The sequence below is a fragment of the Rhodococcus sp. GQ147 genome (genome assembly GCF_059759155.1).
The window spans coordinates 112,483-168,654 of sequence record NZ_JCAXDU010000010.1 but is presented as its reverse complement, the minus strand read 5'-3'; the positions used below and the strand labels follow the sequence as shown (position 1 = coordinate 168,654).

The following is a 56,172-nucleotide window of genomic DNA, read 5'->3' as shown; positions in this document are numbered from 1 at the left end:
CCCGTGCCCGGGGCCGTCGCAGAATTCCTCACCCAGCCCAACTACGCCACGATCAGCTCTCTGCGCCCGGACGGTCATCCGGTGTCCGTTCCGACCTGGTACGTCTACGAGGACGGCCGCATCCTCGTCAACATGGACTCCACCCGTAAGCGCCTCGACTACCTGCGGAACGATCCGCGGGTGAGCCTGTCGGCGATGGATCCGCAGGACTGGATCACGCACGTGAGCCTCCAGGGACGGGTCGTCGAATTCACCGACGATCCGTCCCTGGAGGACATCGACCGGATCGCTCGCCACTACACGGGCGAGCCGTACCACGCGCGCGACGGCAAGCGCGTCAACGCGTGGATCGAGATCGACCGCTGGCACGCGTGGGGTCGCCTGCGAAACGCCTGAGATCGATCGGGGAAAAGGCCGGTGGTCAGATGACGCCGGCCTTCTTCGCCGCACTGCGTGCCTGGAACGCCAGGATGATGAGCAGCACGCCGAACAGGATCGCGTAGATGCCGAGCAGGACGATCAGGCTCAGGATGCCCTCGCCGGGGAAGATCAGCAGCACGATGCCGAACAGGACGGCGACGACGCCGGCGAACACCGACCACACCCATCCGGACTCGGGGACCTTCCGGAACCGGATGCCGCCGATGATGCCGGTGATGCCGAACAGGATGGCGTAGAACGCGATCACGTACAGCAGTGCGAGTGCGGTGATGCCGGGCCAGAACAGTGCGACGAGGCCGGCGAGGACGGAGACGACGCCCATGGCGAGCCACCAGCCCCAGCCCTCGGGCTTGTCACGGACCGACTGGACGACCAGTACGATGCCGTCGATGATCGCGTAGGCCGCGAAGACGACCACCAGCGCCCACACGGTGATGCCGGGCCAGACGAGTGCGACGACACCGAAGAGGACCGCGAGGATGCCGCGCAGCAGCACCACCCACCAGATCTGCTTCAGTAATGATCGGAACGGATCGTTGGAAGAAACCGAGCTCGTGGACATGACGGCTCCTGGCGTGTGATGTGATCTTGTAGCCCAGAGGATAAGCGCGGTCGTGCTGCTTCGCGTGCCGAATCGAAGCCGAGGTTACGCTCGGAAACGTGGCCGGGGCGAGGATCGGGATATCGGGATGGCGCTATCCGGGCTGGCGCGGAGACTTCTATCCGGAAGGACTCGTCCAACGCCGGGAACTCGAATACGCCGCCCAGCGGTTCGGATCGATCGAGATCAACGGCTCGTTCTATTCGCTGCAGCGCCCGAGCAGCTATCTCGCGTGGCGGGACGCCGCACCCGACGACTTCGTCTACGCCGTCAAGGGCGGGCGGTTCGTCACCCACATGAAACGGCTCGCGGGTGTCGACGACGCCCTCGCCAATTTCTTCGCCTCCGGTGTGCTCGCGCTCGGCCCGAAACTCGGTCCGGTGCTGTGGCAGCTCCCGCCGACCCTCGGTTTCGAGGAGGACAGGTTCGCGGACTTCTTCACCCGGTTGCCCCGCACGACGATGGCCGCCGGCGAACTCGCCCGCCGGCACACCGACAAACTCGCCGACGATCGGGTGTGGGTGGAGGTGGACGCCGAGCGTCCGCTGCGGCACGCCGTCGAGGTGCGGCATCCCGACCTCGCGAGCCCGCAGGCCGTGGAGTTGCTGCGCGCGCACGACATCGGGCTCGTCGTCGCCGACACAGCCGGAAAGTTCCCGTTCCTCACCGACGTCACGAGCGATTTCGTCTACGTGCGGATGCACGGCGACAAGGAGCTGTATGCGAGCGGGTACACCCCCGACGTTCTCGACGTGTGGGCCGAGCGGATCCGCGGATGGCTGGGCGACGGCAGGGACGTCTACGTGTACTTCGACAACGACATGAAAGGCTGTGCACCGCACGACGCGCTCGCGTTGCAGGAACGCCTGTGACCGGGCGTCCGGAGGAAGGACAGGAGATCGCTGTGTGGCCCGACCACTGGCCGAGAACGCCGCGGGAGATCGCGACGGCCACCGCCGATGCGCTCGCCGCTGCCCGCAGCGAGTCGGCCGAGCCCTTCGACGAGGCGGTCGCGGTACTGGTCGACCTGCCCTACGAGCAGGTCACGGCCGTGCACGCGGGCATGGTCCGGGAGTTGCTCGAGGAACTGCATCCCGACGGTCTCGCCGGTGAGGACGTGCAGGCCGTGCTCGAACGCTCCGTCCGTTCCGGACTGCGATGGCTGCCATCGCTCGAACCCGAAGCCGTTGTTGCTGTGCTCACGGGTGCGCTCGGAGTGTCCGATTCCGACGCCGAACCCCCGAGGATCCGTCCCGAGCAGTATCTGGCCGCGGGCCTGCTCGTCGTCGCCGATCTCGTCGCTGCGCGCCGCGTGGCTCCCGAGGCGTATCTGCGCCGCGCCGTGAGCGAGATCGAACGGGCCGAGACGCAGGAGATGCCCTGACCTGTTCGGGGGATCAGGCCGGATAGTGGTTCTCGACGTTGCGGACGACCTTGCGCAACAGGTCGGACAGGACCTGAACCTCGTCGTCGTCGAGTCCGTCGAGCATCTGCCGCTCGCGTGCCAGGCGTCGCGGGAACTCCTTCTCGACGAGTGCGCGCCCGTCGTCGGTGAGGGTGAGGAGGACGACGCGGCCGTCGCGTTCGAGTCGTGTGCGTTCGACGAGACCGAGTTTGGCGAGTCGCTCGGTGTGCTTCGTCGTCGACGCACCGGAGATCCCCGTGATCGAGGTGACCTCGCTGGCGCGTAACGGGTGGTCGCTGCGGGCGAGCGCGCTGAGTACCTCGAACTCGCTGCGGCTGATGCCGCTCGGTTCGAGTTCCCGATCGAAGTAGGTGAGCGCGAGCGACCCGATGCGGGTGATGCGACCGATCACGTCGATGGGGCGCAGGTCGAGACCGGGGTAGTGGGCGGTCCATCCGAGACGTACGCGATCGACGTAATCGGGCTGGGGCGTCTCGGAGGGCATGTGGCAAGTCTAACGGCAGCGGACGAACAATTTCATAGATATTTTACTAGTGAAACAATAGGGTGGACGGATGCTGGACCGCCGACTCGACGACCGCCCTCAGCTCCGTCACACCCGGAGAGCGCTCGCGCATCCGCTGTCGGCGAGCGCGTGGAAGGACGCCCTCGAAGTGCGGCGCGGCGATCCGACCGTGGCCGTGGCGCTGCGCGTGGGGTTCGCGACGATGCTCGCCCTCGTCGGCGGCGGTCTGCTCGGTTACGGACAAGTCGCCGGCTTCGCCGCCCTCGGCGCACTCACCAGTGCCTTCCTGCGATACGAACCGTATCCGCTTCTCGCCGTGCGCCTTCCGTGGGTCGGCCTCGGCATCGTCGGTTACACCGCCTTCGGGGCTGCGCTCGGCGCGATGGGCGCCCCGCTGTGGGTGCAGATCGTTGCGCTCTCGCTGGGCTCGGCCGTCGCGTACTGGGTGTTCACGGCCTTCTCGCTCATGGGCCCCGGCCCGGTGATCCTCATCTTCGCGGCCGCCGGCGCCGCCGGTTTCTCCGACGGATGGGGCGATGCGGGCCTGGTCACCGCCGCGGCGACCATCGGTGCGCTGCTCGGATATGTCATCGCGATGCTCCCTGCGCTCTCCCATCCCCACACGCCCGCTCGTCTGGCGGTCGCACGCGCCCTCGCGGCGGTCTCCGCCGTCGAGATCCGCGGTGCGGACGCCGTTCCCGCTGCGCGACAGAGCATCCGGAAGGCGCGCGAGACCGTCGCACTGAACGCCTCGCGACGTCCGGACGCCCATGTCCACGAACTGGCCGCACTGCTCGACGCGGCCGAGACGGTTCTCGACAGCGGGTCGCACGACACCTCCCGCGCACGTTGCGACGATTTCTCCCGATTCGAGAAGGAACTTCGGAAAGCGCGGCGCGACATCGAGATTCCGCGTGTCGATGCCAAGGGGCGGCCGGTGCTGCCCACGCCGCCCCGCTTCGTCCGCGAAGGATGCGGTCGTCTGCTCGACCGTCTCGTGCTGATCGGAGCGGCCCGGATCTTCGTGGCGTCGTTGCTCGCCGCGTCGTTCGCCGCATCGATCGGGCTCGACCATCCGTTGTGGGCTGCGATGGGTGCCATGGCGGCGCTGCAAGGATTGAACTACCGCAACACTGTTCAGCGCGGTATCCAGCGTCTGATCGGAAATGTCGGCGGCGCCATGATCGCTGCCGTGCTGCTCGCGCTCGACCTGGGCTACTGGCCGGTGGTCGCGGCCGCCGTGCTGTTCCAGACGCTCACCGAACTCACGGTGACCCGGAACTACGGGCTCGCCTCGGTCGGGGTGACGACGATGGCGTTGCTGCTCACCGGTCTCGGGCAGCACGCGGGTCCGGGCCTCGCCGTCAACCGGGTCGCCGACACCGTCATCGGCGTGGTCGTGGGCGTGATCGTCGCTGCGGTGACCATCCGACGCGACGACCGGCACCATCTCGTCGCGTGACGAGGCGGCACCGGTCGTCGGTGGCGTTCATGGCCTGCCGCGGGGGAGGCAGCCGGGTGATGCTCAGGAGTGAGCGGCTTCGAACCGCTCGAGGATGTGACGCGGGATCCGGCCGCGCGAGCTGACGTCGTAACCCTTGTTACGGGCCCAGTGCCGGATCGCGGCCAGTTGCTCCGGCGACCGGGTGGGCGGAATCGCCTTGTGAGTCCCCGCCGTCCGTGTGCGGGCCTTCGTTGCCGTCTGCTTCGGCGTGATGGTGCGGGTGCTCGAAGCGGGCTTCTCAGGTGCCTTCTCGTGCAGCCACGGGCGGAGTACCGCCAGGAACTTGTCTGCGTTCGCCGGCCGCAGGTCGATTTCGTACTCGTCGTCGTCGACCGTGATGCGGAACGACTGCGCCAGGCCGTCCATGATCGGTTGGCCGTCGATATCGTCGAAATATTGGACGCGCACTTTCTGTGCCACGTTTATCTCCTTGTCCCCGAACTGTGCGCTGTCGACGCTAGTTCTTACTCGGGGGTAGGTTCAAGTCGCGAATGTACGATCCCACCCGCTCGACGAAATGATCGAAGAACTCTGCCGGACGGGTGCCCGCCACGATATCCGCGTTCGGCGTCCTCTGCCACATACCGGACAGATCGGCGACCGACGTGCCCCGGGTGAGCCGTCCGTCGAGCTCGACGTCGACCGTCGCGGGCCGGGAGGTGTAGGGAACCGTGCCCAGCGCGACCGCCGCGGCGAACGGGTCGTGCACGTGCGCGAGGAAGCCCAGGCCCTGGTCACGGTGGAATTCCATGTAGAACCGCAGTGCATCGGAGATGTGGCGGACGAGAGGGACATCGGCCGTCGACCGCGTACCGCGCGGAGCGTCCGGGGACAGCTCCCCGGATCGGGGCACACCGACGACGTCCCCGATCCGCGCGACATGCTCGGGATGCATCTCGATCGACTCCGTGACATCGAGCGGGCACACGATCGGTCGCCGGTCCGGAGGGACGATCGAGAACGCGTCGAACACGACCTTGGCGGCCTCCGGATCCACCGCGACGTTCCATTCCGAGGTCGGCGTCGTATTACCGGGATGGTGGAAACACCCACCCATGATCACGAGGCGACGCAACCGCGACGGCAGTTCCGGGTCGATGCGCAGGGCGAGGGCGAGGTTGGTGAGCGGGCCGGTGACGAGCCCGGTGAGCTCTCCCGGATGCTCGCGGGTGAGATCGACCCATGCCTGCGCGGCCGATCGCGGCGACCGCGACTGCGACGCAGCGGGGAGTTCCGCATACCCGATCCCCTGTGGACCGTGCGTGTCCTCGGTGGTCATCAGTGGCGCGACCAGCGGAACCTGCGATCCGGCAGCCACTTCGATATCGGACCGACCGCACACCTCGAGCCACGACAGCGTGTTGGCGGTGACCTGGTCCACTGGCACGTTCCCCGCCGTGCACAGGGCGGCGACGATCTCGGCTTCCGGGCTCGCGACGAGATAGAGCAGGGCGAGAGCGTCGTCGATGCCGGTGTCGACGTCGACGATCAGGCGGGTACGGGCAGCCGGAACATCGGGTTCGTGTACATGCACGATCCCATCTTCGGGTATCCCGATGAACGCACCGCGGCCGGTGCTGGGAGAATTCCCGAATGCACGAGCGCAAGAACCGCGGTTTTTTCACCGAGGACGACGGTGTCTACCTGCCCACGAAGTATGCGACCAGCCCGTGGTCGGACACGATGCTCAACGGGCCGTGTGTGAGCGGTCTGGTGGCGCGTGAGCTCGAGATCCACCATGCCGTCGAGGGTTTCGTCCCGTCCCGGTTCACGCTCGATCTCTTCAGGCCGGTCCGCAACGAGCCGATCACCTTCACCACCACCCGGGTGCGCGACGGCAACCGCATCCGCGTCGCCGACGCGAACCTGATGCAGGGTGGAGAGGTGTCGGCGCGCGCGACGCTCACCTTCCTCCGCAAGTCGGCGCCGCCGCCCGGGTCGGTGTGGTTGCGCGGCGAGTCCCCGACGCCTCCTCCCGGTTCCCCGGAGACGCAGCCCGGGCCGCTCGAGTACTCGTCGTGGTACGGCAGCGACGGCCCGGGATGGACGCGGGTGCGGTCGGAACACCAGAACTCCGATCGCAAGCGCCTGTGGTCGCGGCAGCTGCCGATCATCGTCGGCGAGGAGCTGTCGCCGTTCGTCAACACCGCGACCGTCGGTGAGGGCACGTCGTTCGTGACCAACTGGTCGGACAAAGGTGTCGGCTACATCAATTCCGATGTCACCCTGGCACTGTCCCGTCTGCCGGAAGGACCGGAGGTCGGTATCGAGGCCGACAACCACATCAGCAGCGAGGGCATCGCGGTCGGCACGGCGGTGCTGTTCGACCGTCTCGGCGCGTTCGGCACCGGTGTGGTCACCGCGCTCGCGAATGCGCAGCGGCAGGTCGATTTCGGCTGACCCGAACAGGAGTGATGTCATGCGTGTTCGGCGGATCGTCGACCTGACCCACATCGTCTCCCCGGCCATCCAGGTCTATCCCGGGGATCCGGCACCGACGTTCACACCGCACGCCACCGTCGAGACCGACGGATTCGACCTGATGCGCATCGACATGGGATCGCAGACCGGCACCCACGTCGACGCGCCGCGACACGTGCGCAGCGGCGGCGCCGCGATCGACGCGGTACCGCCGGAGAACTTCGTGGGACGCGGAGTGGTGCTCGACGTGCGCGCCCGCGTCGGCGCCGGTGCGCTCGTCACCGCCGACATGTGGGGTGGGCCTGCGATCGGCTCCGGCGACATCGCGCTGGTCCTCACCGGCTGGTCGCGGTATTTCGGCACTGACCGCTATTTCGAGCATCCGGCCCTGAGCGTCGACGCGTGCCGGTGGTTGCTCGACCGCGGCGTCCGCACGGTCGGAATCGACGCGCCGAGCGTGGATCCCACGGGCGACGAGACGCTCGCAGCGCACCACGTGCTCGCCGACGCGGGGGCGATCATCTGCGAGAACCTGCGCAATCTCGACGCGATCGACTTCGCGGATCCGCTCGTGTCCTTGCTGCCGATCCCGTTCGCGGGCGTCGACGGGGCCCCGGTGAGGGCAGTCGCGATGCAGATCGAGAAGTGACCGTCCCGCACCCGGGAGGTCGAGAACCGTCCGCAGAGAACCGGCCCGGCTATCGGCCGAGTGCCGTCGTGAGCGAGGACAAGTGGTCGCGGGTGACGGCGGCGGCGGTCACCCCGTCACGGTCCGCGATGGCGTCGTAGATGCGTCGGTGGGTATCGTGGTCGGCGTCGTCCCCGTGGGTGCCGCGCGTGCGGAGCATTTCGATCATGGCGTGACGGTTACGGGGTGTGAAGCCGTCGAACAGGTCGAGAAGGATCGGGTTGTGTGCGGCGACCACGATGGTGCGGTGGAAGACGATGTCGGTGTCGACGTGTTCCTCGATGGCCGTGCGATGGGTTTCGCGTTCCCGCAGTGACTTCTTCAATGCCCGCAGTTCGGCGGGGGTGCGGCGCGCGGCGGCAAGGGCCGAGGCCTCGACCTCGACGGCGATGCGGGCCTCGATCACGGCGAGGATGTCGGCGCGCGCGACCGTGCGCGTCCAGTCCTCGGGTGCGTCGAGAGCGGTGACGAACACGCCGGCGCCCTGCCGGGTGGTCAGGATGCCGCGTCCGGCGAGCTGACGGATCGCTTCGCGGACGGTGGAGCGGCCGACGCCGAGCTGCGGAGCCAGCGTCGTCTCGCCGGGCAGCTTGGCGCCGAGCGACCATTCTCCGGATCGGATGCGTTCGAGGAGCAGTTCGGCGGCCTGGTCGGCGAGAGGCTCGCGGCGGACGACGGTCATGGTTCCATCATCGCAGAGTCGCCTACTCCTCTACTTGTCCGAGGAGTTATGTTAGCCTTCGGGACATGCGCTCCTTCGCGTTCCTTCTCCTTCGCCGCCACGGCGGGGCCTAGCCGGACCGGCTCCCCGTCGTGGAGTCGAACACGCGCCGGTCCCTCGTAACGACGATCGACGAAGGACTTCTCCGATGAGCACCAGCACGTTCCCGCGAATCTTCACTCCTGCCGGTCCGGTTCCTGCCGACGCCCCCGTCTGGAACAGGCAGCGGCACTCCGCCATGCCCTCACATCGCTACCGCGATGTGTACTCTCGCGTGGAGGTTCCACTGGCGCAACGGAACTGGCCCACACAACGTCTGACCGCGGCCCCACTGTGGGTGCCGGTGGACCTGCGCGACGGTAACCAGGCACTGGCCGAACCGATGGATCCCGGCCGCAAACGCCGCTTCTTCGAGCTGATGGTCGCGATGGGATACAAGGAGATCGAGGTCGGTTATCCGTCCGCCTCGCAGACCGACTTCGACTTCGTGCGCCTGATCGTCGAGACCGACATCGCGCCGCCGGACGTCACCATCGTGGTGTTCACCCCGGCACGTCGCGACCTCATCGAGCGGACTGTGGAATCCGTCCGGGGTGTCCGCAACGAGGTCGTCGTCCACATGTACACCGCGACCGCTCCCACCTGGCGCGAGGTCGTCCTCGACCGCGACCGTACCGCGCTGACGGAACTGATCGTCGCCGGTGGCCGCGACGTCCTGGAACTGGCCGGCGACCTGCCGAACGTGCGGTTCGAGTTCTCACCCGAGGTCTTCAACCTCACCGAACCCGACTACGCGCTCGAGGTGTGCGACGCGATCACCGAGTTGTGGGACGCGACCCCCGAACGGCCGGTGATCGTGAATCTTCCGGCCACCGTCGAGATCGCGACCCCGAACGTCTATGCCGATCAGATCGAGTACATGCACACCAACCTCGCGCGACGCGACGCGGTGATCCTGTCCGTGCACCCGCACAACGATCGCGGCACAGGTATCGCGTGCGCCGAACTCGCCGTCCTCGCCGGGGCGCAGCGGGTCGAAGGGTGCGTGTTCGGCAACGGGGAACGCACCGGCAACGTCGACATTGCGACACTCGCACTGAACCTCCACGCACAGGGCATCGATCCGATGATCGATTTCTCCGACATCGACGAGATCCGCCGCACCGTCGAATACTGCAATCGCATCGAGATCCACCCGAGGCACCCGTATGTCGGCGACCTGGTGCACACCGCCTTCAGCGGCACTCATCAGGACGCGATCAGGAAAGGGTTCGCCGAGCACCGGGCACGCGCCGTCGCCGAGGGCCGTCCCGAGTCCGAGATCGATTGGCGAGTACCATATCTGCCGATCGATCCCGCCGACATAGGACGTACCTACGACGCGGTGATCCGTGTCAATTCGCAATCCGGTAAGGGCGGGGTCGCCTACCTGCTCGAGAGCGAATACGGCATCGAAATTCCGCGTCGGCTCCAGATCGACTTCACTCGCCACGTGCAAGACCACACCGACACCAGCGGCGGGGAGGTCACTGCGACCGAACTGTGGGAGATCTTCGACACCGCATATCTCGCACGGCCGGACGTCCCGGGTGCACCGGTGCTGCGCGCCTTCGACGTGACCGACGCGGGCACCACGATCACGCTGGGTGTCGGCGGCACCGAACACCGCAGTGTCCACGAGGGCGTGGGTCCCGTCGAAGCATCGACCGACGCTCTCGCCCGTCTCGGCATCGATATCGAGGTGCTCGGCCTCCATCAGAGCAGCGTCGGCACCGACGCACTCACCCTGATCGAATTCCGCAGCGGCGACGACACACGGTGGGCAGCGGGGCGTCACCGCTCCGTGCTCACCGCGAGCCTGCACGCGGTCGTCCGTGCTGCCGCCTGCATCCCGAGGCCACTCAGGACAGCTGGGTCACCACGATCCGTGTGACGCCGTAGAAGGCGGTACCCGCCGTGACGATCGCGAACAGCGCGATCCATACGGCCGCCGGAACGCGGGTCAGTCCGCGCAACTGGTCGGCGTCCGAACCCCGGCCACGACCGCGCGAATGGGTGCGGGCGAGTTCGAGGACCGGGCGGGTCGCGCCGAGGAGCAAGACCCATGTGATCAGGTACGCCGCGGTGTACCGGACGATCGGGTCCCCGAGATAGGCGGCCGCACCGACGAGCGCACCCGCGATCACCACCGAGACGAATCCGTACAGATTGCGGATCAGCAGCAACAGGACAGCGAGCGCGGCGAGGATCGACCACAGCACCGCGGCGGGCCGATCCAGGGTCAGCAGCGTCGCCGCCGCGAATCCCAGCACGGCCGGACCGGTGTACCCGGCGAAGGTGGTCGCGACCATGCCGGGGCCTCGCGGGTTGCCGGACGACACCATCACCCCCGAGGTGTCGCTGTGCAGACGGATGCCCGACAGCTTTCGGCCCACGAGCGCCGCGACCAGCGCGTGCGACCCCTCGTGCGCCTGCGTGACGACATGGCGGGTCTTCAGCCACAGCGGCCGAACGGTGACGAGCACGAGTGCGACGATCGCCGTTCCGACGACGACCACCGTCGGAGCGGGCTGGTCGACGGTCGACACGGCCTGCCAGGCGGAGGACACGACCTCCGTGAACGAGGTGGACACAGATCACCTTCTTCCGGGCCGGGCGCCGAGACTTCCGGCCCGGCGATAGCCTGATGAGCATGCCCGACCGTCGTACCCTCGAGATCCGCGCGGGTATCAAGGACTCCTGGGCCGTCGGGCTGGGACTGATCCCGCTGGGGCTCGCGTTCGGTGTGGTTCTCACCCAGGGCGGGTTCGAATGGTGGTGGGCGCCGATCTTCTCCACCGTCATCTACGCGGGGTCGATGGAGTTCCTCGCGATCGGTCTGATCGCGGCGGTCACGCCGCTCGCCTCGGTCGCCGCGGCGACACTGCTGGTGAACTTCCGGCACGTCTTCTACGGCCTGTCGTTCCCGCTGCACCGCATCCGCAGCCGGCTCGGGCGTCTCTACGGCGTCTATGCGCTCACCGACGAGTCGTACGCGATCGTCGCCCCCAAGGCACGTGAGCCGCTCTCGGGTACCCGCATCCTCACGGTCCAGGTGCTCTGCCAGCTGATGTGGGTCGTGTCGGGCACGATCGGCGCGTTGATCGGGGCAGTGCTCCCCGACGGGCTCGCCGGACTCGAGTTTGCCCTCACGGCACTGTTCGCGGTGCTTGCGATCGATGCCTTCCGCGCCAACCGCGACGTGCCGGCGCCGGTGCTCGCGCTGGTCTGCGGTCTCGTCGCATTGCTGGTCGCGAAAAGCCAGATGCTCGTCGTCGGGCTCGGGTTGTTCGTGGTGTGCCTGTTCGTGCGTTTCGTCTACCGGAACAAGGTGGCCCGTGCCTGAGTCGGTGCCCAGCGCCGGATATGTCCTCGGCGCTCTGGCGGTGATGTTCGTCGTGACGGTCGCGTTGCGCGCGGCGCCGTTCCTCGCGTTGTCGGCGCTGAAGAACTCCGCCTTCGTCGATTTCCTGGGCCGTACGATGCCCGCGGGCGTCATGGTGATCCTGGTGATGTACACACTGCGTGACGTGGGGGAGTCGACCTGGCTACCCGCGACCGTCGGTCTCGCGGGCACGATCGCGGTGCATCTGTGGCGACGCAACGCCGCGCTGAGCACCGTTGTCGGGACGGGTCTCTATCTCGTCGCGTCGGCGTTCTGGACCTGAGCCGGCGCGGCGACGGTCTCCTCGCGCTCGACGGCGTTCTCGGCACCGGGGCGACGATTGCGCGCGGCGACCATCGCGGCGACGAAGACTGCGATCGCGGCCAGGCACTGCGAGGTCCCGAGGACTTCGAGGAGCAACTGCTCGACCCAGCCGCCGGAGGACGCCTCACGCAGCAGGTGGTTGGGTCCGATGAGGAAGACCACGGTGGCGGGCCCCAGCACGGGCCACCAGCGGCGGTAGGCCGGCGCGACGAGCAGCGGCACGAGGAACAGCGCGTACACCCAGTGGTGGGTGACGGCGATCGGAGCGGCGAGCAGCGACGCCAGGCCCACCAGGGCCACCGCGACCACGGGCTCGTCGGCACGCAGGAAGCGGTAGGCGGCCCACGCGGTACCGGCCACGACGACCAGGGCACCGGCCAGCCACAGCGCCTTGGCGGTGCCGTCGGAGAAGTCGAAACGGGCGATGAGACCGGTGAGCGCCTGGTTGCGGAAGAACGACGGGTCGCCGGCGCGGTCGGTCGCGAAGAACTCCGTGGTCCAGAAGTAGACGGTCGAATCGGGGCGCAGCCAGTAGCCGAACGCGACGGTCGCGGCAAAGGCGCTCAGCGCGCGGAATGCCGACGGCCAGTCGCGGCGCAGCAGGAAGATCAGGCCGAAGGCGGCCGGGGTCACCTTGATGGCGGCGGCCAGCGCGATGCCGACACCGCGGAAGCGCTTCGGGATCACACCGAGCAGGTCGGCGACCACCAGTGCCATGAGCACGATGTTGATCTGGCCGAACGTGAAGTTGGAGCGGAACGGCTCGAGCCACAGCACCGGTCCGAGCGACGCGGCTGCGATCAGGCTCGGCTGCGACATGTCGAGTCGCTGGTAGACGACCTCGAGCACCCACCACACGAGAGCGATGAGTCCGATCGTCCACAACACCTGCAGGGCGGTGCTGCCCACCAACGCCATCGGGGCGAAGAGGAACGCCGCGAAGGGTGGGTAGATGAACCGGAAACCGGAATGGCTGAAGAACCCCTCGGTGTACAGCGGGGTGTGGTGCAGGAAGGCCCAGCCGGCATCGCGGAAGACGTCGAGATCCATGAGGTACTCGTTCAGCGCGTCGCGCAGGTATCCCGCGACTGCCAGCGCCGAGACCGTCAGACCGATGGCGATCAACAAGGATCGAACAGGTCGGGTACGGACTTCGGTCAACAGCACGGGCGGTACCTCCCGGTAGGAAACAGGTGCGTCGCCACGTTACACAATCGTTGTCTTCGGGATCAGCCGACGAGAATATCGCCTCCCCAACCGTTTTGGTCGGGAAGTCCGTTTCGCGAACTTGGGGAGTGAGGCGGATCACGTTGCGGAAAGATCTCGACCGGCCGGACGTGAGGGGAGTATTCGTCTTTCTAGCTCCACAGCTAGAAAGACGAATACTCCGGTAGCGGAATCAGGCGACGCCGCTGATCTCGTTCGGGGTGTGCGGCAGTTCGGCAGAGCGGATCTCACCCGAGGTCACGTCCACCGCGTACAGGGAATCGGTGGCGGGATCGGTGACGAACGCCGTATCGCCCCGCACCTCGAGTGCGGGCCGAGGTGCCTGCCACTCGTCGGGCTCGGTCCACGGCTCGAGCACCTCGATCCGCCGGACGATCTCGCCGGAGTCGGGATCGATCACGTGGAGGTTGCCGTCGGTGCCGAGAACGAGTGCTTCCCCTGCCGGTCCGCGACCGAGGGAGCGGAAGGTGTAACTGGTACCGAGGTCGACGAGACGCACCGACGCCGTGCGGGTGTCCACGAGCGCGACGCGCTCGGGACGCTCGAGCTCGGCGTCGGGATCGGTCTTGTAGTCGCCGAGGACGACGGGCGAGTCCTCGCTGCCGGCCTGGTTCCCGATCCGGCCGTAGGGGTCGGGCACCGGCGCCTTCGTGAACGTTCCGTCGCGGAAGATCACCATGCCGTCCTCGCATCCGAAGGCGACGACCCCGTCGGCCGCGACCGTCTCACCGTGCACACCCGGGCACTGTTCGGTGCGCGTGATCTCGGTGCCGTTCTCGTCGAGCAGCGCCACACCGGTCCGATCCTCGGAATCGCCGAGGGTGACGAGCATGCCGCCGTCGGGCATCGGGACGGCCACGCCGTGGTGGGCCTCGGGGAGCGCGCGACTGTCGAGATCCGGCAGGTCGGTCGCCGAGGCGAGATCGGCGGGGTCGAACACGTCGATGCGTCCGGTGCCGTCGTCGAACAGGGCGGTGACCCCGGCGTGCGGCACGACGTGTCCGGGCTTCTCGGCGGCGAACGTCAGGTCGGTGAGCGTGGGTGCGCCGGTGTAGTGGTGACCGTGGTCGCCGTGGGCTTCCGTCCAGCTGCCGGTGTCGAGCACGCGGAATCCGCCTTCGGTGGAGATCAGCACGTGGCGTCCGTCGCCGGCAGGGGAGAGGCGGTTGAAACCGTCGAGTGCGAAGTCGTCGACGACGGTGAGTTCTTCTTCCTCGACGACGAGGACGCCGCCGTCGTAGGTCAGGGCGAGGCGCGGCTGCGCCGTCGCCACTTCGGAAGCGGCGGCGGAGGTCGTCGTCTCGGGGGTGTCGGCCGCAGTGGTGTCGGCCTCGGTCGTACCGCCGCAGGCGGCGGCGAAGGTCGCAGCGACGACGGTGAGGGCGGCGCCGCCGTAGCGGGAGAGCGTTGTCATGGGGAAAGAAATAGCCACTATCGAAAATGAATGTCAAAGTCTGAAATGCGCATGCGTGCATGTCGCTCCGGGCGGCCGAGGTTGCAGTTGTTGTCGAGAAATCGCCGAAATGTCGACAACAACTGCGGTTTCGAGCTCGGACATACGCGAATACGGCCGTCTACGACACGCACTAGATGAGCTCAGAATCCGACGAGTTCGCCGTTAGCATCGACGGATGGATCCTGTCCGCAACCCGTACGCCCCGGGCGCGGGACAGCGCCCGCCCGAGCTCGCCGGCCGCGAGAAGCAACTCACCGCGTTCGAGGTGGTCCTCGAACGGATCGCCCGGGAACGACCCGAACGCAGCGTCGTCCTCACCGGCCTCCGCGGTGTCGGCAAGACCGTCCTTCTCAACCATCTGCGCTCCGCCGCCATCGCGAAGAGCTGGGGCACCGGCAAGATCGAGGCCCGTCCCGATCAAGGACTGCGACGCCCCCTGTCGTCGGCGCTGCACATGGCGGTCCGCGAGATCGCCGCCGCGCATCCGGATCCGGAATCGGTGGAGTACTTCCTCGGGGTGCTCAAGTCGTTCGCGCTGCGGGCTACCGCCGACAAGGGCATGCGCGAACGCTGGCAACCCGGCATCGATGCTCCGGCCGTGAAAGGGCGGGCCGACTCGGGCGACATCGAGATCGACCTCGTCGAACTGCTTGTCGACGCAGCAGGACTCGCACGCGACGTGGGCGTGGGCATCGCGTTGTTCATCGACGAGATGCAGGACCTCGGCTCCGACGACGTCTCAGCGATCTGCGGGGCCTGCCACGAGCTGAGCCAGGACGCCGCGCCGCTCATCGTCGTCGGGGCCGGTCTGCCGCACCTGCCCGCGGTGCTGTCGGCGTCGAAGTCCTACTCCGAGCGGCTGTTCACCTACCACCGCATCGACCGGCTCGACCGTGCGGCAGCGGATCTCGCGCTCATCGCGCCTGCGGCACGAGAGGACGTCGAGTTCACGCAGGACGCCCTCGACCTGCTGTATGAAACCGCCGACGGCTACCCGTATTTCGTGCAGGCCTATGGTAAGACGACCTGGGACGTCGCAGCGGATTCGCCGATCACCGCCGACGACGTGCGGGTCGCGGCACCGACTGCGGAAGAGGAACTCGCCGTCGGCTTCTTCGGCTCCCGCTACGAACGGGCGACCCCCGCCGAACGCGAATACATGCGGGCCATGGCGGATCTGGCGGGCGACGACGGGCCTGTCGCGACCTCGAAGATCGCCGTCGAACTCGGACGGAAGCCTGCCTCCCTGTCACCTGCGCGCGACGGATTGATCAAGAAGGGCCTGATCTATTCCGCCGAGCGCGGGTTCATCGGGTTCACCGTTCCGCACTTCGGGCGGTACCTGCGCGCCCAGAACGACTGACCCGGCCGGGGCGATCGAAAGTTCAGTCGACCCACTCGACGGTCTCGTCGAGCGACGCGCGATTCGTGCGACACGCATTGGCCGGGTGCGCCTCGTCGGCGTAACCGAACGAGATGGCGCAGACGATGTCGCGGTCGTCGCCGATGTTCAGTTCGCGTCGCAGCGCGGTGGCCGTCATCGCGACGGCGGCCTGCGGGACGGCGGCGATGCCGAGCGACTCGGCGGCGAGCAGCAGGGTCGAGACGTAGCCACCGCAGTCGACGGCGCCGTACACGCCGAGGGCCTTGTCGGAGGTGATGATCGCGACGTGCGGTGCGCCGAAGAAGCGGTAGTTCTCGAGCATCTGCTCGGTGCGGCGCTGGTAGTCGTCGCGGGCGATGCCCAGCGCGTTGTACAGGGCGTAGCCGGCGCCGCGGCGACGCTCGGCATAGGCGCCGCGGTATTCGGCGGGTCCCGGGATGTCGGGATCCATGTTCCCCGAGGTGGCCTGCGCGTAGACGGCGTCGCGCAGGCGGTTGGTGGCGTCGCCGCTGACGATGTGCACTTGCCAGGGTTGGGAGTTGCACCAGGACGCGGTGCGCTGACCCATCTGCAGCATGCGTTCGATGTCCTCGCGCGGGACCTGTTTCGTCAGGAAGGCGCGGCAGCTGAAACGGGTGTCGAGCAGGGACGACAGCGCGTCGGCGGCAGAAGTCATGTCACCACGATGGCACATCACTTCACCGAGCGTTCGTTCAGCCGGTCGGGAGCACACGACAGGCGACTATTCGGCTTTCTACGATCCGTCCGAGAAAGCGGTAGAGAAGGTCAGACGATGTCCCTCTCGTCGCCGGGTGTGACCCGGCGCAGCCCCCGATAGGCATCGGTGGGGGTGCTCTTCCCGGTCACCACGGCCGCGACCTCGGCGGCGATCGGCATCTCCACCCCGTACTCGCGGGCGAGTTCCATGACCGTCGGCGCGGTCTTCACCCCTTCGGCGACCTGCCCCAGCGCCTCGACGGCCTCGTCGATGCTGAGCCCGCGCGCCAGCGCCTCACCGACCCGGCGGTTCCGCGACGACGGACTCGTGCACGTCGCGATGAGATCACCCATCCCCGTGAGGCCCGCGAACGTGCGCGGATCCGCACCCATGGCCTCACCGAGACGCGTCATCTCCGCCAGCCCACGGGCGAGGACCATCGCGCGGGTGTTGTCGCCGACGCTGAGCCCTTCGGCCATGCCGGCCGCGATCGCCACGATGTTCTTGAGGATCCCGCCCAGTTCGCAGCCGAGCACGTCGGTATTGCGATAGACGCGGAACAACGACGTGGCGAACAGCGGTTGCAGCGCCGCACTCACCGCTTCGTCCTGCATCGCGACCACCGACGCGGCGGCCATGCCGTCGGCGATCTCCCCGGCGATGTTCGGACCCGCGAGCAGCCCGACGGGGTGCCCCGGAAGGCATTCGGCGATCACCTCGGTGGGCCGCAGGCGGGTGCCCGGCTCGAGGCCCTTCACGAGCGAGACGACCGGAACCCACGCGCGGATCTCGTCGACGACCTGCTCGAGTGTCTTGCGCACTGCATGCGACGGCACACCGATCACCAGGACGTCGGCTTCGCGGGCGGCCTCTTCGAGATCGGAGGTCGCGCGCAGGCCCTGCGGCAGTGGCCGTTCGCCGAGATATCGACGGTTGCGGTGCTCGGTGTCGATCTCACGCGCGATGTCGTCGTTGCGGGCCCACAACGTCGTCGGGGTGTTGCGTGCGGCCAACGACGCGATCGTGGTTCCCCACGATCCCGATCCGAGAACGACGACGCGAACCGCACGAGCCATCGGTGACCTTTCGTCCGTACGGGCAGGTATCGACAGAGTGTCAGTTTTCCGGTCCCGGCGGGTCCGGTTTGTGGTCCCGGGATCCTCGCGGGGCGGATGTGCTGTGGAGGCGCACGACGACAGGATCGAGGCGGCGCATCGTGGCACGATCGGACCCGTGCCCGGTAAACCCGTCACCGATCAGCGTCTGCGCGACCTCGCGTTGCTGCGCCGCGTCCGCGACCGCATCGACCGCGAGTACGCCCAGCCCCTCGACGTCGAGGCCCTCGCCCGCGGCGTGAACATGTCCGCCGGCCATCTCAGCCGCCAGTTCAGGCTCGCGTACGGCGAGTCGCCCTATTCGTATCTCATGACCCGGCGCATCGAGCGGGCCATGACGTTGCTGCGACGCGGCGACCTCACCGTCACCGAGGTGTGCTTCGAGGTGGGCTGTTCGTCGCTCGGCACCTTCAGTACCCGGTTCACGGAACTCGTCGGCGTGCCCCCGAGCGTGTACCGCAAGCAGGCGGGCGAGGAGACGAACGGCATCCCGTCGTGCGTGGCGAAGAATGTCACCAGACCGATCAGGAATCGAGAAGCGCGGACGGGTCCGCCGGTCATACCGTGATCGGCATGGACATCACCATTCACCAGACATTCCTTCCGCACACCGATCCCGAGGCGTCCCTCGCGTTCTACCGCGACACCCTCGGCTTCGAGGTCCTCAACGACGTCGGTTACGCCGGGAAACGCTGGATCACCCTCGGCCGCAGCGACACTCCCGGCACGTCCCTGGTGCTGTACCCGCCGGACGCCGACCCCGGCATCACGGAGGAGGAGAACGCCACCATCGCCGAGATGATGGCCAAGGGCACCTTCGCATCGATCATCCTCGCGACGAAGGATCTCGACAGGACGTTCGAGCAGCTGCAGGCCGGCGACACCGAGATCGTCCAGGAACCCACCGACCAGCCGTACGGCGTCCGCGACTGCGCTCTCCGCGACCCCGCGGGAAACATGGTCCGCATCCAGCAATTGCGCTGACCGATCCCACGATCGGCCTTACTCTCCGATCGTCGCACCCGTTCCGCCCCGCATCCGTACGACCACTGGAGTCTTCGAACATGACCTCGACGAAGGACACACCGGCACATGCAGCGCACGTCGCCGACACCCACGATGCGATCCGGGTCCACGGAGCGCGCGTGAACAATCTCCGCGACATCAGCGTGGAGATCCCCAAGCGGCGATTGACGGTGTTCACCGGTGTCTCCGGCTCGGGCAAGAGTTCGCTGGTGTTCAGCACGATCGCCGCCGAGTCGCAGCGCCTGATCAACGAGACGTACAGCGCGTTCGTGCAGGGATTCATGCCGACCCTGGCCCGCCCGGACGTCGACGTGCTCGACGGCATCACCGCGGCGATCATCGTCGGCCAGGAACGGATGGGATCGAATCCGCGCTCGACAGTGGGCACCGCCACCGATGCCAACGCGATGCTTCGCATCCTGTTCAGCCGGGTTGCGGAGCCGCACATCGGTCCGCCCAACGCCTACTCGTTCAACGTGCCGTCGGTGCGGGCCAGTGGTGCGGTGACGGTGGAGAGGGGCGCCGGGAAGACCCAGGCCGAGAAGGTGACCTTCAACCGGCTCGGCGGCATGTGCCCGCGATGCGAGGGCAAGGGCAACATCTCCGATTTCGACCTGACCGTGCTCTACGACGACGGTCTCTCCCTCAACGAGGGCGCCCTGAAGATCCCCGGCTACAGCATGGACGGCTGGTACGGCCGGATCTACCGCGGCTGCGGCTTCTTCGATCCCGACAAGCCGATCGCGAAGTTCACCAAGCGGCAACTCCACGACCTGCTCTACAAGGAACCCACCAAGATCAAGGTGGAGGGCGTCAACGTCACCTTCGAGGGCCTGATCCCGAAGATCCAGAAGTCGTTCCTGTCCAAGGATCTCGACGCGATGCAACCGCACATCCGTGCGTTCGTCGAGAAGGCCGTCGTCTTCTCCACATGCCCGGACTGTGAAGGGACGCGTCTCGCCCCCGAGGCGCGGTCGTCGAAGATCGACGGCAGGAGCATCGCGGATGTGTGCGCGATGCAGATCAGCGATCTCGCCGAATGGGTGCGCGGACTGGATCTTCCGCAGGTTGCCCCGCTGCTGAAGAACCTTTGTCATCTGCTCGACTCCTTCGCGGACATCGGGCTGGGATATCTGTCGCTGGATCGTCCCACCGGCACCCTGTCCGGCGGAGAATCGCAGCGCATCAAGATGATCCGCCATCTCGGATCGTCGCTGACCGATATCACCTACGTCTTCGACGAACCGACGATCGGCATGCACCCGCACGACATCGCGCGGATGAACAACCTGCTGCTGCAACTGCGCGACAAGGGCAACACCGTGCTCGTCGTCGAACACAAACCCGAGGCCATCGCGATCGCCGACCACATCGTCGATCTCGGCCCGCGCGCCGGCACCGAGGGCGGACAGGTGGTCTTCGAGGGCACCGTCGACGAACTGCGGCGTGCCGACACCCTCACCGGTCGTCACCTCGACGACCGGGCGTCGCTGAAACCGACGGTGCGCACCCCGAGCGGAGCCCTGAAGGTCCGCGGCGCAGACACGCACAACCTGCAGAACGTCGACGTCGATATCCCGCTCGGCGTGCTCGTCGTGGTGACCGGCGTGGCCGGATCGGGCAAGAGTTCGCTGATCCACGGTTCGGTGGCCGACGGCGACGGCGTGGTCACGATCGACCAGAGCCCCATCAAGGGCTCGCGTCGCAGCAACCCCGCGACCTACACGGGTCTTCTCGAACCGATCCGCAAGGCGTTCGCGAAGGCCAACGGTGTCAAGCCGGCCCTGTTCAGTTCCAACTCCGAGGGCGCCTGCCCGACCTGCAACGGCGCCGGTGTCGTCTACACCGACCTCGGGGTGATGGCCACCGTCGAATCGGTTTGCGAGGACTGCGAGGGCAAGCGCTTCCAGACCGCCGTGCTCGACTACACCCTGGCGGGGAAGAACATCGCCGAGGTGCTCGCCATGTCCGTCGCGCAGGCCCAGGAGTACTTCGCCGACGGCGAGGCACGCACCCCGGCGGCGTCGAAGATCCTGCAGCGACTGTCCGACGTCGGCCTCGGCTATCTGCGGCTCGGCCAGCCCCTGACCACCCTGTCGGGCGGTGAGCGGCAGCGGCTCAAGCTCGCCACCGCGATGGCCGAGAAGGGGGAGACCTACATCCTCGACGAACCCACCACGGGCCTGCACCTCGCCGACGTCGAACAGCTGCTCGGTCTGCTCGACCGGCTCGTCGAGTCCGGCAAGTCGGTGATCGTCATCGAACACCACCAGGCCGTGATGGCCCACGCCGACTGGATCATCGACCTCGGTCCCGGCGCCGGCCACGACGGTGGACGCATCGTCTTCGAGGGCACCCCCAGCGAACTCGTGGAGGAGCGGTCGACGCTCACCGGCGAGCATCTCTCCGAGTACGTCGGGGTCGGGGTCAGCGGCTGAAGTCCGGACGCTCCATCAGCCACGACACGGCCACACCCGCGACGAGCCCCCAGAACGCCGCGCCGATGTTCCAGACGGTGATGTTCGAGGCGGTGACCACGAACGCGACGAGCGCACCCATGGTGTGCTTGCTCGCGAACCCGGCCACGAAGGCGCCCTGCAACGCTTTGAGCATCGCCAGGCCGCCGAGAGTCGCGACGAACGAGGCGGGCGCGGCGATCATCCACCGGACGAACAGCGGCGCGAACAGTCCGAAGACGATCGCCAGCGTCCCGCATGTGATCGCCGCGGTGTACTGACGGGACCGTTCGCCCGACGACACGAGCAGCGCGTTGGTCGGTCCGGTCAGACAGGTCGACACGGCGCCGACGCACGCGGCAAGGAAGGACCACAGTCCGCACGCGATCGCCGAGACGTTGACGGGCGGATTGTGCCCGGCCGAGCGCAGCACCGCGATGCCTTGCCCGTTCTGCACGACCAGCACGGTGATCGCGAGCGGCACGACGAGTTCGAGGATCGCCGACCACGTGAACTGCGGGGCGGTGAACACCGGTGCGGCGAAGACCGCGCTGTCGGTCCCGGACGGTGAGAACCGGCCCGACAGCGCGACCGCGCCCACCCCGGCGAGCAGGGCTCCGAGGATGGGAGGCATCCACTTACCTAGGACCGCAACGGAACTGAGCAGGAGGAAGACGATCACCATCGGTGCGGCGATGGCGACGTCGGCACCGAGCGCCGAAACCAGATCGATGCCGAACTTCAGGAACACCCCCGCGACCATCGCCATGACGATGGGCATCGGCAACGCTTCCATCACTCGGCGCACCAGTCCCGAGGCCCCCAGTACCGTCACGAGGGCCGCTGTCACGAAGAATGCGCCGACCACCTCCGCCCAGCTCAGGTGGGTGAGCGACCCGCCGACCAGCACGGTGCCGGGGATGGTCCAGAAGAACCCGAGCGGTTGCCGGTAGGCGACGCTCATCACGATGGTGAGCAGCCCGTTGAGGGCGAACACCCCGAAGATCCACGACGCCAACTGCGGTGCGCTCAGCCCGCCCGCGGCGCCGGCGGCGAGGATCACGGCGACCGGTCCGGTGCACGAGAAGACGAGCCCGATCAAGCCGTTCGCGGCGTATCGTGGGCCGAGATCCCGGAGTATCCCGCGCGGTCCGACGACGGGACGCACGGGGCGTTCGAACAGATCGGTCTCGGCGGTGGGGCGATCGTCCACGGCGGTCAATGATCAACCTCGATCCTGTTGTCGGAACTTCGCGGCGAGCTCGCTGCGCGAGCGGATGCCGAACTTCGAGTACACGCGGGTCAGGTGGTACTGCACGGTCTTGACGGACAGGAACAGCTCACCGGCGACTTCCTTGTTGGTGCGGCCCGACGCGACGAGTGTGGCCACGGCGCGTTCCTGCGGAGTGAGGGTCGTGAAATCCGAACGCGGGGTCTCGGTCTCGCCGTCGCCGGTACGAAGACCACCGGCCTTGAGTTCCCGGTCGCAACGTTCCACGTACGAGACGGCGCCGAGCGACGCGTACAGCTCACGGGCGGTGCGGATCACCGCGTCGGCGTCGCGGCGACGCCCCGCGCGGCGCATCGTCTGGCCGTACGCGAAGTTGATGCGTGCACGGTCGTAGGGCAGTGGCAGCGTGTCGATCTCGTCGAGTGCGTGTTCGAAAGCGTCGCGGGCGGCGTCGATGTCGCCGCGGGCTCCGAGGATGCGACCGCGCACGTAACCGAGGCGGGCCTTGGCGGAGCGGTGACCGCGTTCGGCGGCGAGTTCCTCGTGCGGCCGCAGGAATTCGTCCGCTTCGTCGACGCGTCCGGTGATCACGAGGGCGTTGCCGTAGAGATCCGGCCACGGCCAGTGGCCGGGTTCGTCGACGGCGCCCCGCTCGCGCATGGTGACGATCGGTTCCAGATAGCGCAACACGCTCGTGTAGTCGGAGACGACCTCGGCGCACTGCGCCAGACACAGGCAGGCCGGTACGAACATGAGCGGGTAGTCGTTGTTCCCGGCGCGGGCACGGTGGGCGTGTTCCCGTGCCGCGGTCCAGTTCCCGCGCAGCGCCTGGACCTGGGCGCCGGTCCAGTGGACGAGCGGTCGGAGCAGATCGAGTTGTGTCGCGTCGAGCTGCGCCGCCGCGCGATCGACGGTGCGCAGCGCGTCGGACCACGCACCGAGCGCGAATTGTGTTCGCGCGAGCCAGGCCTGCGCCCACAGCGAGATGCGCAGCGACCCGCCGCGGAAGATGGTCGGTTCGGCCGCCTCGAGTTCGGTCCGGGCGAGATCGGGCCGGTCGAGCACCAATGCGAGCCACCCCTCGGCCATGCGGATGCGCTGGCTCTGCGCTCCGAGCCGGATGACATCGGACAGAGCCGAATACGACTCGACGGCCTCATCGACGCGACCGGTCATCGCCAGCCCGAGTCCGCGGATGGCCCGGGACTCGACGACGGGTGGAGCCGTCTCGGGGAGGGTGTCCGCGGCACGATCGGCCCACAGGACAAGATCGTCGCCGCGCAGCCGTGCCAACGAATGCAACACCATGCGTTGCGAAATCGTGGCGGCGAGTTCGGGTTCGGATTCCGGATCGTCGAGCATCGACCACGCTTCGGTTAGAAGGTGGTGCGCTTCCGCGGCCCGCCCCCGCTGGATCGCGAGATAGCCGAGCACGGCGTTGCGCATCGGTCCGCTCGGCACGCTCTCGATCTCGGGGACGAACGTCTGGGCCTGGGGCAGGTCGGCCGCACCGGTCAGTGCGTCGACACCGCGGATCATCCTGCGGGTCCGTAGTTCTCGGTCGAGAGTGATACGGCTCGCGGTGATGAGCGCTTCGGCCGCTTGGGACCAGGCGCCGTCGGCGGCGCATCGCCGGGCGTAAGCGTCGAGGTCGGCGGCGAGTTCCTCGTTTCCGGTCGGTGTCGCGGACACCAGGTGGAACAACCGGGCGCCCTCGTCGTCGACGAGCGAAGCGGCCCGCGCGTGCAGGCTGTGCCAGCGGGCCGGGCCGATCTCGTCGGCCACGGCGGCGCGGGTCATGGGATCGGGGAACGACAACGACACCACGCCCCGCTGTTCACGCATCGTGAGCAGACCGAGCCGGTGGGCCTCGTCGAGCGGCCCGGTCGTGTCGCCGACCTCGGCGAGTTCGGCGACGAGCGCGAGGGATTCGGTGGCTCCCCGTGTCGCGGCGGTGTCCAGGACGGCGACCGATTCGACGAGCGCGCGCGTGTCCGGTGAACACCGGGCAAGGATGCGACCCACTTTCCCCGCGTGTTGTCTCGGTGCTGGGAAACGCGCCTGCCAGCGGTGCCATTCGTCGCGAGGGATCTCGTCGAGAAGCTGCAGGATCGAGCGGGTGTTCCCGAGCGTGTGTTCCTGCAGGCGACGCGCCGTCCACGCGGACAGGTCGACGCCGATGCGATGCAGTGCGAGTTGCGCGACATCCGGGGGCGCCAGCGCGCCGACGTGGAGGGTGTCCACGCGGTGGCTGTTCGAGAGGAGGTCGGCGGTCGCCGGGGCGACATCGTCGGGAAGCACGTCGGGCACGATCCAGATCATGAGCAGGGGACGTCCGTGCGCTCGCCTCAGCGACGACGACAGCGACTGCAACGACTCGGCATCCGCGTAGTGCGCGTCGTCGACGACGATCACCGTCGCGTCGTCGATCCGGTCGAGGAGCGTGCGTGCCGCCTCCACCGGGTCGCCCGCCGTGACAGTGTCACCGAGCAGCTGTTCGAGCACGGACCACGGATGGCCGGCTTCCCAGCGGGCCCCGGTCGCGTCGTGTACGGCGAGGTCGTCGTGGCGAGCGACGAAATACGAAACGAGGGAGGATTTCCCGACGCCGGACGCCCCCTCGACGAGGACCAGCGAGGGGACACCCGCGCGGGCTTCGTCGAGGAGGCGTTCGAGTTGCAACAACTCGGAGTTCCGGCCGATCAGCACAACGTTGTCCGTCACACATCCACGGTAGTCGGCACGGGGCGATCGGAACTGCGGACCGGCGAGACGGACTGGACCGGGCGGGGCACGAACCACGTGACCAGACCACCGGCGAGCGCGATACCCGCGAAGATGTAGAAGTTCACGTTGTTCGCGAAGCCCGCGCCGATGAGAAGACCTCCGATGACCGGGCCGACGATGCCGCCCAGGCGGCCGAAGCCGGCGCACCACGCCACACCCGCGGCGCGGGCGGGGGTGTCGTAGTAGTTGGACACGAACCCGTAGATGAGCACCTGGGTGCCGATCGTGCCCGTACCGGCGATCGCGACGGCGGTGAGCAGCACCGGCAGCGGGAAACCGAGCGTGAGCAGCACGAGGGCCACGGCCGCGAGGAAGAAGGTGGTGACGATGACGGACTGCGGTCCGCGGCCGTCGGCGACCTTCGAGGCGAGCAGGCCGCCGAGGATGGCGCCGCCGTTGAGGACGAGGAGGAAGGCGAGCGAGCCGTTGGCGTTGTAACCGGCGTCGGCCATGATCTTCGGCAGCCAGGTGTTGAGGCCGTAGGTGAGCAGCAGACCGGCGAAGCTCATCATGCCGAGCAGTCCCGTACCGAGGGCGTACTTGCGGGTCGCGAGTGCCGCGAAACCGATCTTCTCGGTGGAAGCGACAGGTGCTGCGGACGGCAGCGGGAAACCGAACTCCTCGCACACACGCTGCGCCTCGTCGGAGCGTCCCCGCGACTGCAGCCAGGCGGGCGACTCGGGAAGCTTCATCAGTGCCAGCGGGAGCAGGATGAGCAGCGGCAACGCGCCGATGAGGAACAGTCCGCGCCAGCCGATCGCGTCGCGCAGCAGGATCGCGAGCAGCGAGGCCATCACACCGCCGGCGGGGACACCGCTGTAGACGATGGCGTTGAACAGGTTGCGCTTGCCGGGCGGAGCGAACTCGGCGACCACGGCTCCGGCGGTGGCGACGAGACCGCCGACGCCGATGCCGGTGAAGAAGCGGAGCGCGCCGAACATCGTGATGCTCGTGGAGAAGGCCGCCGCACCCATGCCGACGGAGAACCAGACGATGTTGATCAACATCATCTTCCGGCGGCCGACGCGGTCACCGAACGCACCGGTCAACAGCGCGCCGACCATGACGCCGATGAGCGCGTAGGAGCCGAGGGCACCACCCTGCTGGGCAGAGATCTCCCCGAGCTGGGTCGGATCGGCCATCAGGGTCGGAAGGACGGTGCCGTACACGACGAGGTCGTAGCCGTCGAAGATGATCGCGAGGGTGGCGAGCGCGACGATCCAGATGACGCTGCGCCGATGTTGTGGACTGGCCCAGGTCTGCGTGGCGTGGGGCATGCGTTGCTCCGGTCTGTGGGTGGAGTCACAAGAGGATTCGGGGAGAAAAGTGGCCTCACCGGGGGACTGGCGCCTCCGGTGAGGCCGAGCGAGGGGCGGTCAGCCCAGATCGCCGCCGGCGACGGGAAGAACCGTGCCGGTGATGTAGGAGGCCTCCTCGGAGGCCAGGAAACAGATCGCGGCGGCCTGCTCGTCGAGCGTGCCGTACCGCTTGAGCAGGGAGGAATCGACGGTCTGGTCCACGATCTGCTGGTACCAGGACTTCTCCTGCTCGGACTGCGGCGACGGACCGCGCGCGATCCGCCGCTCGGGAGCGACGGTGCCGCCCGGGGCGGTCGCCACCACGCGGACCCCGTAGGGGGCGAGTTCGAGGGCGAGCGACGCGGTGATCGCGTTGACCCCACCCTTCGCCGCCGAATACGGCACGCGGTTGACGCCGCGGGTCGCGACCGACGAGACGTTCACAATCGTGCCGGCGCGTCGCTCGATCAGATGGGGAGCGGCGGCGCGACACGTCCACAGAGTGGGGAACAGCGACCGCCGGATCTCCTTCTCGATCTCCTCCGGCGCATAGTGCTCGTACGGCTTGGCCCAGATCGTGCCGCCGACGACGTTGATCAGCACGTCGATGCGGCCGGTGGTGCGGACGGCGTGGGAGATCGCCTCCTCCGCGCCCTCGAAGGTCTCGAGATCCGCCGTCACCGAATGCGCCTTGCCGCCCGCCTCGCGCAGCTGCTCGGCCACCTCGTGGACGAGATCCGCGCGGTCGACGAGCACGACCTCACCGCCCTCGGCGGCGATGCGGGTCGCCACCGTGAGACCGATGCCCTGCGCGGCGCCGGTGATCGTCAGGCACCGTCCGTCGAACCGGCCCGGGAAGATCTTCGTTTCGATCATGAGGAGACACCTGCTGGGGCACCGCTGGCGATGGCACGACGCATCGTCTCCTTGGCGTGCTGCGAGTGGACGACGATCAGGTCGCGCGCGGCGGCCTTGTCGCCCTTCTCGAACGCCTCGACGAGCTGCAGGTGCTCGTCGACGATGTGCTCCTCGATCCACTGCGCGTCGCGCAGGACCTGCTTCATCAACCGGGTGACCTCGAGCTTGTTGTAGGCCTCGAGCAGCACCGGGTTGGTGCAACAGCGGAAGAGGAACTCGTGGAAGGCCGCATTGGTGTCGGTGAACGCCGCGGCGTCGGTGAAGTGGTCGCCTTCGACCGACGCGCCGGACGCCTCGGCGAGGATGCGGAACTCGACGAGCTGCTCCGGCGTGAGCCGGCCGATCGTGAGTTCGACGACCCCGAGTTCGAGGGCCATGCGGGCGTCGAACTGCTCGTCCGATTCGGCGACGGGCGGATGCTCCTCGCCGATCTCGTAATTGCCGGGCTCGGGGTTCTCGAGCACCACCGGACGACCGGTCTCGGCGGCAGCCTTCTCCGCCGCGGCCTTCTCGGCGTCGGTGGCAGCGGGTGCGGTTGCCCCACCCGGGGTGGCCGAGGTGTTGAACTTCTCGAAGTAGAAGTTCGTCGGCTCGATACCGTTCTCGGACAGGTGGTTACGCACCGCCTCCACCATGGGCGGCGGACCGCACAGGTAAATGTCCACATCACCGTCGTTGAGGTGCGACGGCTCGAACAGACCCGTCACGTATCCCTTGTTCGGGGCGGACGACGCTTCGTCGGCGACGCAGTAGTCGAACGTGAAGTTCGGCAGCCGCTTCGTGTACTCCTCGAGCGCGTCGAGTTCGACGAGATCGTGATCGAAGGTGACACCGTAGATCAGGTGCACCGGCTGGTCCGAGCCGTCGGCCTCGATCTTCGACAGGATCGACAGCAGCGGCGCCAGGCCGGTACCGCCGGCGAGCAGCAGCGACGGACGCTTGCGCTCGCGCAGGAAGAAGCTGCCGAATGGGCCGGTGAACTCCAGGGTATCGCCGACCTGCGCGCGGTCGCGCAGGTACTCGGACATCAGACCGTCCTCGGTGATCTTCACGAGGAACGCGAGCGAATTCTCGTGCGGGCCGGTGCTGAACGAGTACGAGCGGGTCGCCGGCTTACCGGTGCCGTCGTCGCTGCCGGGCACGCCGATGTTGACGTACTGACCGGGCAGGAACACCAGATCGTCACGGTTGTCGATCTCGACGGTGAACCCGACGACGCTCTCGGAGTAACGGCGCAGATCCGTGATGGTCGCGCTGTACGAGGCGGCCGCGGTCTTCGCGACATCGGAGGTGCTCGCGATCTGCACCACCAGATCGGATTCCGGCATCATCTGGCACGGCAGGCAGTAACCCTGCTCGGCCTCTTCGTCGGTGAGGGCGTCCTCGATGTAGTCGCCGCCGTCGTAGCTGCCCGATTCGCAGAAGGCCTTGCAGGTTCCGCACGCGCCGTCGCGGCAGTCGAGCGGAATGTTGATGCGTGCCTTGTACGAGGCGTCGGCGACGGTCTCGTTCGGGTTGACCTTGATGAAGCGGGTGACCCCGTCCTCGAAGCTCAATGCCACCTGGTAAGCCATGGCACGTGCCTCCTTTCGTGATCGGGGTGGAACTAGACGACGTAGACGTCGACGATGTGGTGGATGTAGTCGTTCTTCAGGACGATCTTCTTCTTCTTGATCACCGGCTGTGCGCCCGAGACATCGAGGGTGAGGAAGGTGGTCCCGAAGTAGGTGTCGGTGGTGTTGTAGCGGAAGTACAACGAGAACCAGTTGTGCCGCAGGTCGATTTCGGTGCCGCGACGCTCGAGGATCTCGACGTTGGTGATGTTGTGTCCCGTGCGGGGTTCGGGCAGCGAGGTCGCCGACGAACGGTCGGTGCGGATGCGGAACACCCGGTCCTCGAGGCCGCCGCGATTCGGGTAGTAGATCAGCGAGATCTCGGTCTGCGGGTTCTCGGTGAGAGCACCGTCGTCGTCCCAGGCCGGCATCCAGTACTCGGCATCGGGGTGGTAGCACTCGAGCCACTGCTCGAACTCGCGGTCGTCGAGCAGTCGGGCCTCACGGTAGAGGAACTGTTCGATGTCGGTCTGCGTGAATTCGTGTACGGCAGTCATGATTCCGGTTCCTCTCAGAGCGCGGACGGGTCGGCGGCGGAACTCTCGGCGGCGATGGCCTCGCGCATCGCTTCGAGCCAGTAGCCGTGCTGGATCGGGTACAGGCCTTCGTCCTCGGTCTTCACACCGCTCGACAGCACCTTCGTCATGCCGAGATCCTGAGCGACCTCGTCGGGTCCGTTGAGGATGTGGGTTGCACCGCGGCTCATGTCGTTCCAGGGCGCAGCCGATGCGAGGTAGGTCTTCTGGCAGGAGCGGAACTCCTCGAGATCATCCGGGGTGGCCATGCCGGTCGCGTTGAAGAAGTCCTCGTACTGACGGATCCGGTTGGCGCGGGACTCGGCGCTCTCACCCTTCGGTGCGATGCAGTAGATCGTCACCTCGGTCTTGTCCACGGAGATCGGGCGGAAGTGCCGAATCTGCGAGGAGAACTGGTCCATGATGTACACGTTCGGGTACAGGCACAGGTTGCGCGACGCGCCGACCATGAACTCGGCCTTCTTCTCGCCGAACTCCTTCGCGAGTTCGTCCTTGCGCGGGTACAGCGGACGGTCCTCGGGGTTGCCCCACCACATCCACAGCAACAGGTGGCCGTGGTCGAACGAGTAGTAGCCGCCGCCCTGCTTGCCCCAGGTGCCGGCGTCCATCGCCTTGGTCTCGTTGCTGGACTCACCGGCAGTGCGGCGCGCGGTGGTCGCGGCATAGTTCCAGTGGGTGGCCGAGACGTGGTAACCGTCGGCGCCGTTCTCGGCTTGCAGCTTCCAGTTGCCGTCGTAGGTATAGGTGGACGAACCGCGCAGCACCTCGAGGCCCTCGGGGGACTGGTCGACGAGCATGTCGATCATCTTCGTGGTGTCACCGAGGTGGTCCTCGAGCGACTTGGCGTCGGGATTCAGGCTGCCGAACAGGAAACCGCGGTAGCTCTCGAAACGAGCGACCTTCCGCAGGTCGTGGCTGCCGTCGGTGTTGAACTGCTCGGGATAGCCGGCGTCGCGGGGATCCTTGACCTTCAGCAGCTTTCCGTTGTTGCGGAACGTCCAGCCGTGGAAGGGGCACGTGAAGGTGGTGCGGTTGTCGGTCTTGCGACGGCACAGCATCGCACCGCGGTGGCTGCACGCGTTGATCAGGCAGTGCAGCTCGCCTTCCTTGTCGCGGCTGATGACGACGGGCTGGCGGCCGATATACGTGGTGAAGTAATCACCGACGTTCGGGACCTGGCTCTCGTGGGCGAGGTACACCCAGTTGCCCTCGAAGATGTGCTTCATCTCGAGTTCGAAGATCTCCTCGTCGGTGAAGACGTCACGGCGGATCTGGTACCGCCCGGTGCTCGGGTCTTCGACGAGTGCGCCGTCGAGGCGAGTGCGCACGTGCTCCACGATGTCGGTCATGGGATCCTCCAGGTATCGGCTTCGTTCCCGGGACGGACAGGGCGTGTCCGACGCGGCCGAGCCTGTACTGAAGATTCGTGGTGACCGGGGTCTTTCTCCGGTCCGGCTCGACGCGATGTGTCCGGCGATATCTCCACGATGACAGCCTGTGGCTACGGTCACACCAGGCAAATACCTAGGGATACCTAGGACCCCTGGGTGGGGGGTCGAAAGGCCCTCGAGCGACCGGAGGCGGAAAGACCCCTCGACACGGCCGTACCGCTCGTGCGCATCGCGATGCCGGAGCAGCGCGTGCGTACGAGCGGTACGGGGATGAGGGTATTCAGCCGGCCGGGGTGAACCGTTCGCGATGGATGCGTCGCGGCGACATGCGGCGACGCTTGAACGCCTTCACTGATGCCTCGACGAACGCGTCCGATCCGCAGATGTAGCCGGTGAACTCCTTCGCGGACGCGACGTCCTCGAGGAAGGCGTCGGTGACGTATCCGTCGCGGTCTCCGCCGCTCTCCCTGCTCACGCAGGTGATGTAGCGGAAGCCGGGATGGCGGGTCTCCAGTTCGCGGAGGAAGTCGACGTCGTACAGGTCCGCGCAGGTACGGACCCCGTGGTAGAGCAGGATCTGCCGGTCGGGGACGAGGGAGAGCGCCTGCCGGACGATGGCCTCGAGCGGGGCGAGGCCCGTCCCACCGCCGAGCAGGACGATCGGGCCGGTGCCCTCCAGGTCGAAGGTGAAGTCGCCGTACGGGCCGGTGACGGTCACGCGTTCACCCACGTCGATGCGCTCGAAGACCCATTCGCTCGCGACTCCACCGGGTTGCCGGCGGATGTGCAGTTCGAGCTCTTTGGCCTCGGAGGGCGGATTCGCGAGTGAGTACTGCCGTCGGATCTCGGTCCCGGGAACTGTCACCTCCACGTACTGCCCGGCCGAGAACTCGAGCGGTTCGTCGGCGGTGAGCAACACCTTGCGTGTGTCGGCGGCGATGTCGCGTACCTCGGCGACGGTGACGACGACGTCGCGCAGCACGTGCGTGCCGGCGGGTTCCTCCGTTGCGGGGGTCTCGAAGGCGACGTCGCCGCGCGGGGTGGCCTGGCACGCGAGGACGAATCCGGCCGCGAGTTCGTCGGCGGTGAGCGTCTCCTCCGGCGAGTTCCGATGATCGAGTTCGCCGTCGAGGACCTTGATCTTGCAGGTGCCGCAGGTTCCCTGGTTGCAGGAGTTGGGCATCCAGTTGCCGTTGCGCAGGAACGCTTCCAGCACCGTCCGACCGGGTTCGCAGGGAACGACGCCGGTGCCCGCGGTGAGTGTGTACGGCATGGTCAGATCTCCCACCGGGCGTGCAGGGTCTTCGGGCCGCGGAAACCCCAACCCCAGAATTCGACGTCCTCGGAAGTGTCCCGCTCGAGATTGGGGATGGTCTCGAGCAGTTCTTCGAGACCGATGCGGCTCACGTTGTTCGCGAAGTAGATTCCCGCGCAGGCATGCTTGCCGGCACCGAAGGCGAGGTGGGGGAGCGGCGGGCGGGTCAGGTCGTAGCGGCTGGGGGCGTCGAACACGTCGATGTCGTGGTTCGCCGACCCGTAGGACAGCATGATCACCGACCCTTCGCTGATCTCGATTCCTGATACGACGGTGTCGCGCTTGGCGATACGTGCGGTGCCGGACCAGATCGGGGCGGTCCAGCGCATCCCTTCGGCGATCGCGCGGGGGATGAGTCCCGGTTCGTCCACCACGGCTTCGAACTGTTCGGGGCGGGTGAACAGGCCTGCCAGGGTGGAACTCATGGCGTGTCCCGGTTCCTGCATGGCGCCGAGGAGGAAGACGTACAGCGTCGGGTAGATGTAGTCGCGGTCCCGCGTCTGCCCTTCGGGCATCCCGTCGTGCAGCCAGTGCGAGATGGCGCTGTCGTCGGGATGCTCGATCCAGTGGTCGATCAGCGGGTCGACGACGGAACGGATCTCCTCCTTGGCGCGGTCGCCCTCGTCGAAACGTTCCTGGTTCAGAAAGTTTCCGTCCTCGTCCATCGCTGCGTTGGTGAACGAATCCGACAGTTTGTGGAACCATTCGCGCAGTTTGTCCGAACTGACGTCCTTCAGTCCGAGGAGATCACCGAGCGACCGCACACTCACCGGCTCGCAGAACTGGGCGACGAGATCGGCCCTGCCGTCGGACTCGAACGCCTCGACGTAGCGTCGTGCGATCGGGCGGACGAGATCCTCGATCCAGCGGTCCACCTCGGCGGGCTGGAGGGCGGGTTCGACCATCGACCGCAGGTCGCGGTGGATGTCGCCGTTGACGCCGATGATCGCGGGATGACCGAAGGTGCGGCCACCGGCGGGGGTGATGATGCCGTCGAAGTCGTCGCCGGCCGCGACCGCACGGCACGCTTCGGTCGTGGACGCTACGTAGGCGCCGAGGACGGGCACGAAGGCGACCGGAGCTTCGGCGCGCAAGCGCTCGTAGACCGGGTACGGATTGCGCTCGAGTTCTTCCATGGTGATCTCGTCGAGCCACGAAAGGGTGCTGGTCATCGGTGTACCTCCGGGTCGGGAGCCGTCCGGCGACGGCCGGGCCGTTGTTGACGTGGCCAGGACCATACGAGTCGGCCGACGGGCCGGTCGATGCACATTGCGCGGTCCCTGGACGAATCACGCGACTATGTGATCCAGGTCTCGGAAGCGGTTAGTCTCGAAGGCGTGAGTGTGCCCGAGATCGAGGACTGGGACGACGCCTCGCGCGTCGTGGCGGACGTGTACTTCCCGCACCGATTGACGGACCTCGGAAAGGTGGATCGTCCTGAGCTCGAATTGGTCTCGGCCGATCTCGGAGGTGTCACGATCGGTCGGATGGGCTGGGGAGCGGACGTCGCGATCGAATGCGAGTATCCGGGCGCCTACGAGGTGAACATACCGCTGAGCGGGCGGCTCGAATCGCGGGGGCGCTCGGGCACCGTCGTCTCCGAACCCGGCTCGGCGACAGTCTTCCGCGCGGACACCCCGTCGCTCATCACACGGTGGGACGCCGAATGTTCGGTCCTCGGAATCAAGTTCGATCGAGAACATCTCGAACGCGAAGCGGACCGCATTCTCGGTGGTCCGTTGCGGTCGCGCCTCGAACTTCCCGACCGCCTCGATCTGCGGGGGTCGGCGCAGGAATGGCACCGTCTCGTGGCAGCGCTGAGCGAGCAGCTCGCCGGGCCGACCCGGGTGCTCACGAATCCTCTCGTGTCGGCCCAGCTCGGCGGTGCGGTCACCACGGCCTTCGTCCTGGCGGTCGCGCCGGCCGACGAAATGTCACCGGCACCCCGCCCGGGCATGGTCCGGCGGGTGTTGAATGCTCTGCAGGAGGATCCGGGTCGTGTCTGGACGGCAGCCGACATGGCGGAGATCGCCGGAACCAGTGTGCGCAGGTTGCAGGAGGCGTTCTCCGAGTACGTGGGCAGCAGTCCGTCCGCGTGTCTGCGCGACATCCGGCTCGATCGCGCCCACGCGGATCTTACTGCCGGGGGAATCACCGTGGCAGATGTGGCTTTCCGGTGGGGTTTCGGCCATCCGGGGCGTTTCGCCGCCGCCTTCAGGAAGCGGTACGGCGTCACCCCTACGGAAGTCCTGCGGGGCTGAACGCATGCGGATTCGGACGCACGTATGCGGGTGACGACCTCGTGGTCGTCACCCGCTCGTGCGTCCTCCCGGACGGCTCAGCCGAACCAGAGGATGGGTGTGGGCCGATCGAACGAAAGCTCAGGGTAGTCGTCGTCCGCGACCGGCGTCCGCAGCCGCCGCTCGACGTAGTCCAGACCGTTGCTGCGCATGTATTCGATGCAGGACACCGTGTACCCGACGGAATCCGTGCGCGTACTGACGATGGGGCGGAACAGATTGGGGAAGCCGTGCACCGTCAGGGCATCGCGCTCGAGCGCGGCGCCGTCTCGGCCCTGCAGTGTGAGGCCGCCGTGCCCGTCTACGACGAACTTCGCTCGGCCGACGACGGTGCCGCCGATGAGGATCTCCCACCGATGGTCGATGTCGTCGTAGCGGACGGCGCTCGCGGTGCCGATCTCGTGGACCGCCAGCCGTAGTTCGTCGCGCAACCGGGCCGAGACCCGCTGGGAGGCGAAGGAGCGTCCGAGGACTACCGCGTCGAATTCCGGTGCAGGGGGATGGGACACGGAGGTCGAAGCGGTCGTGGTCATCTCGGACGCTCCTTCGCGGTGGGTGGAGGTTGGGGGCCGCGCGCGGACGGGCAGGAGAACGGAGATCATCCGCCCGCGCGCGGGAGTCGGTTACTTGTAGAACGCGCTGACGTCGGAGTTGCCGATCAGGTCGGGCACGGTCCAGCCGTCGAGGTCGTACTCACTCATGAACTGCTCCGCGAAGCCCTTCATGGAGGCGACGTCACCGCGGCTCTCGGCGGCGAACAGCAGCTCGGCCTTGACGTTCTCGTGGTTGCCGGCATAGTTCCGTTCGTACAGTTCGTGGCGGCCACCGAACTCGGAGCCGATCGAATCCCACAGTGCCTTCATGACCTTCACGCGGTCGACCGCCTGGATGCCGTCGGAGCCGCGGACATACTTGTCGAGGTAAGGACGCACGTCCGGGTTCTTGAAGTCGGCGGCGGACGAGGGCAGGTAGATCAGGCCCGAGGCGACGTCCTGCTCGATGATCTCCTTGATGCGCGGGTAGCCCTGCATCGCGAACATGCGGTAGGTGAGGCCGTATTCGAGCTTGGGGATTACAGTGCCGTCGATCCACGGCTCCGGGTTGTTCACCATGGAGTCGGTGAGCGACCAGAACAGGTTGCGCCAGCCGATGACCTCACCGACACGGGTCTGCACGCCGCGGAATCCGCCGGCGCCGGTGGCGTCGAGAGCCTTCATGAGGAGACCGGCGATGAAGTCGAGCTTGACCGCGAGTCGCGTGCAGCCCTGCAGCGTGAAGCGCTGGAGGAAGCCGGAGCCGCCGAGGAAGTTGTTGATCTTCTCGACGTCCCCGTACATGAAGACGTTCTCCCAGGGCACGAGCACCTTGTCGAAGATGAAGATCGCGTCGTTCTCGTCCATCCGCGAGGAGATCGGGTAGTCGAACGGGGAGCCGACGATGTTCGCGTTCTGAGAGTAGGAGGCGCGCGAGATGAGCTTGATGCCGGGTGCGTCCATCGGCACCGTGCAGATCAGCGCGAATTCCTTCTTCTTGATCGGCAGACCGTAGTGAGCGATGAAGTTGTAGTTCGTGATGGCCGAGCCGGTCGCGACGACCTTGGCGCCGGAGACGATGAGGCCGGCGTCGGTCTCCTTCTCGACCTTCATGAACACGTCGCCGACCTGGTCCGGCGGTAGCTGACGGTCGACCGGCGGATTGATGATCGCGTGGTTCCAGTACAGGACCTTCTCCTGCGACTCGCGGTACCAGCGCTTCGCGTTGTCCTGGAAGGGCGAGTAGAACTCGTCGTTCGCGCCGAGCGTGCCGAGGAAGGACGCCTTGTAGTCGGGGCTGCGGCCCATCCAGCCGTAGGTCAGCCGTGCCCAGGTGGCGATGGCGTCGCGGTCGGCCCGCAGGTCGTCGGCGGACTTCGGGGTGCGGAAGAACGGCATGGTCACGCCGCCGTTGCCGGTGTCGGTGGGGGCGGTGAGGGTGTTGACGTGCTCACCGGTGTGGAGGGCGTCGTAGAGGCGCGCCGTCATCCGGATCGAGTTGCGGAAGGCCGGATGGTTGGTGAAATCCTTGACTCGCTCACCGTGCAGGTAGATCTCGCGACCGTCGTCGATGGAGGCGATGTACTCGTCGCCGGTCATGGGGCGGGAGGCGAAGTTCTTCTGCTGGTTGGCCGGGGAGTCCGCGGCGACGTTCACCTTGGAACGATCGAGGGTCTCCGAGGGCCGGGGTTCGGTGGTGGTCATGAAATTTCTCCTTGTCCGGGGGAGTGGAAGATGTTCAGGCGTGGGCTGCGGCGAGGTGGAACGGCACGAAGCGGGTCTGCGAGTCGAACCATCCGCTGTGCGGATCGTCGAGCGAGCCGTTCCACGCGGTGGACGTGCTCGGGGCGCCGAGATCATGGAAAGTGCTGCGGTAGAACAGGAGCGGGTCGACCGTCTCGTCGAAGGTGGCGTCGACGATCTCGCCGATGTAGATGATGTGGTCGCCGCCGTCGTATTCGCGCCAGGGCGTGCACGACAGTGTCGCGGCGGTGCCGGCGAGGATCGGGGCGGTGGGGCCCTGCTCCCAGACCGGCTCGGGCGACTGGGGGCGTCCTGCGAAGTGCAGTGCAGTGTCGAGCTGGTTTGCGGCGAGGATGTTGACCGCGAACGGCGCGTCGGACAGGAACCGGCAGGCCTTGGAGGTGCGGGTCAGGGTGACCTGGCACAGGCGGGGCTCGAGCGAGACGGCGGTGAAGGCGGTGACGGTCGCGCCGTGGGGCTCTCCGTCGCTGTTCGCGCAGGTGATGACGGTGACGCCGCTGGCGAACTGTCCGAAGATATTGCGGAGTGTGCGCTGATCCATGTCTGCGTCCTCCTGTCCGGTGCGGGTTGTGGTGGACTTCGATTCGATGTGACACAGACCATATGGACGTCGTGGAACTTGTGCGATCCAGTGAGCGCGGTCACTATCCACCTAGCGCGGTGAGTGGGCCGAAGGGCCCTATTTGCCTGGGGCCGTGTTCCGCATCACACTGGATCGCACGCGCTCGAACCACACGGATGCGCAGGTCGGAGCGCCGACGACGAGCTGGAAACGAAGGTGAGGGGCCGATGGCAATGGAGCCGACTCCGGGGCCGGTCGATTGGGAAGAGGTGGAAGAGGCTGTCTCGAATGCCTATTTCGAGCACGAACTGACGCCGCTCGACGACGTCGCGCCCTCGCTCCGGCTCCGAACACTGCCGCTCGGGCCGATCCGTCTCACGCGCCTCGGCTGGGGAGCGGCGGTGTCGATCCGCAGTGAACATCCCGGGGCGTACGCGGTGAACATTCCGATCGCCGGTCGGATCGCCGCCGGCAACGGGTTGGTGTCGGAGGTCGGGCACGCCGCCGTCTTCCGTCCCGACACCGCAGCTCCGGAACAGAAGTGGACGAACGACTGCGAGATCGTCGGGATCAAGCTCGAACGCGACTATCTACAGCGCGAGATGTCGCGCATCCTCGCCCGTCCCGACCTGCAGCTCCCGAATCGGGTGGATCTGACGACGCAGGCGGGCCAGAGCTGGATGACGCTGTTGCGCTCGGTCGTGGAGCAGCTCAAAACAGACGAATCGCTCTGGCGGAATCCGCTTGTCTCGGAGCAGTTGTCGGGTGCTCTGACGACCTCGTTCATCCTCGCGGTCATGCCGGAGGACGCGGATCCGACCGGCGGGGCGCGCCCGCGCATCATCAAGCGTGTCCTCGACCGGTTGCACGAGGATCCCGCCTCGGCGTGGACCACCGCCGAGATGGCCGAGGTGGCTGGGGTCAGCGTGCGGCGCCTGCAGGAGGGGTTCCGCGAATATCTCGGGGTGTGCCCGCGCGACTATCTGCTCGACCTGCGCCTCGAGCGCATCCACGAGGAACTCGCGGTGGGCGATGCGGCGGAACTGTCGGTCACCGATGTGGCTCTGAAGTGGGGTATCACCCATACCGGCCGGTTCGCGGCGGCCTACAAGCGTAAGTACGGGGTGGCACCGTCGGTCACGCTGCGTGGGTGATCGAGGGCCGTCAGTTGTGGTGGTAGCCGAGCTCGCTGCTGAGCCTTTCGGCGCAGTTCACGACCCTTTTCGTAGCGAGATCGCGGAACGAGTCGAGGGTGTGCCGACCGGTCGACGTCGAGCACGCGAGCACTCCCACGGCATAGCCGGAGGGGTCGAAGACGGGAGCGGCGATCGTGATGAGCCCTTCCTCGAGTTCGGCGGAGGTGATCGCGTAGCCGCGGTTGCGCACGTGGGCCAGTTCGGCACGCAGGTCGTCGGGGTTGTCGATCGTCGCGCTCGTGAATCGTACGAACTCGGTTTCCTCGAGCACGCGATCGACGATTTCGCGTGGTGACCAGGCCAGCAGCGCCCGACCCATCGATGTCGCGTAGGCGGGGACGCGGGTGCCGACGGAGACGTTGATGCTCATGATCCGGCGGACCGGGACGCGTGCGGCGTAGACGACCTCGGTGCCGTCGAGTACGCCGAGGGATGCGGATTCGTTGGCGTGCTCGGCGATCTCGACGAGTTTCGGCAATGCCGAGTCCACGAGAGTGTGGGATTCGGTGTAGTGCCGGCCGATACTGAGCACGCGTGGAGTGAGCGACCATCTCGTGCCGTGTGAGGTGACGTAGCCGAGTTTCTGCAGGGTCAGCAGGATCCGGCGGACCGCGGGTCGCGACAGGCCGGTCTTGGCGGCCAGCTCGGCCAGGCTGGGGTTCGGGTCCTTGTCGTCGAAGGCGTGCAATACCGCGAAACCACGTTCGATGCTCTGGATGAAGTCTCGATCGTTGCTAGGGCCATTACCTAGGTCGATGCTCGGCATCCTGCCTCCTACCTGCGTACTTGTTGATACTGCCCGATCCGGTGTTGACAAGCTGTGTGACACCACGCACAGTATGTGATGTACGCACTGCGATACACAAGTACGCACAGCGTACTGACCGGTGATCACCGCAGCCCCTGTGTCGCACCGGCCCCACACTTCCGATAGTTCAGTCCCCACGAGGAGAGCCATGACCACCATGGAGAACCCCACCGCCCACGGGTCCGGCAACGCTGCGACCGACAAGTTCAAGTCCGAGCGGGTCACGTCCGACACCTCGGTCGAGCGTGCGTCGGCGATCTACCAGGACGTGATCGGGGCTTTCGCCGACATCATCCAGAAGCACCAGGTGACCTACGACGAGTACCGGGTGCTCAAGCAGTGGCTCATCGACGTGGGTGAATACGGCGAGTGGCCGCTGTGGCTGGACGTCTTCCTCGAGCACGAGATCGAGAAGGTGCACTACAACCGCAAGGGCTTCACCGGCACCAAGGGCTCCATCGAAGGCCCCTACTACGTCCCGGACAGCCCGAAGCTCCCGGCCAAGTGCACGATGCCGATGCGCGAGAAGGACAAGGTCGCGCCGCCGCTGGTCTTCAAGGGCCAGGTCACCGACCTCGAGGGCAACGGCCTGCATGGCGCCACCGTCGAGCTGTGGCACGCCGACGAAGAGGGCTTCTACTCGCAGTTCGCCCCCGGTATCCCCGAGTGGAACCTGCGCGGCACCGTCGAGGTCGACGAGAACGGCAACTTCGAGATCACCACGCTCAAGCCGGCTCCCTACAAGATCCCGGCCGACGGACCGACCGGCTGGTTCATCAGCTCCTACGGCGGACACCCCTGGCGTCCGGCCCACCTGCACCTCATGGTGAAGGCTCCCGGCAAGCGCGCCATCACCACCCAGCTGTACTTCAAGGGCGGCGAGTGGGTCGAGGACGACGTCGCCACGGCCGTCAAGCCCGAGCTCATCCTGGATCCGCAGCCCAACGCCGACGGCATCGACGAAGTGACCTACAACTTCGTACTCGACCCCGAAGCGTGATCCGCACCGCGGAAACCGCCCGATCCGGCCCCCGCGCGCGAGTCGGTTCTGCGTAACGAATGCCGGTGCCCCACTGGGGTACCGGCATTCGTGCTGAATGCAGGGTCGACGTATTCCCCGTCACACCCCGATCCGATTGTGAGCAATTCCGATGTCCGACCCCGATCTGAAGATCGCCTCCGTCACCACGACAATCATCGATGTACCGCTGATCCGACCCCACAAGTTCGCCACCACCACCGCCGAAGCGCAGCCGATCCTGCTCGTCGCGGTGACCACCGAGGGCGGCGTCACCGGTTACGGTGAAGGCGTCGTGCCGGGCGGGCCGTGGTGGGGCGGCGAATCGGTCGAGACGATGCAGCAGATCGTCGATCGCTACATCGGGCCCTACATCATCGGACGCGGAGTCGACGAGATCAGTGGCGTCATGGTCGATATCGAGCGCATCGTCGCCAACGCGCGATTCGCGAAGGCCGCCGTCGACGTCGCGATGCACGACGCGTGGGGACGCGCGCTGGGTGTGCCGGTCGCGTCGCTGCTCGGCGGTGCCTTCCGGACCGGCGTCGACGTGCGGTGGGCGCTCGGCGCCGCGCCGCTCGAAGAGATCGTCGAGGAGGTCACCCACAAGCGTGAGCAGCGTCTGAACTACTCCTTCAAGCTCAAGATGGGTGCGCTCGACCCGGCAGTCGACACCGATCGTGTCGTCAAGATCGTCGAGGCGTTCGGCGGCGAGGTCGGATTCAGCATCGACGTCAACGCCCGCTGGGACCGTTTTACCGCGCTGCGCCACGTCCCGCAGCTCGTCGACGGTGGAGTCGAGCTCATCGAACAGCCCACTCCCGCAGATCAACTCGACGTGCTCGCCGAGATCAACCGACGCGTCTCGGCGCCGGTGATGGCCGACGAGTCCGTGCAGACCCCGCACGACGCGTACGAGGTGGCCAAGCTCGGCGCCGCCGACGTCGTCGCGCTCAAGACCACCAAGTGCGGCGGACTGCAGCGCAGCAAGCAGGTCGTCGCCGTCGCGAAGGCGGCCGGCCTGCGGTGCCACGGTGCGACCTCCATCGAAGGCCCCATCGGGACCGCCGCGTCCGTCCACTTCGCCTGCGCCGAACCGGGGATCGACTACGGCACCGAACTGTTCGGTCCGCAGTTGTTCGCCGTCGAACTGCTGCAGGAGCCGCTCGCCTACTCCGAGGGCCAGGTGCACCTGCCCGAGGGGCCGGGACTCGGCGTCGAACTCGACATGGACGTCGTGAAGAAGTACGCGCGTTCCTGATTCGCGCTCTCGTCAGAACAGAAGAAGGAGAAACATCATGGCACTGTTCCACGTTCGGATGGACGTCGACATCCCCCGCGATCTGGACCCCGACGTGCGCGCCGAGACCGTCGCGAAGGAGAAGGCCTACAGCCAGGATCTCCAGCGCCAGGGCAAGTGGCGGGAGATCTGGCGGATCGTCGGCCAGTACAGCAACATCTCGATCTTCGACGTCGAGTCGGCCGACGAATTGCACGAGATCCTGTGGAACCTGCCGTTGTTCCCCTACATGAACATCGAGGTCATGCCGCTGACGAAGCACGGCTCCGACATCAAGTGACCCTCGGCGCAGGCGAGTGGCTCATACTCGGGTTATGAGCCTGCCACTGCGCGACGTCTACGCCGAGCCGACCCTCGCCGACCTGATGCCTTCGGTGCTCTCGTCCGCGGGGGTCGCCGGTGAGACCAACCGACTCGATCTCACTCCCGTCGATCACACCGTCGTCCTACTCGTCGACGGGATGGGATGGGAGCTGCTGCAGCGCAACGCGAAAGCCGCTCCGTACCTGACGCAGGCGCCGGGGAGCCCGATGCGTGCCGGCTTCCCGACGACCACCGCCGTCAGCCTCGCTTCCCTCGGGACGGGGCTGCCGTCCGGCCTCCACGGCATCACCGGTTACCAGTCGTACGTCGACGAGATCGAGGCCCCGGTCAACTGGCTCCGCTGGACCCTCGCCGGAACCGCGATCGACCAGCGCGACGATCTTGTACCCGAGACCGTGCAGCCCCACCCGACGGTGTTCGAACGCGGCCGCGAGGCGGGCCTGACCGTCACCACCGTCGTGCCGAATGCCTTCGAGGGCAGCGGCCTCACCCGGGCCGTGCTGCGCGGCGGCAACTTCGTCGGGGTCTCCGCCTACGGCGATCTGCTCGCCCAGGTCGTCGCCGCGGTGAGGGCCGGCGACCGCAGCCTCGTCTACTGCTACATCGGCGAGGTCGACACCCTCGGACACGTCTACGGACCGGAGTCCGCGGCGTGGCTCGCGCAACTCACGGTGGTCGATCGTTTCGTCGAGCAACTCGCCGACGCGCTGCCGACCGGCACCCGCCTGCTCGTCACCGCCGATCACGGCATGGTCGACGCCTCGCGGGGTCGCCGCATCGACTTCGACCACACCCCGGGTCTCGGTGAGGACGTCACCGTCATCGCCGGGGAACCGCGGTGCCGCCACATCTACACCTACCACGTCGACCGGGTCCTCGAACGCTGGCGCAACGAACTCGGCGACCACGCGTGGGTCGGCACCCGCGACGACGCGTTCGCGGCGTGCCTGTTCGGATCCGATCCCGATCCGGCGCTGGCCAAACGGATCGGCGACATCGTGGCCGTCGGACGCGGCGAATCGACGGTGATCCGCAGCGACGGCGAGCAGGTCATGTCGAACCTTCCCGGGCAGCACGGGGCGTTGACCGACGAGGAACTGCTCGTGCCGCTGCTGCGGATCGGGTGACGCGTTCGAGGTCCGGGGCCGCCGGGTGTCGGAACTCTCGATGCCTGAGACGTATCGGTCACATAGTGTGTGCACATGCGTACCGATGCGGTGACCTGGCACGACCGCAGCAGTAGGGTCGCGCTGATCCTCCTGTGGGTGGTCCGGATCCTCTTCAAACCGATTCTGAGTCTCTGGCCGAGCAACGACTTCGGCATCGCCGTGCTCGGCCGGCTGTCGTGGGTGGTCGACAGGATCACGCCCACGCCGCGCGCCGTGCACGTCACGCAGACCGAACTCGGCGGAGTGCCCGGTGAGCGGATCATCTCCCCGAAGCCGGTCGACGATCCGCTCGACGACGCCACCATCCTCTACTTCCACGGCGGCGGCTTCATCTTCTGCGGCCCGTCCACCCACCGTCAGCTGTGCGTGCAGCTCGCGCTCGATTCCGGTGCCCCGGTGTACTCGATGGACTACCGGCAGGTGCCCGCGGTGCCGATCGCAGGTTCGGTGCAGGACGCGATGAACGCGTACACCGCTCTGCTCGAGGTGGCCGACGATCCCACGCGCATCGTCGTCGGCGGCGACTCGGCCGGCGGTTATCTCGCGGCGAAGGTCGCCGAACTCGCCGCGCGTCGCGGCATCCAGCGACCGGCCGCGGTGATCGGGTACTCGCCGCTGCTCAACCTCGACCTAGACAAGCACGACCCGAAGTACATGGCGAGGGACGCCTACCTGCCCATCAAGGCACTCGGGAAGATCAGTCCGCGCTGGTTCGCCGGGGAAGAGGCGATCGAGGGCGAGACGAACCCTGTCGACGCCGATCCGGCGCTGTTCCCTCCCATGTTCATGTGCGCCGCCGAATACGAGCTGACCAGGCCGGACGTGGAGATCATGACCGAACGACTCGCGTCGGCGGGACGCACCGTGGAGACACATCTGTGGCGCGGGCAGATCCACGCGTGGCCGGTCCTGGCCCGCGCGATCCCCGAAGCCATGGAACTGATCGGGCTCAGCACCCGGTTCGCGCGACGCGCGATCGTCGCAGTGGACGACGCCGCCTGAACGCTCACAGGTTGGTGTCGGGCGGCTCCGGGCTCTCGGGCAGTCCGGCGCCGTGGCCGTCCCCGTCGCGCGGCGGACAGTTCCCGCCGACGGCGTAGGACGTCATCGACAGCGATCCGTATTCGACACCGTCGACGAGGGTCTCCGGTTGCTCCCCGGACTCGGCGGCCAGACCCGCGACGTACAGCAACGGCAGGAAATGATCGGGGGTCGGCACCGCGTGGCGGTAATCGGGGTGCTCACCCAGCGCCGCGGCGTCACCGGGACGGTCGCGCAGAACGGCGAAGGCATCCTCGTCGAATCGGTGCGCCCAGTCGAATCCCGCGCCCGGGCGTCGCGGATCCATCGTGCCGAGGTTGTGGACGACGTTGCCGCTCGCGACGATCAACACCCCGCGATCGCGGAGTCCGGCGAGACGGGCTCCGAGTTCGACGTGATAGTCGAGCGGCTTGTAGGCGTTGAGGCTGAGCTGCACCACCGGGACATCCGCCTCCGGGAAGGCGTGGGTGAGCACCGACCAGGTGCCGTGGTCGATACCCCACGAGTCGACGTCGGCACCCACCCACGTCGGGTGGACGAGGTCGGCGATCTCCTCCGCCAGTTCCGGAGCACCGGGCGCCGGATACTCGACGTCGAACAACTCCTGCGGGAACCCGAAGAAGTCGTGGATCGTGCGCGGCGACCGCATCGCGGTCACCGCGGTGGCGTTGATGAACCAGTGGGCGGAGATCGCCAGGATCGCGCGGGGCGTCGGCACGGATCGCCCGAACGCCGCCCAGGCCTGCGTGTACCGATTCGATTCGAGCGCGTTGAGCGGACTGCCGTGGCCGACGAACGCGACCGGCATGCGTGACGACACGCCCTCTCCTTCCGGTTGTCGAGCCTCAGTTGTCGAGTCGTGTCTTCAACCAGGCCGTCAGGTCGTCGAGCACGCGGTCCTTCTCCGGCTCGTTGAACACCTCGTGGTACAGCCCGTCGTACAACTTCAGCGTCAAGTCCTTCGAACCCGCACGGTCGGCGATGAGCTGCGACCCGGCCGGATCGGCGAGCGCATCGGCGGTTCCGTGCATGACGAGCAACGGCAGCCTCAGGTTCGGGAGGCGCCGCTCGAGGCTCTGCTCGTTGAGCACCAGCACCCGCGCGAGTCCGGCGGGCACGAGACCGTGGTGCACGAGCGGATCGGCGTCGTACGCCGCGACCACCGCGGGATCGCGCGAGACCGCCTTGCTGTCGAACTGCTGCACCGGCACACCCGGCAGGAAACGCCCGATCAGCTTGCCGATCTCCACGACCGGCTTCGGTGTGCCCGACGTGACGATCACCGCCGGCCCCGACAACACGAGCGCGTCGAGCCGGTCTTGATGGTCGAGCGCGTAGGCCAGAGCGATCGCACCGCCCATCGAGTGACCGAGCATGAAGACCGGCAGGCCGGGATGCGCATGGGTCGCCAGATCGATCAGGCTGTCCAGGTCATCGGTGAACTCGCGCATCTCCCGGGCGCGCACACGCTTGCCGCCCGACCGTCCGTGACCGCGGTGGTCGGGGGCGTACACGACGAGGCCGAGATCGGTGAGCCGCGCGACGACGTGGTCATAGCGACGTGCGTGCTCACCCAGCCCGTGGCTGAGGATCAGCACGCCGGTAGGGGCCTCCGGCAACCACACGTCGTACACGATCGGGATCGCGCCGACGCCGGTGAACGACGATTCGGTGTGCTCCATGAGCGCCTCCTGCGGCCTCGTCGACAGATGTTCCTCGCATCTTCGCACGAGTACCGGCTCGGAGGCTTGTGTCCGGCCGGAGACAGAGGCACGCTCGAAAGAAGGGGGTGCGACCAAGGAGACCTGTGATGGAAACCGAGATCACCGAGATCGCTCCGGATGTCTACCGCGTGTCCACATTTCTCGACGCGGCGAACCTGACGATGAACCAGTTCCTCGTGGACGGTGACGAGCCTCTGCTGTTCCATACCGGATATCGGGCGTTGTTCCCGTCGGTGTCGGAGGCGATAGCACGGTTGATACCGCTGGATCGGTTGCGGTGGATCACCTTCGGGCACGTCGAGGCCGACGAGTGCGGATCGATGAACTCCTGGCTCGAAGTGGCGCCGGCGGCGGAGGTCGCCCACGGTGCGATGGGTTGTTTCGTCCAGGTCGCCGATCTTGCGGATCGTCCACCGCATCCCCTGCAGGACGGGGACGTCCTGGCCACCGGGCGCCGTCGGGTGCGGCACATCGACACCCCGCACGTTCCACACGGATGGGATGCAGGTCTGATGTTCGAGGAAACGACATCCACCCTGTTGTGCGGTGATCTGTTCACGGCGTTCGGTAGATATCCGGCACGGACGACGAGCGAGATCGTCGGCCCCGCTCTGCAGGCGGAGGACCTGGGTCGCGCGACGTGCCTGACCCCCGAACTCGGACCCACCATCCGCGCACTCGCGGACCTGCACCCGAGCACTCTCGCACCCATGCACGCCCCGGCCTACGAGGGTGATTGCGCCGCGACCCTCGAGGAACTTGCTGCGGCATACGAGGAACGGTTCGCCGCCGAGGCGGACGTGCGCCGTGGCCGAGGACCGAAATCCGATTGACGGTGCTCGGGCGCTCGGTACCCTGGAGATCATGATCCAGGCGCTCTACTTCCACTGACGACACCCCCTCCGCGGCTCGGGACGTCCTCCGAGGTCGCGGTTCGAGCCGTACCCGAATACGGCCGAGTGTCCGGCCGTTCGTCAGCGAGCGCATCCTCCCACCCGTGATCCGGGGACGAGTGCGCCTCCGCACGGAGGAAACCACATGACCATCAGCATCACCATGCCCCGGCGCTCTCGCGCCCAACTCGGCGCCGTCGACGTCCACCTCGCCCGCGACGGTCATCCCGTCCTGCGCGGCGTCGACCTCGCGGTCACGCCGGGCTCCCGGCTGGGCGTCGTCGGGGAGAACGGGCGCGGCAAGTCCACGCTGCTGCACGTCCTTGCCGGCCGCCTCGAACCGGACTCGGGGACGGTGCGTCGGTTCGGCTCGTTCGGTATCGCCGAGCAGGAGATGACCGTCGCCGAGGGGCGCACCGTCGGCGATCTCGTCGACATCGAGCTGGCGCACGTCCGCGCCGCGCTGCGGGCGCTCGACGAGAGCACCGCAGCACTCGCCGACGAACGTCCGGGCGCCGCCGACGCGTACGCCGACGCCCTCGAGATCGCCGAGCAACTCGACGCGTGGGACGCCGACCGTCGCGTCGACACCGCCCTCGAAGCGCTCGGCGCCGTCACCGACCGCTCGCGACCGCTGGCGGAGATGTCGGTCGGGCAGCGCTACCGCGTGCGCCTGGCCGCACTGCTCGGCGCCGAACACGATTTCCTGTTGCTCGACGAGCCGACCAACCATCTCGACGCATCGGGGCTCGACTATCTCACCGAACGCCTGCAGCAGACCCGCAGCGGCGTGGTCCTCGTCAGCCACGACCGCGCCCTGTTGATCGACGTCGCCACGTCGATCCTCGACCTGAACCCGAGCCGCGACGGTCGTCCACGCCTGTACGGCGGGGGATACGCCGGCTTCCGGACGGGACGCGAGGCCGAATATGCCCGTTGGGTGAGCGAATACGCCCGTGAGCAGGCCGAGCGGACCCGGCTGGAATCGGACCTCGAGTCCGCGCAGGATCGGCTCGTCACCGGCTGGCGGCCGGAGAAGGGCACCGGCAAGCACCAGCGTGCCACCCGCGCGCCGGCGCTCGTGCAGTCGGTGCACCGCCGTCAGGAAGCGCTGGACGACCATGCCGTGGCGGTACCGGTACCGCCGCTGCAGTTCTCCATGCCTGCGCTCGGCGCGGAGGCCGACGGGATCGACCCGGACACACCCTTGGTGCGCGTCGAGGACGTCATGGTGCGCGGCCGACTCGACCGTCCGGTCGATCTGGCCGTCCTCGCCGGTTCGCGGCTCGTCATCACCGGACCCAACGGCGCCGGCAAGTCGACGCTGCTCGCGGTCCTGGCCGGCGAGGTCGAACCGACGGCGGGAACCCGCGAGAGTGATCCCGTCGTACGGATCGGCCGGCTCGCCCAGGAGTCGCCGGCACCGTCGGCGGCGCGGGTACAGCAGGTCTACGACGCGCACGTCGGCGAACTGATCGTCGCCGGCCTCGTCCCCGACCAGGGAGCCGTCGATCTCGACGAACTCGGACTGTTCACCGAACGTGACCTCGGCAAGCGGGTCCGAGACCTGTCGATGGGCCAGCAACGACGCCTCGACCTGGCGATGGTTCTCGCCGCGCGACCGCACGTGCTGCTGCTCGACGAGCCCACCAACCACCTGTCGATCACGTTGGTCGACGAACTGACCGACGCCCTGGGGGCGACCGACGCCGCGGTCGCCGTGGCCACCCACGACCGGCAGATGCGACGCGACATCGCCCACTGGCCGCACCTGGTGCTGGGATCGGCTCCGAAGGAATGCACCCGGAAAGGACCGAAGCCATGAACGCTCGGGTGCGCGCACTGGCACCCCTGCGGCACCGCGACTACCGCCTGCTGATCGGTGCCGTCGCGGCGGAATTGTTCGCGGCCGGGATGTGGACGGTCGTGATGGTCTTCCAGGTGATCGCCATCCGCGACACCCCGACCGCCCTGTCGATGGTCGCGGCGTGCCTGAGCGCCGGCCTGCTCGCGTTCGCGCTCGTGGGCGGGATCGCGGCCGACCGGTTGCCGAAACGGGCCGTGCTGGTCGCGGTGCAGGCGGTGAACCTCGTGACGGTTTCTCTCGTGACGGCGCTGGCGCTCTCCGACGCGATAGCGCTGTGGCACATGGCGGTTGCGTCGGCGGTGCTGGGCGCGGGCACGGCGTTCTTCTTCCCCACCTACACCGCGCTGTTGCCGAATGTGTTGCCCGCGGAGGAACTTCTCGCCGCGAACGGGATGGAGGGCGCGCTGCGACCGACCCTCCAGCAGGGCGCCGGACCGGCCGTGGCCGGAATGGTGGTCGGGGCGTTCATCCCGGCGACGGGCGCGTTCATCGTCGCCGCCTTCCACGCGTGTGCGCTCGTGTTGTTGTTGTGCGTGCGCGTCCCCCGGGAACGGATGGAAGAGACCGAGTCGCAGGAGAAGACGAGTGTGCTCGCCGATCTGAAGGAAGGCATCTCCTTCACGATCACCACACCGTGGCTGTTGTGGACCCTGATCGCCGCGTGCGTCATGACCTTCGTCGTCATGGGGCCGGTCGAGGTGTTGCTGCCGTTCATCACCCGCGAATTGTTCGACAACGGGGAGCAACGGTTCGGCACGATCCTCGCGGCCTTCGGTGTGGGTGGAGCCCTGGGTTCGTTGGCGGTGTCGTCGCGACCTCTGCCGCGTCGCTACCTGACCATCATGCTGATGTGCTGGGGTGTGGGAACTCTGCCGTTGGCCGTCTTCGCCTTCACGACGTCGTTCACGGTCATGATCATCGCGACGTTCGTCATCGGATTCGCCGACGCGGCGGGCATGGTCCTGTGGGGGACCCTGCTGCAGAGGCGCGTACCGCTCGGCATGATCGGCCGGGTGGCGAGCCTGGACTTCTTCGTCTCGCTCGCCCTCATGCCGGTGTCGATCGCGGTAACAGGTCCGCTGTCCACGGTGGTGCCGCGGTGGGTGCTGTTCACCGTGGCTGGTGTGGCACCGCTGGTGCTGATGCTGATCGCGCTCGTCGCCGGGCGGATGTTCGCGGACGAGATCGCGAACCCCCTGGACACCGGCAACGAGCGCGTCGACATCATGGTGGAACCGGCTCAGCGTGCCGAGTCGGTGGAGACGGCGGCAGGCACCGCCTCGGACGAGGCGTCCGCCGAGTGTGCCGGGCGCAGCGCGAACAGTGCCACTGCGGCGAGCACGACCACGCCGGCCACTCCGAAGTAGAGCTGTTCGGGCGTCCATCCCGCATCGAGGAGCACACCGGCCGCGGTCGGTGCGAGGATGGCACCCGCTCGGCCGATACCGATGGCGGAACCGACGCCGGTGGCCCGCACCTGCGGTCCGTAGAGGGACGGCGCGAGGGTGTACAGGCCGGCGATGCACCCGTTGATGAGTCCGCCGATCAGGATGCCGAGTGCGAACGCCAGCGTCAGCGTCGAGATCGACATGATGAAGACGGTCATGGTCGCGGCGGCGGCGATGGTGAAGGTGAGCAGGACCGACCGGGTGGCCCAGCGGCTGGCGAACACTCCGAAGAGCACCGAACCGACGGTGCCGCCGAGGGTGAGCATCATGCCCGCCGTGGCGCTCTGGTCCTTCGTGAGACCGGCGGTCTCCAGCAGCGACGGCGTCCACGAGTTGACGAAGTAGAAACCGAACATGGTGGCGAAGAAGGCCGCCCAGAGCAGCACCGTCGAGCGGGTGTTGCTTCCGGAGAACAGGTCCGAGATCCGTCCTGCCCGCGGTGCCGCCTTGTCGGCGGAACGGGCGAGCGCCGGGACGGGGCTCTGGCCGATGCGTCGCGCGATGGTGTTGATCCGGTCGAGATCGCCTGCGCGTCCCCGGCTGGTGAGGAAGTCCAGGGATTCGGGCAGCAGGACGACGAGGAGGGCGAGTGCCAGGCCGGTGAGGACGGCGCCGGTGACGAAGACTGCACGCCAACCGTATCCGCTCTGCAGACCGACGGCGGCCATGCCGCCGATCGTGGCACCTACACCGTATCCGGCGGTGTAGATGCTGATGGCCAGACCACGCCAGCGGGCCGACGAGTATTCGCTCGCGATGACGGTGGTGCAGGCGAGGACGCCGCCGATACCGAGTCCGGTGATGACCCGCCAGATGCCGAGTTCCCACGCCGATCCGGCGCTCGCGGACAGGCCCATGCCGGCGGTGGCGAGTGCGACCGACATCAGGATCAGGGGCCGTCGGCCGATCCGGTCGGCCATCGGGGCGAGAGCGAGAGCGCCGACGGCCATGCCGATCAGACCCGCGCTGAGCAGCACGCCGAGTTCCGATCCGCCGAGGCCGAAGTCGCTGCCGATGCTCTTGGCGGTGAACGCCAGGGCCATGACGTCGAATCCGTCGAGGATGTTCAGCACGACGCACAGGGCGACGACCATCCATTGGTAGGGATGCATCGGCGAGGCGTCGATGCGTGCGCGAAGATCCATCGTGTTTCCTCGTGGTGTGAAAATGCGCGGTTGTCAGGGAAGGTCGAGCGTGACGACACCCGTCGTCGATCGGGGCGATGCCGAATCGCGCACCACGCGTGACACGCAGGCGCACATCCGACGCGAGGAGCGCTTCTGCTCCTCGCTGAAGAAGACATCGCGGTGGTCGACGCGACCGTCGAGCGAGGCGACGGAGACCTCGCACAGGCCGCATTCGCCCTTGCGGCAGTCGAACATCATGTCGACGCCGGCACGCCGGAGGGCGTCGAGCATCGATTCGTCGGAACCGACGGTGGTGGTGACGTCGAGTTCGGGCACGGTGACCGTGAACTCCTCGGCGTCGAACCATCCACTGTTGCCGAAGGTCTCGTAGCGGAGGTTCGGCATCGGCAGGTCGCGGTCGTGCCACCGGCGCCGCACGGCGTCCATCAGGCGGATCGGACCGCACATGTACAGCTCGGTGGTGTGATCGACGCCGTCGACGAGCGCGGCGACGTCCAATCCTGTTCCCTCGTCGTCGATGTGGACGTCGAGACGGTCGCTGTGGAGGGCTTCGAGTTCGGGCAGGAAGGCCATCGCGGAACGGCTGCGACCGACGTACACGAAGCGGTAGTCGGCACCGAGGCGGCGGAGCACGGCTCCCATCGCGCGGACGGCGGTGATGCCGATGCCGCCGGCGAGCAGGACGTAGCGCGGTGCGCCGACCCGCAGCGGGAAGTTCTGGAGCGGCTCGGTGATCTCGAGTTCGTCGCCGGGACACAGCGAGTGCATGTACTCGGAGCCGCCGCGCGAGGTGGGGGAGCGGTGGACGCCGAGTGTGAGGCGACCGTCCGGACCACCCGCCGCGAGGGAGTACGAACGCGTGTCGCCAGAGGGGAGACGCACGTCGATGTGGGCGCCTGGTTCGACGCGGTGGGCGGTGTCGGCGGCGAGGGTGATCTCGGCGATCGAATCGGCGGCCCGCTCGACACTCACGACTCGGGCCCGCTGCCAACGGATCTGGTTGTTGCTCATGTCAGTGGGCTCCCTCGGGAACGGCGGTGGCCGAGTTGAGGTTCCGCTCCGCTTCGACCATGCGCTGGATCAGGCGTCGCACCCACATGCCGCCGGCGTCGATGTTGAGGTTGTAGAACTCGTGATCCGGGTTCGCCTCGATGGCCTTCTGCTGCGCGGTGAGCATCGCCTCGTCCTCACCGAACACGCCGTGCACGCCGTCGCGCAGCTGCGTGGTGATGAGCTGGCTGTCGAGGCGGTAGTTGCGCATGAACGCCCAGAAGTAGAGGGCGGTGCTCTCGTCGACGGGGGAGATGGTGTTCATGACGAAGCCGTTGACGCCCTGGCTGCGGTCGCCCTCGGGAGCACCGGTGCCGGCCTTGGCCACACCGACGTCGATGCGGATCGTGGACGGTGCCTGGAACTCGATGATCTGCCAGCGGTCGACCTTGCCCTCGAAGCCGGGGAACTTGTCGCGCATGTTCTTGAGCCAGAACGGCGGTGCGTCGATGTCGTGCATCCAGCGGGTGACCGTGACGGTGCGGTCGTCGTGGGTGACGACGAAGTCGGACTCGCTCAGTTCGTCCTGGCCGATGGACGACGAGTGCACGAACTCCTCGTGGGTGAGGTCCATGAGGTTGTCGAGGACGAGCTGGTAGTTGGCCTGCACGTCGATCGTGCGTCCGTCGCCCGCCCAGTCGGGGGAGTCCATCTGGAACATGTCCGGAATGAGATCGGGATCGGCCTGCGTCGGGTCGCCCGGCCAGACCCACACGAAGCGGTGCCGCTCGACGACGGGATAGGACGCCACCATCGCGGACGGGTTGATCGTCTGCTGGGCGGGCATGTGTGTGCAGCGACCTGCGGAGTTGTACTGAAGACCGTGGTAGGGGCACTGGATGCCCTCGCTACCGATGAGCTTGCCCATCGACAGCGGCGCGAGGCGGTGCCAGCAGGCGTCGGCGAGGGCGACGGGACGGCCCTCCTCGGTGCGGTAGAGGGCCATCGGCTTGCCGGCGATGGTGCGGGCGAGGATCTCGCGGCGACCCACCTCGTGATCCCAGGCGACGACGTACCAGGCGTCGAGCGGGTAGGCCATGTTCTTCGCGGTCGCCCCGGTGGGGCCGAGATCGGTCATGTCGGATCCTCCGAACACTGAGGGTGAAATAACTATCTACATAGATAGTCGGTGAGCTGGAGCACACACTATCTATCGATATAGTTATTCGCAACGGTGGAATACTCGCCCGAGGAAAGGTGGTGGTCCATGAGCCTGCGATACGCGCTGCTCGCGTTGCTCACCGCCGAGCCTCTGACCGGCTACGACGCGGCGAAACGGTTCGGCGGGTCGGTCGGGCACGTCTGGCATGCGCCCGACTCGCAGATCTACCCCGAACTACGCCGGATGGAGCGCGAGGGCCTCGTCGAGGGCGAACAGGTGCGCTGGGGTCCCAACAGCACCAAGACCCGGTACTCGATCACCGGGGAGGGCGTCCGGGCCTTCCGCGAATGGATGTCCACCCCGCTGGACTACGCCCCGGTGCGCGACGCCGCCCACATGCGCGCGGCCTACTTCGAATGGACCGACCCGGACAGCGCTCGCGAGTGCCTGGAACGGCACATCGATCACTACACCGAACAGATCGCCCAGTGGACCACGGTGCGCGATGCGATCCTCGACCTCAGCAACGCGACCATCGCGCGACGCGTGCAGAAGTATCCGGCCGAGGACCACGAGCGGATCATCGCGTTCAAGGCGTTCGCGTACGACGGTCTCATCGGCCGGGGCGAGGCCGAGATCGCGTGGGCACGTCAGGGCCTCGAACTCCTCGACAAGCTGTCGCCGCGCAACTGAGGCGCCCCGGGACCGCAGCGACGCGCGAACTGGTCAGCGGAGCGCGGAATTGCACGCACCGATGACCGTTTCGCGCTCCGACGTGTGCGATCGGATCACGGCGTGCTGTCCGTCGGCGGCACGATCGAATGGGCGAGCGCCCGCATGAGGAACTCGAGTTCGGGATTGGGCGTCGCGTTGCTCCGCACCACCCCGCACACCGGAACCTGCAGCCGGTGGTGGATCTCGCGCATGAACTTCAGCCCCTTGCGGGGTGTGTCGGCCGCGGTGCCGGCGTAGAGCACGGTCCACGCCCTCGGGTTGGTGAGCACCTCGAGAGTCGCGGTGTGGTCGCTCGCGATCGGAGGTCCGAGGCGCACGCGACGACCGACCTCGACGAAGGCGTCCTCGACCACGCGGTGCAACAGCACTTGGCTGCCGCGCGGCGGCAGCAGCAGCGGGTAGTGGGCGAGGTCGCCGAGATCGACGGTGGAGAACGCCGACAGCGGGTGCTCGCTCGACGTGACGATGACGAGCTCTTCGATGCCGAGACGGATCGCCTCGAGCCCCGGGCGGTCGACGTCGCCGCGGATGAGCGCGAGATCGGCATCCCCGGACGCGACGGCGTTGACGCGGTCGGTGAAGTCCTTGATGACGAACTCCACGTCGATCTTGGGGTGACGTTCGCGGACGCTGGAGATGGCGTCGAGGCTCTGCGCCGCGAAGCTCATGTTCGCCGTGATGCGGATGCTCTCCCGCGGTTCGTGGCCCACTTCCAGGGCCTTCGCCTCGAGGCTGAGCACCTCGGCGGCGATCGGCATCAGGCGTCGGCCGGCCGAGGTGAGCTTGACCGAACGGGTGGTGCGGTCGAACAGGGTGGTGCCCAGTTCGTGCTCGAGCTTCGCGATCTGATGGCTGATCGCCGACTGCGAGATGAAGCAGCGCTGGGCAGCACGGGAGAAGCTGCCCTCCTCGCCGACGGCGAAGAAGTAGCGCAACTGACGGAAATCCATGGCTCCTCCCGGGAACGTGCCATCCGCATTTATGAGCGAAACAGATAACAGTTTTTCGAATATCCCAGGTTAGTGGATAGCGAGGGTACTTCGTACCTACCTTGGTAGTCATACATCAACGGAGATGACAAGTACGTGGAGGTTTACGACAGCATGGACGATGCGGACACAGCGACCCTGGTCGATCGGACGGACGTCGTCATCGTGGGTTCCGGCTTCGGAGCATTGGCCACCGCCAAGAAGCTCGCCAAGGCCGGCACGCCCTTCGTTCTGATCTCGGAGACCACCGAGCATCTTTTCCAGCCTTTGCTCTACCAGGTCGCCACCGGCGTCCTTTCACCCGGCGAGATCGCCCCGTCCGTGCGCGCGATCCTGGCCGAATACCCCAACGCCGACGTCCGCCTGGGCCGCGTCGTCGATGTGCTCCCCGAGGAGAACACGGTTGTCTACGAGGCCGGCGGTCAGCGCCTGCGTCTCGGCTACAAGTACCTCGTCGCCGCGACCGGCGCCCGCCAGGCGTACTTCGGACGCGACGAGTTCGCCGACCTGACGTACGCGCTGAAGACCGTCGAGGACGCCGAGAAGCTGCGTCGCCAGATCGTGCGCTGCTTCGAGGAAGCACACGTCACCACCGATGCCGAGCGTCGGAAGAACCTGCTCAGCTTCATCGTCGTAGGCGCCGGCCCGACGGGCGTCGAGCTCGCGGGACAGATC

The 56,172-nt window shown here is 67.3% G+C and carries 53 protein-coding genes and 1 pseudogene (2 of these 54 cut by a window edge); 25 read left to right on the top strand and 29 right to left on the bottom strand.

The window, feature by feature from the left end:
- Positions 1 to 396, top strand: the 3' portion of a protein-coding gene (locus tag AC6CID_RS13760; RefSeq protein ID WP_024102384.1) for a TIGR03618 family F420-dependent PPOX class oxidoreductase. Its footprint begins 12 nt before the window's first position; 396 of the gene's 408 nt are visible here — the last part of the coding sequence; the start codon falls outside the window, past its left edge; its stop codon occupies positions 394 to 396.
- Positions 397 to 421: 25 nt separating this feature from the next.
- On the opposite strand, the gene AC6CID_RS13755 is transcribed toward AC6CID_RS13760, so the two are convergent.
- Positions 422 to 1,003, bottom strand: a complete 582-nt coding sequence (locus AC6CID_RS13755; protein ID WP_498354076.1) for an HdeD family acid-resistance protein — start codon at positions 1,001 to 1,003, stop codon at positions 422 to 424.
- A gap of 98 nt (positions 1,004 to 1,101) precedes the next feature.
- On the opposite strand from AC6CID_RS13755, the gene AC6CID_RS13750 reads away from it, so the two are divergent.
- Together AC6CID_RS13750 and AC6CID_RS13745 are read left to right on the top strand one after the other, a co-directional pair.
- Positions 1,102 to 1,914, top strand: a complete 813-nt coding sequence (locus tag AC6CID_RS13750; protein ID WP_024102382.1) for a DUF72 domain-containing protein — start codon at positions 1,102 to 1,104, stop codon at positions 1,912 to 1,914.
- Positions 1,911 to 2,426, top strand: a complete 516-nt coding sequence (locus AC6CID_RS13745) for a hypothetical protein (protein WP_498354075.1) — start codon at positions 1,911 to 1,913, stop codon at positions 2,424 to 2,426. Before AC6CID_RS13750 ends, AC6CID_RS13745 begins: the two co-directional genes overlap by 4 nt.
- 13 nt (positions 2,427 to 2,439) lie before the next feature.
- Here AC6CID_RS13745 and AC6CID_RS13740 read toward each other — a convergent pair whose 3' ends face one another.
- On the bottom strand, positions 2,440 to 2,952 hold the full coding sequence (locus tag AC6CID_RS13740) for a MarR family winged helix-turn-helix transcriptional regulator (protein ID WP_006553131.1): 513 nt from the start codon (positions 2,950 to 2,952) through the stop codon (positions 2,440 to 2,442).
- 70 nt (positions 2,953 to 3,022) lie between these two features.
- Here AC6CID_RS13740 and AC6CID_RS13735 point away from each other — a divergent pair, with 70 nt between their 5' ends.
- A complete protein-coding gene (locus tag AC6CID_RS13735) occupies positions 3,023 to 4,435 on the top strand; it encodes an FUSC family protein (RefSeq protein ID WP_498354074.1) in 1,413 nt (470 codons plus the stop codon).
- A 63-nt stretch (positions 4,436 to 4,498) separates the two neighbouring features.
- On the opposite strand, the gene AC6CID_RS13730 is transcribed toward AC6CID_RS13735, so the two are convergent.
- Complete coding sequence (locus AC6CID_RS13730; protein ID WP_006553133.1) at positions 4,499 to 4,897, bottom strand: histone-like nucleoid-structuring protein Lsr2; 399 nt, start codon at positions 4,895 to 4,897, stop codon at positions 4,499 to 4,501.
- 37 nt (positions 4,898 to 4,934) lie between these two features.
- Positions 4,935 to 6,011 carry a nucleoside hydrolase gene (locus tag AC6CID_RS13725; RefSeq protein WP_498354073.1) on the bottom strand — a complete coding sequence of 359 codons (1,077 nt, stop codon included), beginning with the start codon at positions 6,009 to 6,011 and terminating at the stop codon, positions 4,935 to 4,937.
- A gap of 59 nt (positions 6,012 to 6,070) precedes the next feature.
- Between AC6CID_RS13725 and AC6CID_RS13720 the strand changes: the two genes are divergently transcribed.
- Complete coding sequence (locus tag AC6CID_RS13720; protein ID WP_006553135.1) at positions 6,071 to 6,877, top strand: acyl-CoA thioesterase domain-containing protein; 807 nt, start codon at positions 6,071 to 6,073, stop codon at positions 6,875 to 6,877.
- A 19-nt stretch (positions 6,878 to 6,896) separates the two neighbouring features.
- Entirely contained in the window at positions 6,897 to 7,547 is a 651-nt protein-coding gene (locus tag AC6CID_RS13715) for a cyclase family protein (protein WP_006553136.1), read from the top strand.
- A 49-nt stretch (positions 7,548 to 7,596) separates the two neighbouring features.
- Here the strand turns inward: AC6CID_RS13715 and AC6CID_RS13710 are convergent, their stop codons facing one another.
- Positions 7,597 to 8,268, bottom strand: coding sequence for a FadR/GntR family transcriptional regulator (locus AC6CID_RS13710; RefSeq protein WP_039584264.1), 672 nt, complete (start codon positions 8,266 to 8,268; stop codon positions 7,597 to 7,599).
- A 187-nt stretch (positions 8,269 to 8,455) separates the two neighbouring features.
- Between AC6CID_RS13710 and AC6CID_RS13705 the strand changes: the two genes are divergently transcribed.
- Positions 8,456 to 10,240 (top strand): 2-isopropylmalate synthase, encoded by a 1,785-nt coding sequence (locus tag AC6CID_RS13705; protein ID WP_064256433.1) that lies wholly within the window; start codon positions 8,456 to 8,458, stop codon positions 10,238 to 10,240.
- On the opposite strand, the gene AC6CID_RS13700 is transcribed toward AC6CID_RS13705, so the two are convergent.
- The gene (locus tag AC6CID_RS13700; protein WP_006553139.1) at positions 10,209 to 10,940 is read right to left on the bottom strand and encodes a M50 family metallopeptidase; all 732 of its coding nucleotides are present in this window, start codon (positions 10,938 to 10,940) and stop codon (positions 10,209 to 10,211) included. The genes AC6CID_RS13705 and AC6CID_RS13700 overlap by 32 nt on opposite strands.
- 53 nt (positions 10,941 to 10,993) lie before the next feature.
- Here AC6CID_RS13700 and AC6CID_RS13695 point away from each other — a divergent pair, with 53 nt between their 5' ends.
- Entirely contained in the window at positions 10,994 to 11,692 is a 699-nt protein-coding gene (locus AC6CID_RS13695) for an AzlC family ABC transporter permease (protein WP_006553140.1), read from the top strand.
- Complete coding sequence (locus AC6CID_RS13690; RefSeq protein WP_006553141.1) at positions 11,685 to 12,014, top strand: branched-chain amino acid transporter permease; 330 nt, start codon at positions 11,685 to 11,687, stop codon at positions 12,012 to 12,014. The genes AC6CID_RS13695 and AC6CID_RS13690 overlap by 8 nt, the downstream gene beginning before the upstream one ends.
- On the opposite strand, the gene AC6CID_RS13685 is transcribed toward AC6CID_RS13690, so the two are convergent.
- Both AC6CID_RS13685 and aztD read right to left on the bottom strand, forming a co-directional pair.
- Positions 11,984 to 13,222, bottom strand: coding sequence for a glycosyltransferase 87 family protein (locus tag AC6CID_RS13685; RefSeq protein ID WP_498354072.1), 1,239 nt, complete (start codon positions 13,220 to 13,222; stop codon positions 11,984 to 11,986). The genes AC6CID_RS13690 and AC6CID_RS13685 overlap by 31 nt on opposite strands.
- 232 nt (positions 13,223 to 13,454) lie before the next feature.
- Positions 13,455 to 14,696: a zinc metallochaperone AztD gene (aztD, locus tag AC6CID_RS13680; RefSeq protein WP_006553143.1), complete on the bottom strand. Its 1,242-nt coding sequence runs from the start codon at positions 14,694 to 14,696 to the stop codon at positions 13,455 to 13,457.
- Positions 14,697 to 14,913: 217 nt separating this feature from the next.
- On the opposite strand from aztD, the gene AC6CID_RS13675 reads away from it, so the two are divergent.
- The gene (locus AC6CID_RS13675) at positions 14,914 to 16,101 is read left to right on the top strand and encodes an ATP-binding protein (protein WP_006553144.1); all 1,188 of its coding nucleotides are present in this window, start codon (positions 14,914 to 14,916) and stop codon (positions 16,099 to 16,101) included.
- A 22-nt stretch (positions 16,102 to 16,123) separates the two neighbouring features.
- Here the strand turns inward: AC6CID_RS13675 and AC6CID_RS13670 are convergent, their stop codons facing one another.
- Together AC6CID_RS13670 and AC6CID_RS13665 are read right to left on the bottom strand one after the other, a co-directional pair.
- Positions 16,124 to 16,798, bottom strand: a complete 675-nt coding sequence (locus AC6CID_RS13670) for a nitroreductase (protein WP_039584259.1) — start codon at positions 16,796 to 16,798, stop codon at positions 16,124 to 16,126.
- Between the two features lie 110 nt (positions 16,799 to 16,908).
- Entirely contained in the window at positions 16,909 to 17,916 is a 1,008-nt protein-coding gene (locus AC6CID_RS13665) for an NAD(P)H-dependent glycerol-3-phosphate dehydrogenase (RefSeq protein WP_006553146.1), read from the bottom strand.
- 157 nt (positions 17,917 to 18,073) lie between these two features.
- Here AC6CID_RS13665 and AC6CID_RS13660 point away from each other — a divergent pair, with 157 nt between their 5' ends.
- The 3 genes from AC6CID_RS13660 (at position 18,074) to AC6CID_RS13650 (ending at position 21,419) form a co-directional block, all read left to right on the top strand.
- Positions 18,074 to 18,523 carry a helix-turn-helix transcriptional regulator gene (locus tag AC6CID_RS13660; RefSeq protein ID WP_033097561.1) on the top strand — a complete coding sequence of 150 codons (450 nt, stop codon included), beginning with the start codon at positions 18,074 to 18,076 and terminating at the stop codon, positions 18,521 to 18,523.
- Between the two features lie 5 nt (positions 18,524 to 18,528).
- Positions 18,529 to 18,939 carry a VOC family protein gene (locus tag AC6CID_RS13655; RefSeq protein WP_498354071.1) on the top strand — a complete coding sequence of 137 codons (411 nt, stop codon included), beginning with the start codon at positions 18,529 to 18,531 and terminating at the stop codon, positions 18,937 to 18,939.
- Between the two features lie 80 nt (positions 18,940 to 19,019).
- A complete protein-coding gene (locus AC6CID_RS13650; protein WP_064852579.1) occupies positions 19,020 to 21,419 on the top strand; it encodes an ATP-binding cassette domain-containing protein in 2,400 nt (799 codons plus the stop codon).
- On the opposite strand, the gene AC6CID_RS13645 is transcribed toward AC6CID_RS13650, so the two are convergent.
- The 9 genes from AC6CID_RS13645 to AC6CID_RS13605 all read right to left on the bottom strand — a co-directional run bounded on the left by AC6CID_RS13645 (position 21,409) and on the right by AC6CID_RS13605 (position 33,698).
- Positions 21,409 to 22,650: a benzoate/H(+) symporter BenE family transporter gene (locus AC6CID_RS13645; protein ID WP_006553150.1), complete on the bottom strand. Its 1,242-nt coding sequence runs from the start codon at positions 22,648 to 22,650 to the stop codon at positions 21,409 to 21,411. The two genes, AC6CID_RS13650 and AC6CID_RS13645, sit on opposite strands and share 11 nt — an antisense overlap.
- Positions 22,651 to 22,662: 12 nt before the next feature.
- A complete protein-coding gene (locus AC6CID_RS13640; protein WP_498354070.1) occupies positions 22,663 to 25,392 on the bottom strand; it encodes a helix-turn-helix transcriptional regulator in 2,730 nt (909 codons plus the stop codon).
- Positions 25,389 to 26,732, bottom strand: a complete 1,344-nt coding sequence (locus AC6CID_RS13635) for an MFS transporter (RefSeq protein ID WP_200358905.1) — start codon at positions 26,730 to 26,732, stop codon at positions 25,389 to 25,391. Before AC6CID_RS13635 ends, AC6CID_RS13640 begins: the two co-directional genes overlap by 4 nt.
- A 99-nt stretch (positions 26,733 to 26,831) precedes the next feature.
- Entirely contained in the window at positions 26,832 to 27,629 is a 798-nt protein-coding gene (locus AC6CID_RS13630; protein WP_498354069.1) for a 1,6-dihydroxycyclohexa-2,4-diene-1-carboxylate dehydrogenase, read from the bottom strand.
- The gene (benC, locus tag AC6CID_RS13625; RefSeq protein WP_019288829.1) at positions 27,626 to 29,245 is read right to left on the bottom strand and encodes a benzoate 1,2-dioxygenase electron transfer component BenC; all 1,620 of its coding nucleotides are present in this window, start codon (positions 29,243 to 29,245) and stop codon (positions 27,626 to 27,628) included. Before benC ends, AC6CID_RS13630 begins: the two co-directional genes overlap by 4 nt.
- Positions 29,246 to 29,277: 32 nt before the next feature.
- On the bottom strand, positions 29,278 to 29,781 hold the full coding sequence (gene benB, locus AC6CID_RS13620) for a benzoate 1,2-dioxygenase small subunit (RefSeq protein ID WP_006553155.1): 504 nt from the start codon (positions 29,779 to 29,781) through the stop codon (positions 29,278 to 29,280).
- A gap of 14 nt (positions 29,782 to 29,795) precedes the next feature.
- Positions 29,796 to 31,169, bottom strand: a complete 1,374-nt coding sequence (gene benA, locus AC6CID_RS13615) for a benzoate 1,2-dioxygenase large subunit (RefSeq protein WP_498354068.1) — start codon at positions 31,167 to 31,169, stop codon at positions 29,796 to 29,798.
- Positions 31,170 to 31,491: 322 nt separating this feature from the next.
- Positions 31,492 to 32,484, bottom strand: coding sequence for a 2Fe-2S iron-sulfur cluster-binding protein (locus AC6CID_RS13610; RefSeq protein WP_498354067.1), 993 nt, complete (start codon positions 32,482 to 32,484; stop codon positions 31,492 to 31,494).
- Positions 32,485 to 32,486: 2 nt separating this feature from the next.
- Positions 32,487 to 33,698, bottom strand: a complete 1,212-nt coding sequence (locus AC6CID_RS13605; RefSeq protein ID WP_498354066.1) for a cytochrome P450 — start codon at positions 33,696 to 33,698, stop codon at positions 32,487 to 32,489.
- Positions 33,699 to 33,863: 165 nt separating this feature from the next.
- On the opposite strand from AC6CID_RS13605, the gene AC6CID_RS13600 reads away from it, so the two are divergent.
- Positions 33,864 to 34,787 (top strand): AraC family transcriptional regulator, encoded by a 924-nt coding sequence (locus tag AC6CID_RS13600; RefSeq protein ID WP_112320135.1) that lies wholly within the window; start codon positions 33,864 to 33,866, stop codon positions 34,785 to 34,787.
- Between the two features lie 77 nt (positions 34,788 to 34,864).
- Here AC6CID_RS13600 and AC6CID_RS13595 read toward each other — a convergent pair whose 3' ends face one another.
- From AC6CID_RS13595 to AC6CID_RS13585, 3 genes are all read right to left on the bottom strand, one after another.
- On the bottom strand, positions 34,865 to 35,359 hold the full coding sequence (locus tag AC6CID_RS13595; protein WP_024102360.1) for a hypothetical protein: 495 nt from the start codon (positions 35,357 to 35,359) through the stop codon (positions 34,865 to 34,867).
- A 90-nt stretch (positions 35,360 to 35,449) separates the two neighbouring features.
- Positions 35,450 to 37,063: a 4-hydroxyphenylacetate 3-hydroxylase family protein gene (locus tag AC6CID_RS13590; protein ID WP_006553161.1), complete on the bottom strand. Its 1,614-nt coding sequence runs from the start codon at positions 37,061 to 37,063 to the stop codon at positions 35,450 to 35,452.
- 34 nt (positions 37,064 to 37,097) lie between these two features.
- Positions 37,098 to 37,664 carry a flavin reductase family protein gene (locus AC6CID_RS13585; protein ID WP_019288825.1) on the bottom strand — a complete coding sequence of 189 codons (567 nt, stop codon included), beginning with the start codon at positions 37,662 to 37,664 and terminating at the stop codon, positions 37,098 to 37,100.
- A gap of 254 nt (positions 37,665 to 37,918) precedes the next feature.
- On the opposite strand from AC6CID_RS13585, the gene AC6CID_RS13580 reads away from it, so the two are divergent.
- Positions 37,919 to 38,839 carry an AraC family transcriptional regulator gene (locus tag AC6CID_RS13580; RefSeq protein WP_039584248.1) on the top strand — a complete coding sequence of 307 codons (921 nt, stop codon included), beginning with the start codon at positions 37,919 to 37,921 and terminating at the stop codon, positions 38,837 to 38,839.
- Positions 38,840 to 38,849: 10 nt separating this feature from the next.
- On the opposite strand, the gene AC6CID_RS13575 is transcribed toward AC6CID_RS13580, so the two are convergent.
- Entirely contained in the window at positions 38,850 to 39,647 is a 798-nt protein-coding gene (locus AC6CID_RS13575) for an IclR family transcriptional regulator domain-containing protein (protein WP_006553164.1), read from the bottom strand.
- 190 nt (positions 39,648 to 39,837) lie between these two features.
- On the opposite strand from AC6CID_RS13575, the gene catA reads away from it, so the two are divergent.
- The 5 genes from catA to AC6CID_RS13550 all read left to right on the top strand — a co-directional run bounded on the left by catA (position 39,838) and on the right by AC6CID_RS13550 (position 44,502).
- Positions 39,838 to 40,689 carry a catechol 1,2-dioxygenase gene (gene catA, locus AC6CID_RS13570; protein ID WP_006553165.1) on the top strand — a complete coding sequence of 284 codons (852 nt, stop codon included), beginning with the start codon at positions 39,838 to 39,840 and terminating at the stop codon, positions 40,687 to 40,689.
- Positions 40,690 to 40,840: 151 nt separating this feature from the next.
- Entirely contained in the window at positions 40,841 to 41,968 is a 1,128-nt protein-coding gene (locus AC6CID_RS13565; protein WP_498354065.1) for a muconate/chloromuconate family cycloisomerase, read from the top strand.
- Between the two features lie 37 nt (positions 41,969 to 42,005).
- Complete coding sequence (catC, locus tag AC6CID_RS13560; RefSeq protein WP_006553167.1) at positions 42,006 to 42,287, top strand: muconolactone Delta-isomerase; 282 nt, start codon at positions 42,006 to 42,008, stop codon at positions 42,285 to 42,287.
- A 34-nt stretch (positions 42,288 to 42,321) separates the two neighbouring features.
- Positions 42,322 to 43,458, top strand: coding sequence for an alkaline phosphatase family protein (locus AC6CID_RS13555; RefSeq protein ID WP_498354064.1), 1,137 nt, complete (start codon positions 42,322 to 42,324; stop codon positions 43,456 to 43,458).
- 75 nt (positions 43,459 to 43,533) lie between these two features.
- Positions 43,534 to 44,502: an alpha/beta hydrolase gene (locus tag AC6CID_RS13550; protein WP_006553169.1), complete on the top strand. Its 969-nt coding sequence runs from the start codon at positions 43,534 to 43,536 to the stop codon at positions 44,500 to 44,502.
- A gap of 4 nt (positions 44,503 to 44,506) precedes the next feature.
- Here the strand turns inward: AC6CID_RS13550 and ygiD are convergent, their stop codons facing one another.
- Both ygiD and AC6CID_RS13540 read right to left on the bottom strand, forming a co-directional pair.
- Positions 44,507 to 45,349 (bottom strand): 4,5-DOPA-extradiol-dioxygenase, encoded by an 843-nt coding sequence (gene ygiD / locus AC6CID_RS13545; RefSeq protein WP_019288822.1) that lies wholly within the window; start codon positions 45,347 to 45,349, stop codon positions 44,507 to 44,509.
- A gap of 37 nt (positions 45,350 to 45,386) precedes the next feature.
- Positions 45,387 to 46,223 carry an alpha/beta hydrolase gene (locus tag AC6CID_RS13540; protein WP_039584243.1) on the bottom strand — a complete coding sequence of 279 codons (837 nt, stop codon included), beginning with the start codon at positions 46,221 to 46,223 and terminating at the stop codon, positions 45,387 to 45,389.
- Positions 46,224 to 46,351: 128 nt separating this feature from the next.
- On the opposite strand from AC6CID_RS13540, the gene AC6CID_RS13535 reads away from it, so the two are divergent.
- From AC6CID_RS13535 to AC6CID_RS13525, 3 genes and pseudogenes are all read left to right on the top strand, one after another.
- A complete protein-coding gene (locus tag AC6CID_RS13535; RefSeq protein ID WP_064852570.1) occupies positions 46,352 to 47,098 on the top strand; it encodes an oxygen-binding di-iron domain-containing protein in 747 nt (248 codons plus the stop codon).
- A 205-nt stretch (positions 47,099 to 47,303) separates the two neighbouring features.
- Entirely contained in the window at positions 47,304 to 48,983 is a 1,680-nt protein-coding gene (locus AC6CID_RS13530; RefSeq protein ID WP_498354063.1) for an ABC-F family ATP-binding cassette domain-containing protein, read from the top strand.
- Positions 48,980 to 50,224: pseudogene (locus tag AC6CID_RS13525) on the top strand (MFS transporter); the annotation flags it as partial. The gene AC6CID_RS13530 and the pseudogene AC6CID_RS13525, both read left to right, overlap by 4 nt.
- A 41-nt stretch (positions 50,225 to 50,265) precedes the next feature.
- Here AC6CID_RS13525 and AC6CID_RS13520 read toward each other — a convergent pair.
- Genes AC6CID_RS13520 through AC6CID_RS13510 form a run of 3 tightly spaced genes read right to left on the bottom strand, consistent with a single transcriptional unit; the run spans position 50,266 to position 53,749 of the window.
- Positions 50,266 to 51,618 carry an MFS transporter gene (locus tag AC6CID_RS13520; protein WP_039584239.1) on the bottom strand — a complete coding sequence of 451 codons (1,353 nt, stop codon included), beginning with the start codon at positions 51,616 to 51,618 and terminating at the stop codon, positions 50,266 to 50,268.
- A 33-nt stretch (positions 51,619 to 51,651) separates the two neighbouring features.
- On the bottom strand, positions 51,652 to 52,632 hold the full coding sequence (locus AC6CID_RS13515; protein WP_024102345.1) for a PDR/VanB family oxidoreductase: 981 nt from the start codon (positions 52,630 to 52,632) through the stop codon (positions 51,652 to 51,654).
- Between the two features lies 1 nt (position 52,633).
- Entirely contained in the window at positions 52,634 to 53,749 is a 1,116-nt protein-coding gene (locus tag AC6CID_RS13510) for an aromatic ring-hydroxylating dioxygenase subunit alpha (protein WP_033097558.1), read from the bottom strand.
- Positions 53,750 to 53,878: 129 nt separating this feature from the next.
- On the opposite strand from AC6CID_RS13510, the gene AC6CID_RS13505 reads away from it, so the two are divergent.
- Positions 53,879 to 54,466 (top strand): PadR family transcriptional regulator, encoded by a 588-nt coding sequence (locus tag AC6CID_RS13505; RefSeq protein ID WP_024102343.1) that lies wholly within the window; start codon positions 53,879 to 53,881, stop codon positions 54,464 to 54,466.
- 95 nt (positions 54,467 to 54,561) lie between these two features.
- On the opposite strand, the gene AC6CID_RS13500 is transcribed toward AC6CID_RS13505, so the two are convergent.
- Positions 54,562 to 55,458 carry a LysR family transcriptional regulator gene (locus AC6CID_RS13500; RefSeq protein WP_006553175.1) on the bottom strand — a complete coding sequence of 299 codons (897 nt, stop codon included), beginning with the start codon at positions 55,456 to 55,458 and terminating at the stop codon, positions 54,562 to 54,564.
- A 153-nt stretch (positions 55,459 to 55,611) separates the two neighbouring features.
- Here AC6CID_RS13500 and AC6CID_RS13495 point away from each other — a divergent pair, with 153 nt between their 5' ends.
- Positions 55,612 to 56,172: the 5' portion of an NAD(P)/FAD-dependent oxidoreductase gene (locus AC6CID_RS13495; protein WP_006553176.1), read on the top strand. It continues 813 nt past the right edge of the window; only the first 561 of its 1,374 coding nucleotides appear in the window; the start codon lies at positions 55,612 to 55,614; its stop codon lies off the right edge, out of view.

Excerpts from the sequence above, each read along its gene's own strand:
- benC (WP_019288829.1), bottom strand. The coding sequence starts at position 29,245 with ATGGCTTACCAGGTGGCATTGAGCTTCGAGGACGGGGTCACCCGCTTC.
- AC6CID_RS13500 (WP_006553175.1), bottom strand. The coding sequence starts at position 55,458 with ATGGATTTCCGTCAGTTGCGCTACTTCTTCGCCGTCGGCGAGGAGGGC.
- AC6CID_RS13655 (WP_498354071.1), top strand. The coding sequence starts at position 18,529 with ATGGACATCACCATTCACCAGACATTCCTTCCGCACACCGATCCCGAG.
- AC6CID_RS13630 (WP_498354069.1), bottom strand. The coding sequence starts at position 27,629 with ATGATCGAAACGAAGATCTTCCCGGGCCGGTTCGACGGACGGTGCCTG.
- AC6CID_RS13530 (WP_498354063.1), top strand. The coding sequence starts at position 47,304 with ATGACCATCAGCATCACCATGCCCCGGCGCTCTCGCGCCCAACTCGGC.
- AC6CID_RS13580 (WP_039584248.1), top strand. The coding sequence starts at position 37,919 with ATGGAGCCGACTCCGGGGCCGGTCGATTGGGAAGAGGTGGAAGAGGCT.
- AC6CID_RS13670 (WP_039584259.1), bottom strand. The coding sequence starts at position 16,798 with ATGACTTCTGCCGCCGACGCGCTGTCGTCCCTGCTCGACACCCGTTTC.
- AC6CID_RS13740 (WP_006553131.1), bottom strand. The coding sequence starts at position 2,952 with ATGCCCTCCGAGACGCCCCAGCCCGATTACGTCGATCGCGTACGTCTC.
- AC6CID_RS13535 (WP_064852570.1), top strand. The coding sequence starts at position 46,352 with ATGGAAACCGAGATCACCGAGATCGCTCCGGATGTCTACCGCGTGTCC.
- AC6CID_RS13715 (WP_006553136.1), top strand. The coding sequence starts at position 6,897 with ATGCGTGTTCGGCGGATCGTCGACCTGACCCACATCGTCTCCCCGGCC.
- benB (WP_006553155.1), bottom strand. The coding sequence starts at position 29,781 with ATGACTGCCGTACACGAATTCACGCAGACCGACATCGAACAGTTCCTC.
- AC6CID_RS13720 (WP_006553135.1), top strand. The coding sequence starts at position 6,071 with ATGCACGAGCGCAAGAACCGCGGTTTTTTCACCGAGGACGACGGTGTC.
- AC6CID_RS13515 (WP_024102345.1), bottom strand. The coding sequence starts at position 52,632 with ATGAGCAACAACCAGATCCGTTGGCAGCGGGCCCGAGTCGTGAGTGTC.
- AC6CID_RS13585 (WP_019288825.1), bottom strand. The coding sequence starts at position 37,664 with ATGGATCAGCGCACACTCCGCAATATCTTCGGACAGTTCGCCAGCGGC.
- AC6CID_RS13505 (WP_024102343.1), top strand. The coding sequence starts at position 53,879 with ATGAGCCTGCGATACGCGCTGCTCGCGTTGCTCACCGCCGAGCCTCTG.
- benA (WP_498354068.1), bottom strand. The coding sequence starts at position 31,169 with ATGACCGACATCGTGGAGCACGTGCGCACTCGCCTCGACGGCGCACTC.
- AC6CID_RS13520 (WP_039584239.1), bottom strand. The coding sequence starts at position 51,618 with ATGGATCTTCGCGCACGCATCGACGCCTCGCCGATGCATCCCTACCAA.
- AC6CID_RS13595 (WP_024102360.1), bottom strand. The coding sequence starts at position 35,359 with ATGACCACGACCGCTTCGACCTCCGTGTCCCATCCCCCTGCACCGGAA.
- AC6CID_RS13705 (WP_064256433.1), top strand. The coding sequence starts at position 8,456 with ATGAGCACCAGCACGTTCCCGCGAATCTTCACTCCTGCCGGTCCGGTT.
- AC6CID_RS13510 (WP_033097558.1), bottom strand. The coding sequence starts at position 53,749 with ATGACCGATCTCGGCCCCACCGGGGCGACCGCGAAGAACATGGCCTAC.
- catC (WP_006553167.1), top strand. The coding sequence starts at position 42,006 with ATGGCACTGTTCCACGTTCGGATGGACGTCGACATCCCCCGCGATCTG.
- AC6CID_RS13605 (WP_498354066.1), bottom strand. The coding sequence starts at position 33,698 with ATGACCAGCACCCTTTCGTGGCTCGACGAGATCACCATGGAAGAACTC.
- AC6CID_RS13695 (WP_006553140.1), top strand. The coding sequence starts at position 10,994 with ATGAGCATGCCCGACCGTCGTACCCTCGAGATCCGCGCGGGTATCAAG.
- AC6CID_RS13635 (WP_200358905.1), bottom strand. The coding sequence starts at position 26,732 with ATGCCCCACGCCACGCAGACCTGGGCCAGTCCACAACATCGGCGCAGC.
- AC6CID_RS13735 (WP_498354074.1), top strand. The coding sequence starts at position 3,023 with ATGCTGGACCGCCGACTCGACGACCGCCCTCAGCTCCGTCACACCCGG.
- AC6CID_RS13555 (WP_498354064.1), top strand. The coding sequence starts at position 42,322 with ATGAGCCTGCCACTGCGCGACGTCTACGCCGAGCCGACCCTCGCCGAC.
- AC6CID_RS13575 (WP_006553164.1), bottom strand. The coding sequence starts at position 39,647 with ATGCCGAGCATCGACCTAGGTAATGGCCCTAGCAACGATCGAGACTTC.
- AC6CID_RS13550 (WP_006553169.1), top strand. The coding sequence starts at position 43,534 with ATGCGTACCGATGCGGTGACCTGGCACGACCGCAGCAGTAGGGTCGCG.
- AC6CID_RS13610 (WP_498354067.1), bottom strand. The coding sequence starts at position 32,484 with ATGCCGTACACACTCACCGCGGGCACCGGCGTCGTTCCCTGCGAACCC.
- catA (WP_006553165.1), top strand. The coding sequence starts at position 39,838 with ATGACCACCATGGAGAACCCCACCGCCCACGGGTCCGGCAACGCTGCG.
- AC6CID_RS13540 (WP_039584243.1), bottom strand. The coding sequence starts at position 46,223 with ATGGAGCACACCGAATCGTCGTTCACCGGCGTCGGCGCGATCCCGATC.
- AC6CID_RS13755 (WP_498354076.1), bottom strand. The coding sequence starts at position 1,003 with ATGTCCACGAGCTCGGTTTCTTCCAACGATCCGTTCCGATCATTACTG.
- aztD (WP_006553143.1), bottom strand. The coding sequence starts at position 14,696 with ATGACAACGCTCTCCCGCTACGGCGGCGCCGCCCTCACCGTCGTCGCT.
- AC6CID_RS13675 (WP_006553144.1), top strand. The coding sequence starts at position 14,914 with ATGGATCCTGTCCGCAACCCGTACGCCCCGGGCGCGGGACAGCGCCCG.
- AC6CID_RS13565 (WP_498354065.1), top strand. The coding sequence starts at position 40,841 with ATGTCCGACCCCGATCTGAAGATCGCCTCCGTCACCACGACAATCATC.
- AC6CID_RS13650 (WP_064852579.1), top strand. The coding sequence starts at position 19,020 with ATGACCTCGACGAAGGACACACCGGCACATGCAGCGCACGTCGCCGAC.
- ygiD (WP_019288822.1), bottom strand. The coding sequence starts at position 45,349 with ATGCCGGTCGCGTTCGTCGGCCACGGCAGTCCGCTCAACGCGCTCGAA.
- AC6CID_RS13590 (WP_006553161.1), bottom strand. The coding sequence starts at position 37,063 with ATGACCACCACCGAACCCCGGCCCTCGGAGACCCTCGATCGTTCCAAG.
- AC6CID_RS13665 (WP_006553146.1), bottom strand. The coding sequence starts at position 17,916 with ATGGCTCGTGCGGTTCGCGTCGTCGTTCTCGGATCGGGATCGTGGGGA.
- AC6CID_RS13710 (WP_039584264.1), bottom strand. The coding sequence starts at position 8,268 with ATGACCGTCGTCCGCCGCGAGCCTCTCGCCGACCAGGCCGCCGAACTG.